This window comes from Rhizobium sp. TBD182 (assembly GCF_001950375.1).
Classification (GTDB): Bacteria; Pseudomonadota; Alphaproteobacteria; order Rhizobiales; family Rhizobiaceae; genus Agrobacterium; species Agrobacterium tumefaciens.
Genome location: NZ_BDLN01000001.1, coordinates 1,103,805 through 1,150,963, shown reverse-complemented (window position 1 = coordinate 1,150,963; position 47,159 = coordinate 1,103,805). Strand labels below are relative to the sequence as shown.

Annotated in this window: 51 protein-coding genes and 1 pseudogene; 21 read left to right on the top strand and 31 right to left on the bottom strand. The window is 59.9% G+C overall.

The window, feature by feature from the left end; translation table 11 throughout:
- The 4 genes from T18_RS05850 to T18_RS05835 form a co-directional block, all read left to right on the top strand.
- A partial coding sequence (locus tag T18_RS05850) for a F0F1 ATP synthase subunit A (RefSeq protein ID WP_323455199.1) occupies positions 1-572 on the top strand: 572 nt, incomplete at its 5' end.
- A 73-nt stretch (positions 573-645) separates the two neighbouring features.
- Positions 646-873, top strand: coding sequence for a F0F1 ATP synthase subunit C (locus tag T18_RS05845; protein ID WP_003494147.1), 228 nt, complete (start codon positions 646-648; stop codon positions 871-873).
- A gap of 81 nt (positions 874-954) precedes the next feature.
- A complete protein-coding gene (locus tag T18_RS05840; RefSeq protein WP_003511698.1) occupies positions 955-1,596 on the top strand; it encodes a F0F1 ATP synthase subunit B in 642 nt (213 codons plus the stop codon).
- 1 nt (position 1,597) lies between these two features.
- Positions 1,598-2,083, top strand: a complete 486-nt coding sequence (locus tag T18_RS05835; protein ID WP_003511699.1) for a F0F1 ATP synthase subunit B — start codon at positions 1,598-1,600, stop codon at positions 2,081-2,083.
- Positions 2,084-2,301: 218 nt separating this feature from the next.
- On the opposite strand, the gene T18_RS05830 is transcribed toward T18_RS05835, so the two are convergent.
- The 3 genes from T18_RS05830 to T18_RS05820 form a co-directional block, all read right to left on the bottom strand.
- Positions 2,302-2,991, bottom strand: coding sequence for a hypothetical protein (locus T18_RS05830; RefSeq protein ID WP_003511701.1), 690 nt, complete (start codon positions 2,989-2,991; stop codon positions 2,302-2,304).
- 137 nt (positions 2,992-3,128) lie between these two features.
- Positions 3,129-3,782, bottom strand: a complete 654-nt coding sequence (locus T18_RS05825; RefSeq protein WP_019564214.1) for a ribonuclease HII — start codon at positions 3,780-3,782, stop codon at positions 3,129-3,131.
- Between the two features lie 337 nt (positions 3,783-4,119).
- Positions 4,120-5,277, bottom strand: a complete 1,158-nt coding sequence (locus T18_RS05820) for a PA0069 family radical SAM protein (RefSeq protein WP_003511704.1) — start codon at positions 5,275-5,277, stop codon at positions 4,120-4,122.
- Positions 5,278-5,566: 289 nt separating this feature from the next.
- Between T18_RS05820 and T18_RS05815 the strand changes: the two genes are divergently transcribed.
- Entirely contained in the window at positions 5,567-6,085 is a 519-nt protein-coding gene (locus tag T18_RS05815; protein WP_003511706.1) for a hypothetical protein, read from the top strand.
- Between the two features lie 27 nt (positions 6,086-6,112).
- Here the strand turns inward: T18_RS05815 and T18_RS05810 are convergent, their stop codons facing one another.
- The 3 genes from T18_RS05810 to T18_RS05800 all read right to left on the bottom strand — a co-directional run bounded on the left by T18_RS05810 (position 6,113) and on the right by T18_RS05800 (position 9,245).
- Positions 6,113-7,546, bottom strand: a complete 1,434-nt coding sequence (locus T18_RS05810) for an FAD-binding oxidoreductase (RefSeq protein ID WP_038490021.1) — start codon at positions 7,544-7,546, stop codon at positions 6,113-6,115.
- A 48-nt stretch (positions 7,547-7,594) separates the two neighbouring features.
- On the bottom strand, positions 7,595-8,572 hold the full coding sequence (locus T18_RS05805) for an L-threonylcarbamoyladenylate synthase (RefSeq protein ID WP_038490023.1): 978 nt from the start codon (positions 8,570-8,572) through the stop codon (positions 7,595-7,597).
- Positions 8,573-8,636: 64 nt separating this feature from the next.
- Positions 8,637-9,245: a DUF6656 family protein gene (locus T18_RS05800; RefSeq protein WP_013635584.1), complete on the bottom strand. Its 609-nt coding sequence runs from the start codon at positions 9,243-9,245 to the stop codon at positions 8,637-8,639.
- Between the two features lie 332 nt (positions 9,246-9,577).
- Between T18_RS05800 and T18_RS05795 the strand changes: the two genes are divergently transcribed.
- From T18_RS05795 to T18_RS05780, 4 genes are all read left to right on the top strand, one after another.
- A complete protein-coding gene (locus T18_RS05795) occupies positions 9,578-10,822 on the top strand; it encodes an aromatic ring-hydroxylating oxygenase subunit alpha (RefSeq protein WP_013635586.1) in 1,245 nt (414 codons plus the stop codon).
- A 7-nt stretch (positions 10,823-10,829) separates the two neighbouring features.
- On the top strand, positions 10,830-11,912 hold the full coding sequence (locus tag T18_RS05790) for a hybrid-cluster NAD(P)-dependent oxidoreductase (protein WP_038490026.1): 1,083 nt from the start codon (positions 10,830-10,832) through the stop codon (positions 11,910-11,912).
- A gap of 181 nt (positions 11,913-12,093) precedes the next feature.
- On the top strand, positions 12,094-12,558 hold the full coding sequence (locus T18_RS05785) for a BA14K family protein (RefSeq protein WP_003511718.1): 465 nt from the start codon (positions 12,094-12,096) through the stop codon (positions 12,556-12,558).
- A 224-nt stretch (positions 12,559-12,782) separates the two neighbouring features.
- Entirely contained in the window at positions 12,783-13,307 is a 525-nt protein-coding gene (locus T18_RS05780; RefSeq protein ID WP_038490030.1) for a BA14K family protein, read from the top strand.
- 103 nt (positions 13,308-13,410) lie between these two features.
- Here the strand turns inward: T18_RS05780 and T18_RS05775 are convergent, their stop codons facing one another.
- Positions 13,411-14,406 (bottom strand): transporter, encoded by a 996-nt coding sequence (locus T18_RS05775; protein WP_038490033.1) that lies wholly within the window; start codon positions 14,404-14,406, stop codon positions 13,411-13,413.
- Between the two features lie 223 nt (positions 14,407-14,629).
- On the opposite strand from T18_RS05775, the gene T18_RS05770 reads away from it, so the two are divergent.
- The 3 genes from T18_RS05770 (at position 14,630) to T18_RS05760 (ending at position 17,588) form a co-directional block, all read left to right on the top strand.
- Positions 14,630-16,414, top strand: coding sequence for an acyl-CoA dehydrogenase (locus tag T18_RS05770; protein WP_038490036.1), 1,785 nt, complete (start codon positions 14,630-14,632; stop codon positions 16,412-16,414).
- A gap of 10 nt (positions 16,415-16,424) precedes the next feature.
- Complete coding sequence (locus T18_RS05765; protein WP_038490041.1) at positions 16,425-17,183, top strand: crotonase/enoyl-CoA hydratase family protein; 759 nt, start codon at positions 16,425-16,427, stop codon at positions 17,181-17,183.
- A gap of 90 nt (positions 17,184-17,273) precedes the next feature.
- Positions 17,274-17,588 (top strand): hypothetical protein, encoded by a 315-nt coding sequence (locus T18_RS05760; protein WP_038490044.1) that lies wholly within the window; start codon positions 17,274-17,276, stop codon positions 17,586-17,588.
- Here the strand turns inward: T18_RS05760 and T18_RS05755 are convergent, their stop codons facing one another.
- Positions 17,589-18,839 carry a class I SAM-dependent RNA methyltransferase gene (locus tag T18_RS05755; RefSeq protein WP_038490047.1) on the bottom strand — a complete coding sequence of 417 codons (1,251 nt, stop codon included), beginning with the start codon at positions 18,837-18,839 and terminating at the stop codon, positions 17,589-17,591.
- Entirely contained in the window at positions 18,836-19,588 is a 753-nt protein-coding gene (locus T18_RS05750; RefSeq protein WP_038490049.1) for a TlyA family RNA methyltransferase, read from the bottom strand. The genes T18_RS05755 and T18_RS05750 overlap by 4 nt, the downstream gene beginning before the upstream one ends.
- A gap of 277 nt (positions 19,589-19,865) precedes the next feature.
- Here T18_RS05750 and T18_RS05745 point away from each other — a divergent pair, with 277 nt between their 5' ends.
- Together T18_RS05745 and T18_RS05740 are read left to right on the top strand one after the other, a co-directional pair.
- A complete protein-coding gene (locus tag T18_RS05745) occupies positions 19,866-21,887 on the top strand; it encodes a methyl-accepting chemotaxis protein (RefSeq protein WP_038490052.1) in 2,022 nt (673 codons plus the stop codon).
- Positions 21,888-22,013: 126 nt separating this feature from the next.
- Positions 22,014-22,397, top strand: coding sequence for an ACT domain-containing protein (locus T18_RS05740; RefSeq protein ID WP_013635593.1), 384 nt, complete (start codon positions 22,014-22,016; stop codon positions 22,395-22,397).
- 54 nt (positions 22,398-22,451) lie between these two features.
- Here T18_RS05740 and T18_RS05735 read toward each other — a convergent pair whose 3' ends face one another.
- Positions 22,452-22,760 (bottom strand): putative quinol monooxygenase, encoded by a 309-nt coding sequence (locus tag T18_RS05735; protein WP_038490054.1) that lies wholly within the window; start codon positions 22,758-22,760, stop codon positions 22,452-22,454.
- 6 nt (positions 22,761-22,766) lie between these two features.
- Positions 22,767-23,561 carry a helix-turn-helix domain-containing protein gene (locus T18_RS05730; protein ID WP_003511741.1) on the bottom strand — a complete coding sequence of 265 codons (795 nt, stop codon included), beginning with the start codon at positions 23,559-23,561 and terminating at the stop codon, positions 22,767-22,769.
- A gap of 107 nt (positions 23,562-23,668) precedes the next feature.
- Here T18_RS05730 and T18_RS05725 point away from each other — a divergent pair, with 107 nt between their 5' ends.
- Positions 23,669-24,031 carry a nuclear transport factor 2 family protein gene (locus T18_RS05725; protein WP_019564201.1) on the top strand — a complete coding sequence of 121 codons (363 nt, stop codon included), beginning with the start codon at positions 23,669-23,671 and terminating at the stop codon, positions 24,029-24,031.
- A 41-nt stretch (positions 24,032-24,072) separates the two neighbouring features.
- Here T18_RS05725 and dxs read toward each other — a convergent pair whose 3' ends face one another.
- From dxs to T18_RS05690, 7 genes are all read right to left on the bottom strand, one after another.
- On the bottom strand, positions 24,073-25,992 hold the full coding sequence (dxs, locus tag T18_RS05720) for a 1-deoxy-D-xylulose-5-phosphate synthase (protein WP_003511745.1): 1,920 nt from the start codon (positions 25,990-25,992) through the stop codon (positions 24,073-24,075).
- Between the two features lie 98 nt (positions 25,993-26,090).
- Entirely contained in the window at positions 26,091-27,014 is a 924-nt protein-coding gene (locus tag T18_RS05715; RefSeq protein ID WP_038490059.1) for a pirin family protein, read from the bottom strand.
- A gap of 102 nt (positions 27,015-27,116) precedes the next feature.
- Positions 27,117-27,371: an exodeoxyribonuclease VII small subunit gene (locus T18_RS05710; RefSeq protein WP_003503059.1), complete on the bottom strand. Its 255-nt coding sequence runs from the start codon at positions 27,369-27,371 to the stop codon at positions 27,117-27,119.
- Between the two features lie 2 nt (positions 27,372-27,373).
- Positions 27,374-28,309 carry a histone deacetylase family protein gene (locus tag T18_RS05705; RefSeq protein ID WP_038490063.1) on the bottom strand — a complete coding sequence of 312 codons (936 nt, stop codon included), beginning with the start codon at positions 28,307-28,309 and terminating at the stop codon, positions 27,374-27,376.
- 26 nt (positions 28,310-28,335) lie between these two features.
- Positions 28,336-28,899: a biotin transporter BioY gene (locus tag T18_RS05700; protein ID WP_019564197.1), complete on the bottom strand. Its 564-nt coding sequence runs from the start codon at positions 28,897-28,899 to the stop codon at positions 28,336-28,338.
- A 31-nt stretch (positions 28,900-28,930) separates the two neighbouring features.
- Positions 28,931-29,536 (bottom strand): energy-coupling factor transporter transmembrane component T family protein, encoded by a 606-nt coding sequence (locus tag T18_RS05695; protein ID WP_038490066.1) that lies wholly within the window; start codon positions 29,534-29,536, stop codon positions 28,931-28,933.
- Positions 29,533-30,213 (bottom strand): energy-coupling factor ABC transporter ATP-binding protein, encoded by a 681-nt coding sequence (locus T18_RS05690; protein ID WP_013635602.1) that lies wholly within the window; start codon positions 30,211-30,213, stop codon positions 29,533-29,535. The genes T18_RS05695 and T18_RS05690 overlap by 4 nt, the downstream gene beginning before the upstream one ends.
- Positions 30,214-30,328: 115 nt before the next feature.
- On the opposite strand from T18_RS05690, the gene T18_RS05685 reads away from it, so the two are divergent.
- Positions 30,329-31,522, top strand: coding sequence for a winged helix-turn-helix domain-containing protein (locus T18_RS05685; protein WP_038490068.1), 1,194 nt, complete (start codon positions 30,329-30,331; stop codon positions 31,520-31,522).
- A gap of 168 nt (positions 31,523-31,690) precedes the next feature.
- Here the strand turns inward: T18_RS05685 and ribB are convergent, their stop codons facing one another.
- The 3 genes from ribB to T18_RS27125 all read right to left on the bottom strand — a co-directional run bounded on the left by ribB (position 31,691) and on the right by T18_RS27125 (position 34,271).
- Positions 31,691-32,791 carry a 3,4-dihydroxy-2-butanone-4-phosphate synthase gene (ribB, locus tag T18_RS05680; protein ID WP_038490071.1) on the bottom strand — a complete coding sequence of 367 codons (1,101 nt, stop codon included), beginning with the start codon at positions 32,789-32,791 and terminating at the stop codon, positions 31,691-31,693.
- A gap of 12 nt (positions 32,792-32,803) precedes the next feature.
- A complete protein-coding gene (gene aroC / locus T18_RS05675) occupies positions 32,804-33,901 on the bottom strand; it encodes a chorismate synthase (protein WP_003511758.1) in 1,098 nt (365 codons plus the stop codon).
- A 103-nt stretch (positions 33,902-34,004) separates the two neighbouring features.
- Positions 34,005-34,271: a hypothetical protein gene (locus tag T18_RS27125; protein ID WP_210187537.1), complete on the bottom strand. Its 267-nt coding sequence runs from the start codon at positions 34,269-34,271 to the stop codon at positions 34,005-34,007.
- A gap of 83 nt (positions 34,272-34,354) precedes the next feature.
- Here T18_RS27125 and T18_RS05670 point away from each other — a divergent pair, with 83 nt between their 5' ends.
- Entirely contained in the window at positions 34,355-34,615 is a 261-nt protein-coding gene (locus T18_RS05670) for a DUF1344 domain-containing protein (RefSeq protein WP_003511760.1), read from the top strand.
- Between the two features lie 199 nt (positions 34,616-34,814).
- On the opposite strand, the gene T18_RS05665 is transcribed toward T18_RS05670, so the two are convergent.
- From T18_RS05665 to T18_RS05650, 4 genes are all read right to left on the bottom strand, one after another.
- The gene (locus T18_RS05665) at positions 34,815-35,408 is read right to left on the bottom strand and encodes a histidine phosphatase family protein (protein ID WP_003511761.1); all 594 of its coding nucleotides are present in this window, start codon (positions 35,406-35,408) and stop codon (positions 34,815-34,817) included.
- Positions 35,409-35,439: 31 nt separating this feature from the next.
- A complete protein-coding gene (gene fabI, locus T18_RS05660; RefSeq protein WP_003511762.1) occupies positions 35,440-36,258 on the bottom strand; it encodes an enoyl-ACP reductase FabI in 819 nt (272 codons plus the stop codon).
- Between the two features lie 131 nt (positions 36,259-36,389).
- Positions 36,390-37,499, bottom strand: a complete 1,110-nt coding sequence (locus tag T18_RS05655; RefSeq protein ID WP_038490075.1) for a DnaJ C-terminal domain-containing protein — start codon at positions 37,497-37,499, stop codon at positions 36,390-36,392.
- 212 nt (positions 37,500-37,711) lie between these two features.
- Entirely contained in the window at positions 37,712-38,161 is a 450-nt protein-coding gene (locus T18_RS05650) for an RT0821/Lpp0805 family surface protein (RefSeq protein ID WP_051489680.1), read from the bottom strand.
- A gap of 56 nt (positions 38,162-38,217) precedes the next feature.
- Between T18_RS05650 and pdxH the strand changes: the two genes are divergently transcribed.
- Complete coding sequence (pdxH, locus tag T18_RS05645) at positions 38,218-38,838, top strand: pyridoxamine 5'-phosphate oxidase (RefSeq protein ID WP_003511768.1); 621 nt, start codon at positions 38,218-38,220, stop codon at positions 38,836-38,838.
- Positions 38,839-38,869: 31 nt separating this feature from the next.
- On the opposite strand, the gene T18_RS05640 is transcribed toward pdxH, so the two are convergent.
- Positions 38,870-39,649: a sulfite exporter TauE/SafE family protein gene (locus tag T18_RS05640; protein ID WP_038490077.1), complete on the bottom strand. Its 780-nt coding sequence runs from the start codon at positions 39,647-39,649 to the stop codon at positions 38,870-38,872.
- A 150-nt stretch (positions 39,650-39,799) separates the two neighbouring features.
- On the opposite strand from T18_RS05640, the gene T18_RS05635 reads away from it, so the two are divergent.
- A complete protein-coding gene (locus T18_RS05635) occupies positions 39,800-40,105 on the top strand; it encodes a MazG nucleotide pyrophosphohydrolase domain-containing protein (protein ID WP_038490081.1) in 306 nt (101 codons plus the stop codon).
- 267 nt (positions 40,106-40,372) lie between these two features.
- Here T18_RS05635 and T18_RS05630 read toward each other — a convergent pair whose 3' ends face one another.
- The 5 genes from T18_RS05630 to T18_RS05610 form a co-directional block, all read right to left on the bottom strand.
- Positions 40,373-41,047: an HAD family hydrolase gene (locus T18_RS05630; RefSeq protein ID WP_003511772.1), complete on the bottom strand. Its 675-nt coding sequence runs from the start codon at positions 41,045-41,047 to the stop codon at positions 40,373-40,375.
- Positions 41,048-41,053: 6 nt separating this feature from the next.
- Positions 41,054-41,491: a bleomycin resistance protein gene (locus T18_RS05625; protein WP_019564190.1), complete on the bottom strand. Its 438-nt coding sequence runs from the start codon at positions 41,489-41,491 to the stop codon at positions 41,054-41,056.
- Positions 41,492-41,766: 275 nt separating this feature from the next.
- A complete protein-coding gene (tldD, locus tag T18_RS05620) occupies positions 41,767-43,182 on the bottom strand; it encodes a metalloprotease TldD (RefSeq protein WP_003511774.1) in 1,416 nt (471 codons plus the stop codon).
- 79 nt (positions 43,183-43,261) lie between these two features.
- Positions 43,262-43,570 carry a hypothetical protein gene (locus T18_RS05615; RefSeq protein ID WP_038490085.1) on the bottom strand — a complete coding sequence of 103 codons (309 nt, stop codon included), beginning with the start codon at positions 43,568-43,570 and terminating at the stop codon, positions 43,262-43,264.
- Positions 43,571-43,639: 69 nt separating this feature from the next.
- Positions 43,640-44,164: an invasion associated locus B family protein gene (locus tag T18_RS05610; protein WP_003511775.1), complete on the bottom strand. Its 525-nt coding sequence runs from the start codon at positions 44,162-44,164 to the stop codon at positions 43,640-43,642.
- Between the two features lie 441 nt (positions 44,165-44,605).
- Between T18_RS05610 and coxB the strand changes: the two genes are divergently transcribed.
- Positions 44,606-45,469 (top strand): cytochrome c oxidase subunit II, encoded by an 864-nt coding sequence (coxB, locus tag T18_RS05605; RefSeq protein ID WP_019564187.1) that lies wholly within the window; start codon positions 44,606-44,608, stop codon positions 45,467-45,469.
- Between the two features lie 17 nt (positions 45,470-45,486).
- Positions 45,487-47,159, top strand: a pseudogene (ctaD, locus tag T18_RS05600) (cytochrome c oxidase subunit I); the annotation flags it as partial.

Below are 47,159 nucleotides of genomic sequence, written 5' to 3'. Positions count from 1 at the left end.
CCGTTGCTGAAATGTCCTATGAATTCATCGCCTCCATGCTGCGCGAAGGCGCCGGCAAAAAGGGCATGGTGTTCTTCCCATTCGTATTCTCGCTGTTCATGTTCGTGCTGACTGCGAACCTTCTCGGCATGTTCCCGTATTTCTTCACGGTCACCAGCCAGATCATCGTCACCTTCGCGCTTGCCTGCCTCGTCATCGGCACGGTCGTCGTTTACGGTTTCTACAAGCACGGTCTGCATTTCTTCGGCATCTTCGCACCTTCTGGCGTGCCGAAGGCGCTTTTGCCGCTTGTCGCGTCAATTGAAATGATTTCGTTCCTGTCGCGCCCGATCAGCCTTTCCGTTCGTCTCTTCGCGAACATGCTGGCTGGCCACATCACGCTCAAGGTTTTCGCAGGCTTCGTCGCCTCCATGGGTGCGCTCGGCGCGCTCGGTATCGGCGGTGCAGTCCTGCCTCTCATCATGACGGTCGCAATGACCGCTCTCGAATTTCTCGTTGCCTTCCTGCAGGCTTATGTGTTCGCGGTACTGACTTGCATGTACCTGAACGACGCCGTGCATGGTGGTCACTGAGAAGTAAAGTCGCTGGCCCCGGCAACGGGCGCCAAAAGATAGCCGCAACAACCAATATCTCAAGGAGTCTCACATGGAAGCGGAAGCAGCAAAGTACATCGGCGCAGGTCTCGCATGCCTCGGCATGGCTGGTACGTCCCTCGCACTCGGCCGTATCTTCGGTGATTACCTCTCCGGCGCACTGCGCAACCCCTCTGCTGCCGACAGCCAGTTCGGCCGTCTGGTATTCGGCTTCGCCGTTACGGAAGCTCTGGGCATCTTCTCGCTGCTCGTAGCTCTCCTTCTCCTGTTCGCTGTCTAATAACGGCATCAGGTCTGGATCACGGCTCGCGCAAATTGCGTGCCGTGATCCTTCGCATTTGCAGTCCCCCTGGAGGTGAGCATGTTCGTGACCGAGGCTTATGCCCAGTCAGCACCGACCGTAGGTGAAACGCATACGGAAACTCCGGCTGTCGGCCAGCCGCAACCGGAAGCCACGCACACGGAAACCGGTGTAGCGCACGGCGCCGAACACGGTGCTTCCGGCGTTTTCCCGCCGTTCGACCAGTCTACTTATGCATCGCAGGTCCTGTGGCTGGCGATCACGTTCGGCCTTTTCTACCTGCTCATGCAGAAGGTCATCGTTCCTCGCGTCGGCGGCATTCTTGAAAACCGTCATGGGCGCATTGCACAGGATCTCGATGAAGCGGCACGGCTGAAAAGCGAAGCCGACGCAGCCGTCGAAACCTATGAAAAAGAACTCGCGGCAGCCCGCGCCAAGGCAAGCTCGATAGGCTCCGCGGCACGTGACGCCGCCAAGGCGAAAGCCGATGCCGACCGCGTCGCTATCGAAGCCGGACTTGCCGAGAAGCTTGCCGCCGCCGAAAAGCGCATTGCGGGTATCAGGGATCAGGCATTCGCGGATGTCGGCGCCATTGCCGAGGAAACTGCGACCGCAATCGTCGACCAGCTGGTTGGCGCCAAGGTCAAGGATGCCGACGTCAAGGCCGCCATTGCAGCCGCTTCGACTGTGAAGGGAGCCTGATATGGCGTTTGATGCATCATTTTTCGCTCTTGTCGGTCTTGTCCTTTTCTTCGTCCTGATCGCCTATCTCAAGGTTCCGGGCATGCTCTCCAAGTCTCTGGACGAGCGCGCACAGAACATTCAGGACGAACTGGCCGAAGCCAAGCGTCTGCGCGAAGAGGCACAGCACCTGCTGGCCGAATATCAGCGCAAGCGCAAGGAAGCCGAAGCTGAAGCAGCTGGCATCGTTGCCGCTGCCGAACGCGAAGCGGCCGCCCTGACCGCCGAAGCCAAGCAAAAGACGGAAGAATTCGTCGTCCGCCGTACGGCCCTGTCGGAACAGAAGATCAAGCAGGCCGAAGAAGACGCCATCGGCGCCGTTCGTGCCGCCGCCGTGGACATCGCCATTGCAGCTTCCGAGAAGCTCATTGCCGAAAAGACCACCGCTGCCGCAAAGGCCAAACTTTTCGCCAACACCATTGGCGAAGTGAAGTCGAAGCTGAACTAAGTTCATCTCGGACTATTCAAAACCCCTCCGGCACCCGCCGCGAGGGGTTTTTTGTTTTATGCCTCAGCCGGGGGCTGTGTTGGCAGGCTCGTGGGTGCACGCTGTGGTGCCTGCTTGCAGCGTGTCTATCGATGTCTGTCGACCTTTGGAGAAAAAGCATCGGCTTTGAGGACTGGATGCTGGCCGGCAATTCACGGCGGCCAATTTGTCGAGGCTTGTTAAGTGATCGCGGGATAGATTGTCTTGGCCTCGAGCGCTATCAGCACCGCCAGTACAAAAGCTGCCGCGGTGGCAACCAGAAATGCGCCACTGAAAGCCAGGCCTGCTTTCGCGATGCCCAAGCCGAGATCCTGCATCAGCCATCGTATCTGTGCCTGCGCATACCAGATCGTGGCGAGCGCGATAATGGCGAGCCCGAACGTAAGGCCATGTTCCAGAGGCATGGATGCAAAATCGAAGCCCAGGACCAGGACAAATGTAAACGGCGCAGCCACGTAACATTGGCTGAAGAACGGCGGACGCAGGGAGTTTCGGGTGATCCTCACCCGTTTCCACCGCAGAAGCGTGACGGCCATACACAGCGGATAAATCCCGAATATAACGCCACGCGCTATGAGCAGGTTCGAACCCGAACCAAGCTCCCGGGCGGCCAATGTGGGATCGTAAATGGTCGGAAGGGAGGCGGAGAGCCCCTGCGAAAATAGCAGAGTGATCAGGAGGAAGAGGGGTGGACTCAGTGTGTCGTCATACTGGTCCTCGAGCCGATCCGCGAGTTCGCTATCGGCGTAGCGCATCATGCTGAGCGGTGCGACGACCGATCGCCACATTGTCAGCGGATAGAAGAGGAGCCATGAAACCAGCTCGTAGAGAAGTTCTTCGAGCGACTTCAACAGTTTCATGAAATCCAAATCTCTTCTCCCAAAGCCCGTCAAGTCCACGCATTGAGATAGAATTCTACCAGTGGAGACGGAGATCGTCACCTCATGGCAGGGCGCTGAAATCCCGGGCGAGACCGCATTCTCCGCTTCAGGATCGTGGTTTTCGATCAGTCCTGCTTCAGCGGCCTGAAACTCATCCGGTGCAGCGGGCAGGGCCCATGGCTTTCTATGGCGCGCAGGTGGGCTGGTGTGCCGTAGCCGGCATGGCCTTCGAAACCATAGGAGCTGTGCACTACACCGGCCCGTTCCATCATCCGGTCACGGGTCACCTTGGCGATGATCGAAGCGGCGGCGATTGAGAGGGAGCGGGAATCGCCCTTGATGACGGCCTTTGACTCGCAGGTGATGCCCGGCGGCTTGTCGCGGCCATCTGCCAGCACGAGGGCCGGGGAGATCTCGAGGCCGAGTACGGCGCGACGCATCGCGTCGAGGCTGGCGCGCAGGATATTCATGGTGTCGATAAGGCCTGGGCCAGAGGAGGCGACGGAAACGATCGATGTTTCCATGATTTGCAGAAACAGGCTTTCCCGTTTCAGCTTGGTCAGTTTCTTGGAATCGTCAAGACCACCAGGAATGTTGTCGGGATCGAGAATGACAGCTGCCGCAACCACTGGTCCCGCGAGAGGCCCCCGGCCTGCCTCATCCGTGCCGGCCACGGGCCAAAGCCCCTTCTTCCTCGCTTCAAGTTCGAAGGAGAAATCGGGGCCCGTATCGGCGAGATCAAAGAGGGCAGGAGAATCGGGTGTGGTGCGGCGTTTCATGCGGCAGAAACTTGCACACACACCCGATCTCCTGCAAGCCCCCGGAAGCGGGCGATGACGGGCGCGGCCAGCCGGGTCAAGGGGCGTGGCCAACCGTGCCCCTTAGGTCGTCATGACCTTTGATCCTCCAACGGGGCGGCGGAGGAAAAACGATCGCACGCGAGGCGGCGGGTTCCGGGGGTGATGTCCGACGGGCCAGGGAAAACCCGCCGGGCATTTCGTCAAGAGCATGGCTCCTTCAACAGGAAAGGGCCACCACTCCTTATGTGTCTGCACCGCTGGGTATCGTTGCGCGCATCGTAATGCGCCTTCGATCGGCCAAGCGGGCCTCATATTTTCAAAGCAGCGACAATTGCACGCCGGCACCTCCCGGCGGCACGAAGATGTCGTCGCGCAGGTGAATGCCACGGCGGATGAGGCCAAGCCGTTTCGTCGCCATTTCGAAACGCCTGCCGATCTGCCATGCATAGGGACCAGCACCCTTCATGCGTTTTCCGAATTCCGCATCGTAATCCTTGCCGTCGCGCATGGAGCGCACCAGCGACATGACATGCCGGTAGCGGTCCGGATAGTTGCGCAGCAGCCAGTCGCGGAAGAGGGGGCTGACCTCCAGCGGCAGGCGCAGCAGCACATAGGAGGCCTCCGTTGCGCCAGCGGCCTTGCCGGCTTCGAGAATGCGTTCGATCTCATGATCGTTGAGTGCGGGAATGACAGGTGCCATCATCACCGCCACGGGAATGCCGGCATCCGTCAGCGCCTTGACCGCTTCCAGCCGCTTTTCGGGCGTGGCGGCGCGCGGTTCCATGCTGCGTGCCAGCTTGCGGTCCAGCGTCGTCACGGAAATACCAACCTTGACGAGACCTTTCTTGGCCATGGGCGCCAGAATATCGATATCCCGCTTGATCAGGGCCGATTTGGTGACGATGGCGACGGGATGGTCGGCCTTTGCCAGCACTTCCAGTATCTGCCGCATGATGCGCCATTCGCGCTCGATCGGCTGATAGGGGTCGGTATTGGTGCCGATGGCAATGACGCGAGGCTTGTAGCCGGGCTTCGCCAGCTCCCTTTCGAGCAGCTTTGCCGCATCCGGCTTGGCGAAAAGCTTCGCCTCGAAATCCAGCCCCGCAGAAAGCCCCATATAGCTGTGCGTCGGACGGGCGAAACAGTAGATGCAGCCATGTTCGCAGCCGCGATAGGGATTGATGGAACGGTCGAAAGGGATGTCAGGCGATTCGTTGCGGCTGATGATGCTGCGCGGCTTTTCCACCTGCACTTCGGTGCGGAACTCCGGCAGCTCCTCGAGGGTCTGCCAGCCATCGTCGAAAACCTCCCGCTGCAGGGCCTCGAAGCGCCCGCCCGGGTTAAGTCCGGCACCACGCCCGCGACGACGGTCGATCTCGATGCGCAGGCCCGACGCATCGGCCAACGCATTGGCAATGTCAGGCGTATGGCTCGGCTGGAAAGCAGCCTGCCCCGAAAGCGTATGGTCTCTCATCTGGATGCTCCCAGGGTGCCGCACGCCTCTCAAGGCAAGCCAACGCCCTTAAACCGTTTCCACTCGAACCGGCGTTTCATTGCCTCTTCGAATGATTAAATTCCTACCGCAGAAACGAGAACATTACAAGAACAAAAAATGCAAAATCGATAGCTGGCAGACCCGCGGCCGGGGTCTTGTTTGTATCAATCCCACCTGAAGGTGGGTTAGAGTTAAGCCTGAACGGTCGCGGATTTTCTGACATCCAGCGCAGTGGCAATTTATTGTGCGATGCGTTAGAGCTATGCATATGTTGACAGTCATAATGGAATGCCGGGATCAGGAACCGGAACTGGCGCATACGCTGTCTGCGCTTGTAACCGGGGCCGTGGAAGGGCTGGTAAGCGACGTTGTGATCCTCGATCACGGTTCGCGCGATGGATCGTCGCGCGTCGCCGATGCCGCTGGCTGCCGTTTTTATGCGCAGTGGGATATTGAGGATGTCATGCGCTCGGCGCGCGGGCATTGGATCCTGCTGGTCGAACCGGGTGCGCGTCCGCAGAGCGGCTGGATCGAAGAGATTCTCGAATATGTGGCTGTCTGTGCCGAGCCCGCGCGTTTCTCGCCGTCCCGGTATCACAAGCGGCCCTTTTTCAGCCGGATAGTGCGCCGCCGTCCTCCCTTGGAATGCGGCTACCTGATGCCGAAGAAACATGCGGTGGCGATCGCAAAATCCGGCATGGGCCTGACACAGCTCGTGCACGCGCAAAAGCCGCGCCGCCTGAATGCGGAACTGGTTCCCGCCTGGACGGCGAGAACTTCCAACTAACATGCAACGATGATGAAGCTGCTGTCCCTAGCGGGCGGTGATCACCTTGCCGGGGTTCATAATGCCGGCGGGGTCAAAGGCGTGTTTGATGCGTCGCATCAGGTCCATTTCAATGCCAGGCCTGATCGTGGCCAGCTCGTCGCGCTTCAACTGGCCGATGCCATGTTCTGCCGAAATTGAGCCGCCGAGCGACAGTACGATGCCGTGCACGATCTCGTTCATATCCCGCCAGCGACCGATGAATTCAGCTTTGTCCGCACCAACCGGCTGGGAAATATTGTAGTGGATGTTGCCATCGCCCAGATGGCCGAAGGCGCAGACGCGGGCGCCGGGAATGGCGGCAAGAACGGCCTTTTCCGCCGTTGCCATGAATTCCGGTATCTTCGACACCGGAACGGAAACGTCGTGTTTGATAGAGCCGCCTTCAGGCTTTTGCGCATCCGACATGCTTTCGCGCATATGCCAGAGCGCCTGACGCTGCGCTTCCGATGAAGCGATCACCGCATCCTCGACCAGCCCAGCGGAAAAACCGCGCTCCAACAGCGATTGCATCATTGTTTCAGCCGTCTCAGCCGATGCGGAGGTGGAGATATCGATGAGCGCGTACCAGTCATGCGGCGTTTGTAGCGGATCGCGCACGCCGGGAATATGTTTGGCGGTGAATTCCACGCCGATGCGCGGCATCAGCTCGAAACCGGTCAGCGCTGTGCCGCAGAGGTTCGAGGCCATTTCGAACAGCTTCAACGCGTCCTCAGTGGATCGAAGACCGGCAAAACCCACCTGATGGCCGAGCGGCACGGGGAAAAGCTTCAGCACCGCACCGGTGATAACGCCGAGCGTGCCTTCCGAACCGATGAAGAGATCGCGCAGATCGTAACCCGTATTGTCCTTTTTCAGCCGGCGAAGCCCGTCCCAGATTTCACCTGTCGGCAGCACCACTTCAAGCCCCAGGCAAAGCTGGCGCATATTGCCATAAGCGAGAACTGCCGTGCCGCCGGCATTGGTGGCCAGATTACCGCCGATGCGGCACGAGCCCTGCGAGCCGAGCGACAGCGGGAACATCCGCTCCACGGTCGATGCGGCCTTGTGAATGTCGTCGAGAATGCAGCCGGCATCCGCAACGATGGTGTTGGCGACCGGATCGATGTCGCGGATACGGTTCATGCGCTCGAGCGAGAGGATGATGTCGGTTCCGTCAGCACGCGGCGTCTGGCCACCCACAAGGCCGGTATTGCCGGTCTGCGGCACGATGGGCGTGCCGCTTTCGCTGGCGAGCTTCAGGATGGCTGCAACCTCCTCGACAGTGCCGGGCTTGAGCAGCAGCGGTGACGCACCATGGTAAAGCCCGCGATTTTCCACAAGACGCGGCGCCATTTCCACAGCGTCGCGCACCGCGTTTTTTTCGCCGACAATGGCAGTGAAGCGGTCGAGGATGTCGGAGGAGGGGGCTGCGATTGTCATTGGCGTCTCGCTGTCATTTGAAACGGTGGGCGAAATGGTGAAATACCGTCAGCCTCGCGGCGCGGCAGCGCGGGAAAGGCGGTCATTGATCGCCTCTCCAAGACCGTGGGCGGGAATGGTTGTGACCGCGATTGTCGCGGCACCGCTCGCATCGGCTGCTTTGAGATAATCGAACAGATTGGCGGCCGCCTCGGCAAGGTCGCCGGAAGGGCTGAGGTCGAGAACGGTACGGGCCGTCTCTTGTCCCTCAACCGCGATGCCGCCGAACTGGATCAGTGCCTCGTCGGAAGAAACGGATGTCGCGTCGAGGCGAACAGCTGCACCGGGCGCATAATGCGAGGCCAGCATTCCGGGTGCCTCGATGGCGGCTGATGCCTTTTCCGGCCGTTCGAGCTGGGTGCCGGTGATGCGCTCGATCTCCTCGGTGACGATGCCGCCGGGACGAAGCAGCCGCACCCGCCCGTCGTCTTCCACTTTGACGATGGTGGATTCGACACCGACGGAGGCAGCACCGCCATCAAGAATGAGGTTGATCCTGTTACCGAGATCGGCCTCGACATGGGCCGCACTGGTGGGGCTGATCTTGCCGGAACTATTTGCGCTGGGCGCAGCAAGAGGTTTGTCGAACCGGCGGATCAGATCACCGGCGAAACCCTGCGGAACGCGAATGCCGACGGTATCGAGCCCGGCCGTTGCGAGTGAGTGAATGCCGCTTGCCGGTTTCAGCGGCAGAACCAGCGTCAACGGGCCCGGCCAGAAGGTTTCTGCGAGGCGTCGCGACACGGGATCGAAAACCGCATAACGTTCGGCCATGGCGATATCGGCCATATGGCAGATCAGCGGATTAAACTGCGGCCTGCCTTTCGTTTCGTAAATGCGGGCAATGGCCGCCGGATCGGTTGCGTCCGCAGCAAGGCCGTAGACGGTTTCCGTGGGCAGGGCGATTGGCTGGCCGCGGGAAAGCTCCTCGACGGCCGCCTGCAAGGCGGTTTCCCGCTCGTTTTCGATATCGATATGACGCGCCATGATGCTGCCTTTCAGGGCGTCAATAGCGTATTTCAGGGCCTTATGGAAAGCGCTATCGTGGCTTTTATATTGCCTTGATGATCTTGCGCATCTCGTCCGAGCGGGCGCCGAGCATAAGCACGTTTTTGAGCGCTACGCGCGGGTCGTGGGTCTGGAACAGCAGGCCGCCGCGATGGAAGGAGGTATCGATGGCGACGTTCTTGTTTGGAAGCGCGTTGATGGCGACTGCGAAATACATCCGCGAATAGCGCGCATCGATGTTTTCGAAGAAGTTCTCGGCCCCGCTCAACTCGGCGAAGAAATTCGCGAAATAGAATGACCAGAGCACATGGCGCTCTGCGTCGAAACTGGTTTTCGCTGCCGTGACATGGCAATAGCCGAGATGCGGCCGCTCATCCAGCAGATGGTGGAAAACCATCTTGGGAAAACGGATGGACTGGTGAAAGCCATTGAGACGGCTATGGGTGGCATCGGCAGCAGCCTCGAGCTTGCGTCCGGTCATCGCCGCCACTTCTTCATGGCTGTAATAGACGCGTTCCCTCGGCAGCCAGCGTTCTTCGTAGCGGCTGATGCGCCCGGTTCGCAGGAAATCCGAATGCGCGGTCTTTGAACGTATCGGCGTGACCGAATGTTTGCCGGCATCGAAATAACGTATGCGTGTCGCCTTCTCCACCCGGAACGCCCTCGTTGTTGTCGATCAGGCAATATAGTTTAGGGCATGTTAAAACTCCGTTGCGCCACACCCCCCGTTTTTTAACGGGTAGAGAGGGAGCTGCGCGACATCATGCGTCATATTGCGACGTTGTTTCCGACGGGGAATAGCTGCCGGATTTCGCAGCGGAATGGCGTGCAAAGGCCATTGGCGCATGTCGCAATTTGTCGCCAATGCGGAAGCCGATGTCGCTGTCTGCGCTACCGCAAATGAACGCTGATGTTTAGATGGGATCACACTTCCGCAGTCCGATAAATGGTGTGGGGCAGGGCGGTTTGATCGAGGATTTGGCCATGGAATTGCGTGATACCGTACTGCGTCAGCTGAAGAACCGCCGCGAAGGCTTCAGCCTGGAACAGTCTTTCTACACGGACCCGGATTATTTCAATCTGGACATGGAAACCATCTGGTACCGCGACTGGCTGTTTGTCGGCCATGATTGCGAAGTGCCGAAGGCCGGTAACTACATCACCGTTCAGGTCGGCGCCTATTCCGTCGTCATCATTCGCGGTCGCGATGGACAGATTCGCGCCCTCCATAATTCCTGTCGCCATCGCGGTTCCCGCGTCTGCTCTTCACATAAGGGCCAGTCCGCACGCCTCGTCTGTCCCTATCACCAGTGGACCTACGATCTGGACGGCAAGCTGCTGTTTGCCCGCCATATGGGCGATGATTTCGACAAGGCTGAATTCGGCCTGAAGCCGGTCCACTGCGAAACCGTTGCCGGTTACGTCTTCATCTGCCTGGCAGACCAGCCCGCCGATTTCGCGCCGATGCGCGCCGAGGTCGAAAGCTACATGGCGCCGCATCGCATCTGGGAAGCCAAGGTCGCGCATGAAAGCACGATCATCGAAAAGGGTAACTGGAAGCTCGTCTGGGAAAACAACCGCGAGTGCTACCATTGCGCCGCCAACCATCCGGAACTCTGCCGCACCTATCCTGAAAACCCGAGCGTTACGGGTACGGACGGTGGTGCAAGCGATCCCGAGATCGGTGGCCACTGGGCACGCTGCGAGGCTGCCGGCCTGCCGAGCCGCTTCAAGATCGATCCGAAAGGCCAGTTCCGTGTTGCCCGCATGCCGCTGATCGGCGAGGCGGAAAGCTACACCATGTCGGGAAAACGCGCCGTGCGCCGGCCGCTTTCCGATGATGTCAGCATCAGCCATATCGGCGCGCTGCTTCTGTTCCATTATCCGACGACCTGGAACCACTTCCTCGGCGACCATACCATTTCCTTCCGCGTGCTGCCGCTCAACGCCAATGAGACCATGGTCACTACCAAATGGCTGGTGCACAAGGATGCGGTTGAAGGCGTGGATTACGATCTCGAGGATCTCACGCACGTCTGGAACGAAACCAACGATCAGGACCGCCGCATCGTCGAGGAAAACGCCTTCGGCATCCGTTCGCCCGCTTACCAGCCCGGCCCCTATTCCATGGAAGACGAGGGCGGCGTGATGCAGTTCGTCAACTGGTATGCCGATTTCATGGTTGACCGGCTGTCGGGCGACAAGGCCCGCCTTTCGGCAGTAGCGTAACGCGAAGATGAATATGGCTGTGACCTACAAGCACATAGACGAGATGAAGCCGTGGAGCGACAAGCTCCACCTGCTGGAATGCATTTCGGTGACGCCCGAGACGCCTGACGTGATGACATTCCTGTTCCGGTCGGAGGATCAGAACTGGTTCCGTTACCTGCCGGGCCAGTTCGTGACACTGGAGTTGCCGGTAGGCAAGGAGCCGCTCTACCGCACCTACACATTGTCCTCCAGCCCGTCGCGGCCCTATGCGCTGTCGGTCACGGTCAAGGCGCAGGCCACCAGCATCGGCACGCGCTGGATGTTCGACAATCTGAAGCCCGGCATGAAAATCCGGGCACTCGGCCCGCTCGGCGATTTCTCTTATGTCCGGCATCCCGGCGACAAATACCTGTTCATCTCGGCCGGCTCCGGCGTGACGCCGATGATGTCGATGGTGCGCGACATGAGCGACCGCGCGCCGCAGAGTGACATCGCCTTCATCAATTGCTCGCGCTCGCCATCCGATATCGTGTTTCGTCACGAGCTGGAATATCTTGCCCGCTTCATGCCGAAACTGTCGCTCGGTTTCATCGTGGAAAATTGCGGCCGCACTGATCTTTGGTCCGGCTTGAAGGGCATGGTCGACAAGGCCAAGATTGCGCTTCTGTCGCCTGATTTCATGGATCGCACGGTGTTCTGTTGTGGACCGGAGCCTTTCATGGCCGCCATCCGCTCCATGCTGGATGCTTCCGGCTTCGACATGAGCCGTTACCACCAGGAAAGCTTTTCGCCAGCCGCCCCGGTTGCTGTGGGCGAGAGTATTCACACCGTGGCGGATGGCGAAGCACTCTCGATGGTGGGGTTTACGCTTTCCGGCAAGGAAGTTCCGTGCCAGCCCGGCCAGACCGTTTTGATGACGGCGCGCGCCGCCGGTGTGCGCATCGGTGCCGCCTGCGAATCGGGGATTTGCGGCACCTGCCGGGTGCTGAAGCTCTCCGGCGAGGTGGAGATGAACCACAATGGCGGCATTCTCGATGACGAAGTCGATGAAGGCTATATTCTCGCCTGCTGCTCGCGGCCGTTGACCGACGTGAAGGTGGAAGCCTGAGCGCACGAAATCCTGCGTCTTATGCGGGAATCTATTTTTGAACCGGAACCAAAGGTCTTAATACTCGTTTGCACGTCATCGAATTCTTTTCGGGTGTTTCAATGGGGCTGCCCCTACCTCCGACAAGACCGAGTAGTTAGAAAGCGCGGTTCAACGCGCCACAGCAAACGGAGGAAAGATCATGATGAATTTCCGCACGACGAGCGTCGCTACGGCGGTTGTCCTGTTCCTGACAAGCTTCACGCCGTCGCAGGCGTTTCAGGCGCCTGTTCCGATGGCAAAGCCGGCAATCTCAACCGAGAATGTAGTGCCGGTGCAGTACCGTGAATGGGACCGCCGAGGTGACCGTAGATACGGCGACCGCATGTATCGTCCGCGCCCGTCGCGGGACGGATATTATAACGGCCATCGCGGCTATCGCGACCGCCGTCCGGGTTACCGCTATCACAACGGAATGTGGTTCCCGCTGGCGGCCTTCGCCACTGGCGCAATCATTGGCGGCGCCATGGCGCAGCCGAGACCGGCCTATGGCGGCAGCCATGTGGCCTGGTGCCAGAACCGTTGGCGCTCTTACCGCGCCTACGATAACAGCTACCAGCCGAACAGCGGTCCGCGTCGTGTATGCGTATCTCCATACAGCCGTTAAGCACGCCTTTCGAAAGCCCGGATCTGATCCGGGCTTTTGCTTTCGGGTGCCGAGTTTCGGTAACCGAAGCGTGACAACGCCGTTAATGCTGGGTTCAGGCGAAAGCGCCTAGCCTGCAACCTGTGATGTTCCAGCCAGCACCGACAAACTGGCTGGATAAAAAGAAAAAGGTGTTATTATTCACGTGCAACGGCCTGTCGACCGTCGTGAATGGAGGAAGTCAGATGAGAAGCTATGTGAAGAATATCCTGGCTGTCGGTCTTTCTGCAATCGTGGTTGCAGGAGCGATTGTTCCCGCTGAGGCAATGCCATTGCTGATGGCGCCGAAGAGTGTCGAGACCCTGGGTAACGATGGCGGCAAGAATGTCGTCAATGTGCAATACTGGCGCGATCGTGACAATCGTGGCGGCTGGGGCGGCGAACGCCGCGGCTGGTACGGCGGCCATCGCGGTTATCGCGACTACCGCCCGGGTTATCGTCACCACGACGGTTACTGGTTCCCGCTCGCAGCCTTTGCGACGGGCGCGATCATCGGCGGCGCACTGTCGCAGCCGCGCGAAGTCTACCGTCCGGTTCCGGAATATCGCCCGCGTCCGGTCTACCGCGAATATCGTCCGGTCCGTCGTGCCGGCATGAGCCAGGCGCATGTGAACTGGTGCTATGGCCGGTATCGGTCCTACGATGCCTATAGCAACACGTTCCAGCCCTACAATGGCCCACGCCAGCCCTGCTATTCGCCTTACAGCTGATAGCACTACTCCGTCACTCCGGCCTTCATCCGGCAAGACGGAGTAGCGATTGACCAGCCTGATAGTTATTACGAGCCGCCCGGATACGGGCGGCTTTTTGTTTTCACAGAATGCGCGCCCGCTTCAGCACGAACCAGGCAAGCATAACCGAAATCACGATGAAGATGCTGGCCGCCATCGTGCCGCCTGTGCCGACCGTAAATGGCAACTCATCCGTGTTCATGCCGAAGAAGCCGGTGACCAGCGATGGCGGCAGCAGGAATGCCGTCATCAGCGACAGGATATAAAGATGCCGGTTGGTTTCGGACGAGAGCTTGGAATCGATTTCCTCGTGCAGCAGCCTTGCGCGTTCCTGAAGGGCGTAGACATCGTGATCGACGGCCTCGAGGCGGCCCATCAGCCGCGAGGCGACATCCTCGAAACCGTCAGGCATCTCGTCCTCATCGGCGGCAGACGCCCGCCGCATTAGGGTGAGCACCGTGCGCAGATGCCGATGGAGGCGAACGACCGTGCGCCTGAGCGGCGCAAGCCGCCGCCGCTCGTCGCGGTTTTCGCTGTCATAGACCAGGTCCTCGATGGCATTCAGCTCTTCGGTCGTTTCCATCACAAGGCTGATCAGCGAACGCTGGAATTCCGCGACGAGGCCTTCGAAGACATGGGCCGGCGTGAGGTAGCGGTTGGAATTCTTGTCGACTGCCGCTTTCAGCCGGTCCACTGAGCGCAACGGTTGCAGCCGGGTGGTGATGATAAAACGGTCGCTGACCGAGAAATGCAGCCAACCGAAATCACGCGTTTCCTGATCGAACTCGCGCTGGAAATCGACCAGCGTCCCATAAAGTGACTTTTCATCCACCGTAATGGACGGATGGGTTTCATGGGTGGTGAGGCTTGCCAGCGCTGCCGGATCGAGCCCATCGATCGTTTCGAGAAAGCCCGCCACCCGCTGATCCGCGAGATTGAGGTGCAGCCAGAAGAAGCCCTCGCATTGCGCCATCTCGCCAAAGCCCGCATCGGGCGCAAGCCGCCGGCATGGCGCCGTTCCGGGGTGGAATTGATAGGCCCAGACAAGGCCGGGGATAGCGGGCGTTATGAGATCCATCGTGGCAGTCCTGACCGGCGGAATGGGAGGGGAGGCGTCCGTCGCCCCAAAACGGAAACGGCAGCGGTGGCACGGCACCTGTCAGCGCATGCTGAGCAAATTCATATGACAGTTTTATAACAATCCCGCTGAAAAGGCGGGAATTTTCAAATTGACGTTTACGTAAAAATCATTTAGCCCGAAAGCAACAGCACGATAGGCAAGAGCTTCGGGAGGAGGCAGCATGTATACCGCGCCGGTGGATGATATCGCCTTTACACTCAAACATGTGGCGGGTCTGCAAGACGCGTTGTCCAGGGGTGCTCTGGGAGACCTCGGTGAAGATGTGGTCGATGCCATATTACAGGAGGCCGGTCGTTTCGCCACCGAGCAGGTCGCGCCGCTTGCCGATATAGGCGACCGACAGGGCGCGCGGCTGAGCGACGGCAAGGTCTCAACGCCGGACGGCTGGGCCGATCTTTATCGGCGCTGGGCTGAGGCCGGCTGGAACAGCCTCACCGCACCGGAAGAATTCGGCGGCCAGAACCTGCCGCATATGCTGAATGTCGCCGCACTCGAAATGTGGAATTCCGGTTCCATGGCTTTCGCGCTTGCGCCGACGCTCACCATGGGCGCGGTGGAAGCTCTCGTTGCCCACGGGAGCAACGACCTGAAGCGCATCTATCTTCCCAAACTCGTCTCCGGTGAATGGACCGGCACGATGAACCTCACCGAACCGCATGCGGGATCGGACCTTGGCGTGCTGAAAACCCGTGCCGAGCGTAATGGTGACGGCACCTACCGCATTTTCGGGCAGAAGATTTTCATCACCTGGGGCGAACATGACGCCGCGGACAATATCATCCACCTCGTTCTTGCCCGCCTGCCGGATGCGCCGGCCGGCACGCGCGGAATTTCGCTGTTCCTCGTGCCGAAATTCCTGCCCGAAGACGACGGCACGCCGGGCAGTCGCAACGACGTCTTCTGCCATTCGCTGGAGCACAAGCTCGGCATTCACGGCTCGCCCACCTGCACGATGATCTTCGGGGACGGAAAGTTTGGCGAAGAGAAGGGTGCCTTGGGCTGGCTGATCGGCGAGGAGAACAAGGGTCTCGCCTGCATGTTCACCATGATGAACAACGCCCGCCTTGCCGTTGGCATGCAGGGCGTGGCGATCTGCGAGGCGGCGACACAGAAGGCAATCGAATACGCCAGGGAACGCACGCAGGGCAAGGCGCCCGGCTGGCAGGGTTCGGGCATGAGCCCGATCATCGAGCATCCCGATATCGCCCGTACGCTGTTGACGATGAAAGCGCTGACGCAAGGCGCGCGCGCCATCTCCTTCAACTGCGCCCACGCCATCGATATGGCGCATGCCGCCGAGGACGTGGCTGAACGCGCCCACTGGCAGGAGCGCGCAGCTCTTTTAACACCAATCGCCAAGTCCTTCTCCACCGATGCCGGTGTCGATGTCGCTTCCATGGGCATTCAGGTGCATGGCGGCATGGGCTTCATCGAGGAAACCGGTGCGGCGCGTTACCTGCGCGATGCCCGCATCGCGCCGATCTACGAAGGCACCAACGGCATTCAGGCGATCGACCTAGTGGTGCGCAAGCTGCCGCTTTCCAATGGCGCACAGGTGCGCGGTTTCATCGCAGAATTGCGTGAAATCGTCGCCCGAACTGCTGCCTCGAACCGCACCGATCTCGGCGAGACTGCCCGTTATCTCGAAACGAGTCTCACCGATCTCGAAACGGCGACCGACTGGTTGCTGGAACGCCTGAAAGCGGGGGAAACCGAAACCGCGCTCGCCGGTGCCACGCCCTATCAGCGCCTTTTCGGGCTGGCGCTCACCGGAGCCTATCTTGCCAAGGGCGCCCTGGCCCAGGTGGATGACGGCAGGGGAGCGCATCGCGCATCGCTCTGCCGGTTTGCGGCGGAAAACCTGCTGGCGGAAACGGCAGCGCTGAGGGATCGCGTCATTGCCGGTGCAGCAAGCCTTGCCGCCGCCCGCGCCGTGCTGGGTTAAGGAGAAAACCATGTCGGACGACCATATTCTCGTCGAGCGGGTCAGTCATGCGCCTGACGTTCTGACCATCCGCTTCAACCGGCCGGAAAAGAAAAATGCCATCACCGATGCAATGTATCTGCGCATGGCAGAGGCTCTGAAGGCCGCTAGTGCAGACCCGGATATCCGTGTCGTCGCGTTTCTGGGTACGGAAGGTTGCTTTTCCGCCGGCAATGACATGGCCGATTTTCTTGCCTTCGCCATGTCTGGCGCAAAGGGCAAGCTCGCGGTGCTCGATCTTCTGAAGGCGCTGGCAACCTTCGAAAAGCCGCTGGTTTCGGGCGTCGATGGGTTGGCCATCGGCATCGGCACGACGCTGAACCTGCATTGCGATCTGACCGTTGCCTCCAACCGCAGCCTGTTCAAGACGCCGTTTGTGGATCTGGCGCTGGTGCCGGAAGCTGCGTCCAGCCTGCTTGCGCCAAAGCTTATCGGCCATCAGCGCGCCTTTGCCCTGCTGGCCATGGGCGAAGGTTTTACCGCCGAACAGGCCTTGCAGGCCGGAATGATCTGGAAAGTCGTGGCGCCGGAACATGTCGAAAGCGAAACGCTGGCGCTTGCCACGCGGCTTGCCGCCAAGCCGCAGCAGGCGCTGAAGATTGCCCGCGATCTCGTGCGCGGCAATCCGGCGGATGTGCTGGCCCGCATCGATGAGGAAGCCCGCCATTTCACCGCGCAATTGCAGAGTGCCGAGGCGCGGGCCGCTTTCGAGGCATTCATGCGGCGTTAAGCGTTCCGGCAGGAATTCCTTGCGGTTAACGAACCGGGTAATATGGCTTGGGTTAGATAACGCAACGTCATCCTTCGAAGGCCACCCGCCATGCGTCACTTTGTTTTCGCCCTGACCGTCCTCCTCTCCGCTGCGACTGTCGCAGAGGCGGCGGCGACCGTGCCTTTGCCGGGTTCGAGCAATAACGTCATTTTGGCGCAGTCCACGCAAGACGACAGCCCGAATTATTACTCCGGCAATTCCCGCGATCGCCAGCGCCGCGCGCGTTTCGTTTGCGTCATCACTCCACCGGACAGCGCCAATCGGCGCCGGCCCTATATCTGCCCCATCGAACAGGGCCGCGTTGGCGGCGCCTGCCGTTGCTCGGGCGTGGTCGGCAACGGCACTGTTGACACCGCCTGGTGATTATTTCTCCAGCGTCGCCACCGCTTCCACATGCGGCGACCACAAGAACTGGTCGACCGGCGTGACGCGCGTGACGCGATAGCCGCCCTCCACCAGAATGGCGAGGTCGCGCGCAAGCGTCAGCGGATTGCAGCTGACGGCGACGATTTTCTTCACCGCGCTGCGCGCAAGTTCCTTGCACTGAACTTCCGCACCGGCGCGCGGCGGATCGAACACCACGGCATCGTAATTCTTCATTTCGCTCGTCATCAACGGCCGCCGGAAAAGATCACGCTTTTCGATGCTGACGGGTTTCAGGCCCTGCGTGTTGCGCGCGGCGAAATCGAGCGCTTTCAGCGGCTTGTCCTCTGCCTCAACCGCATGCACGCGGCCGACGCGCGCAAGCCACAGCGCAAACGTGCCGGAACCGCAGAAGAGATCGGCGATGCGTTTGGATTTGCCAACATGGGCAAGCACCAGTTCCGCCATGGCGTCTTCGGCCTGTTTGGTTGCCTGCGTGAAACCGCCGGCCGGTGGGGAAACCGGAATGCCGCCGAATTCGATGATCGGCTTTTGCGGTTCGATCAGGATTTCGCCTGATAGCGCGACACGGGCGATGCCACGCATGGCCAGCACCGTTTCCGTCAATGTGCGCCGCTGTTTGTCGCCGACGGATTTGATGCCGTCGACGGAAATGTCGAGGCCCGAAAGCGTTTCAAGAACGGTCATGCGGAACGGTTCGGCATTCGACGCAAGGGAAAGGCCGATTGCGCGCACGGCGTCCAGCCGCGCGACGATACCAGGCGAGGTGACGGGACATTCCTCGATGGCGACGATGTGATGGCTGTTTGCCTGGTTGAAGCCGAGCAGCAGGCCCTTTTCCGTCTTGCGGGCGGCAAACACCGCGCGGCGGCGCTCGCCGGGGCGACAGATGACGAGATCGTCTACTGGCGGCGTCAGGCCTTTCGATCTCAGCGCCGAGACCACCAGCTCCCGCTTGAAGGCGTGGTAGGGCTGGTCGGCAAAATGCTGCAGCGAACAGCCGCCGCAGGTGCCGTTAACGCCGTCGGGGCCGAAGTGGCGGCACACGGGTTCGCGGCGATCCGCGGAGGCTTCCGCAATCGAGATGATGGTGCCGGTATCCTTGACCTTGGCGATCGCCACCGTTTCGCCGGGCAGGGCGAAGGGCACATAGACCGGGCCGTCGGGACAGTGCGCAATGCCGTCGCCCTGGGCGCCAAGGCTCTTGATACTGACGGTCTGCGTGCTCATGGCTTTTCGCCTCCGAGAAGAAATTCGATATTGCCATCGCCGCCGGAAATCGGCGAGGGGATGAGACCGAGGCTCTTCCAGCCCATGTCTTCAACGAGCCAGCGTTCCAGTTCGGCAGCAACGGCAGGCGCCGTTTCCGGCTCTTTCAACAGCCCGGCCTTGCTGATGGCATCACGGCCTGCCTCGAATTGCGGCTTGACCAGCAGAACCGCGTGCGCGCCGGAGGCGGCAAGTGCGAGTGCCGGGGCAAGGGCGAGCTTTATGGAGATGAAGGACACGTCGGAGACGATGAAGTCCACGGACCGGTCATCAATGTCGTCGGTTGTCAGGAAGCGCGCATTCAGCCCTTCCAGATTGGTCACGCGCGGATCGTTCTCGATCCGTGGATGCATCTGCCCGTGGCCGACATCGATGGAGGTGACGTGTTTTGCGCCGCGATGAAGCAATACCTCGGTGAAGCCGCCGGTGGAGGCGCCGACGTCGAGGCATTCATGGCCCTTCGGATCGAGCCCGAAGTGATCGAGCGCGGCGGTGAGCTTGAGGGCGGCGCGGGAAACATAGGCCTGCGCCGGATCGGTAATGGCGATCTTGACGTTTCCGGCAACGGTTTGGCTGGGCTTTGTGGCCGTTTTCCCGTTGACGCTCACGGTGCCGCGCGCAATCGCATCGCGCGCACGCGAGCGGCTGGCAAAGTGGCCGAGCGAAACAAGAAGCTGGTCAAGCCGTTCATTTTCAGGTGTTTTGGACATGGTCCCGTGTCAATGACCGCCAAACCCCGCAGATGCAAGCGATTTATCGCGCGCAAGGCTTCGCAACGGCACCATTTGCCGCAGCGCAGGGTCGTTTCGTGGTCGTTAAACAGCATATGCGATTAATCCAATATAAAGGCTTGTATTGCACTTTGTCTGCAAGGCCCGTGCGGCCAGTCGGAACCTGCCATGACGGCATCTCCTCCCATTCCCAAAATTGCGACCGTTGCAGCGCAGACGCTTGCTCCGTGGCATCAGGTCGCCGAGAGAGTTTGCGATGTCGCTAAAAAATTTCCCCATCAACATTAAGCTCATTGTCACCTTCTGCGTCTTGATGGGCGTTTGCCTGCTCGCCTCGGCGGTGGTCTTCTGGCAGACGCTGGGGAGCGAGCACGTCACGGTCCAGAACAACAAGGCCAACAAAATCCTGCATGCGGTTGACGGTGCGACGGCCGCCATGCTGGAACAGGCCGTCAACCAGCGCGGCTTTCTGCTGTTTCGCAGCGACAGCACCTACAACGATGTTTTCGCCCAGCGCGATCTAATGCTCAAGAAGCTTGGTGAAGCCCGTGCGCTTGCCGCCGGCCAGCCGGACATTCTGAAATCCATCGATGACATGCAGGCATCCGCCACCGTGTTCTTCAAGGAACTGGCGGAACCGCAGCTTGCCGCCCGCAAGACGACCGAAGCACCGATTTCCGAAATCATCGAGATCGGTCGCAATCAGGCCAAGGGTCAGCTCGACGGTTTCCGCGCCTCCGCCGCCAAGATCAAGGACCAGCTGAACGGCTTGTCGGCAAGCTACGCCGCACAGCAGGATGCTGCCGCACTCAACCTCAAGCTCGCACTTCTGGGTGGCGGCGCGGTTGCCGGTCTTCTGGCCGTGGCCCTCATCTGGGCCCTGTCGCGCTCCATCGTCACGCCGATCGTCGGTATGACGGCGGCTATGAGCAGGCTTGCCGACGGCGATATGACCACGGAAGTTCCGGCTCTCGACCGCAAGGATGAAGTCGGCAAAATGGCGAAAGCCGTTCTCGTCTTCAAGGAAGCCGGGCTGGAAAAATCCCGCCTTGCCGGCGAAACCGAGCGCATGCGCTCCGCAACCGAGACCGAGCGCCGCCGCAACGAGGAAGAGAAGGCCCAGGACGAAGCCGCCAACGCCCTTGCGCGTGACGAGCTTGGCAAGGGTCTTGCGGCTCTGGCGGAAGGCGATCTCGCCTACCGTATCGAAACGCCGTTCGCCTCCTACATCGACCCCATCCGTATCGACTTCAACAGCGCTGTCGAAAAGCTGCAGCAGGCCATGCGCGCAGTTGGCGAGAATGCCGCTGCAATCAATGCCGGGGCTTCGGAAATGCTCTCTGCTGCCGACGACCTGTCGCGCCGCACCGAACAGCAGGCCGCTTCCATCGAGGAAACCGCCGCAGCACTGGAAGAAGTCACCACCACGGTGCGTGACAGCGCAAGGGGTGCTGAGGACGCCGGCAATCTGGTTCAGCGTGCCCGCAGCGGAGCGGAAAAATCCGGCATCGTGGTTCGCAAGGCGGTTGCCGCCATGCGCGAGATCGAAAAATCGTCAGGCGAAATCGGCAATATCATCGGCGTCATCGACGATATCGCTTTCCAGACCAACCTGCTTGCGCTGAACGCAGGCGTCGAAGCCGCCCGTGCGGGTGATGCGGGCAAGGGCTTTGCCGTCGTCGCGCAGGAAGTGCGTGAACTCGCCCAGCGTTCCGCCAATGCCGCAAAGGAAATCAAGACGCTGATCGGCGCTTCCAGCCAACAGGTGGAAAACGGCGTCAACCTCGTCGACGAGACCGGCAAGGCGCTCGAACTCATTGTGGCGGAAGTCGAGGAGATCAACGCCCATGTCAGCGCCATCGTCGTCGCTGCCCGCGAACAGGCGACTGGTCTGCAGGAAATCAACACGGCCGTGAACACCATGGATCAGGGCACGCAGCAGAATGCTGCAATGGTTGAGCAGCAGACCGCTGCCAGCCACTCGCTCGCCCGTGAAGCGGAAGCGCTCAATAGCCTGCTCGGCCAGTTCAAGGTGGGCGGCGTTCGCGGTGCCGTTGCCGGCGCCGGCGGATATTCTGCTCCTCGCCAGTCCTCGGTGAAGCCTGTCTACCAGTCCGCACCCGCCGCACCAGTCAGAAAAGCCGCAGTGAAGCCTGCCTCCACAACCGCAAGGCCGGTCGCTTCACCCGCCCGCGCCCTTGGCCAAAGCCTCGCCCGCGCCTTTGGCGGCAAAGCGGAAGCGCCGGCTGCCAAGGATCAGGACTGGACGGAGTTCTGATCCTGACGGTCACGATCATCAAGCGTGAATCAGGGGGCTGTGAAGCCCCCTTTTTGTTGCTAGATTTACGGCGCGAGCACTCAACCACGCGTTCTGTCGCAGTTTCCCAACAAAGGTGATTTCGAGATGGCACCTAGCATCAAGTTGAAAGTTCTGGATGGTGCATATGGGGTGGCCCGACTTGAGGCATCTGAAGCCATTCCGGCCTGGGCCGATGGCGGTGGCTTCGTCAGTATCACCCGGACCGATGATGAGCTTTCCATCGTCTGCCGGGAAGATCGTATACCTGGGCATGTCAGATCTGATACGGGTTGGTCCTGTCTAAAGCTACAGGGGCCATTTGCCTTCGATGAAACGGGCATCGTCTTGTCCGTTATCGAGCCGCTCTCGACCAATGAGATCGGTATATTCGTGGTTTCGACTTTCGATGGCGACCACCTGCTTGTGAAATCGAACGATCTGGAAAAAGCTTTCGTTCTGCTGAAAAATGCAGGGCATTCGCTCATCTAATATCCATTTCGCAGCGACACTGATGCACTATGCGTTGGTGGGACGATGATAGTCTCACGCGGCATGATCAGCCCGCATGGGGTGCCATACGGAGATATCGCGCGGGGCATCTAGAAGCTCGGGCAAGGCATCGTGCCAAGCCTGCCGATAGGGACGATGAACCTGAACGTCTAGGACATCCTGATGGTCGCTCCAGGTTTCATGCAGCAGGAAGTGGTTTTCGTTTTCGCCGTCCCGATGCAGGGTTGCATTCACAAAGGTGTTCTCTTGTCGCATGGCGTCGAGCAGATCATTCAGCAATCCTAGAAAACGTTCGCGCTGATCGGCACGGACCTTGAAGCCGATGAGATAGGTGGTGTGCATGGATAGTTACTCCTTTGTACCGTTCATCAGGGCGGCGCGGGTCTCGGCGTCGGCCGGGTAGAAACATTCCAGCACCAGCTCGGACAACGTCACATCAGTGGCGGTTCCGAAAACCGTGGTGGTCGAAATGAAGCGCAGCACGCCCCCGGACAACGGATCGCGTAGTTCGAGCGGTATCGCCAGCGGATCGGCCCCGGCGGAATGCCGTGGAGCTGCGGGCGCGGGATAGGCGGAAAGTTCCGCATGCAGCCGGGAAAGCGTCTCGTCTCCGGTCTCTTCGACTTGGCGGCGTAGGCGATCCAGCAGGTGATGCCGCCATTCGGCAAGATTGACGATGCGTGAACTCAAGCCATCAGGATGCAGGCTCAGCCGCAATACATTGAGGGGCGGGTGAAGCAGGTCTTCGGATATGCCGGCGAGAAGCGATTTGATCGCATCATTGGCAAGAACCAGATTCCAGTGGCGGTCGACGGCAAGTGCCGGGAAGGGCATGTGGCCCTGCACCACGGTTTCGACGGCCTTACGAACGGCCGTCATATCAGGCGCATCCAGTGATCGTTCGGAATGGATCGGCGCATAGCCTGCCGCCAGCATCAGCCGGTTGGCGGCGCGGGCTGGCATGGAAAGCTGCTCTGCCAGCCTCGCCAGCATTTCACGGCTGGGCGAAGATCGCCCGCTTTCCACAAAACTCAGATGGCGCGCCGATATCTCGGCATCGGACGCCAGATCGAGCTGGCTCAATCTGCGGCGCGCCCGCCATTCCTTAAGCACCTGGCCGACATGTTCTTGATGATGTGTCATGCCCCGTAGCCTAGCAGAAGATATCGGCAATGCGATTACCTCGCAGGTAATTGTTCTGCGTCACAGCCCCCGGCATGCTCAGGCCGTCAACCAAAAGGAGCGCAATCATGACGCAACATCTCAAAATCGCCGAAACCTACCTCGCTGTCTGGAACGAGGAGAACGATGAACGCCGCCAGCGCCTCGTCAGCCAAGGCTGGACTGAAATGGCGTGCTATACAGATCCTTTGATGCAGGGTGAGGGGCAGCAGGGGATTGCCGCGATGATCGAGGCGGCGCGGCAGAAATTTCCGGGATATCGCTTTGTGCTCACAGGCACCCCGGATGGCCACGGCAACTTCACCCGTTTTTCATGGCGTCTCATTTCGCCTGACGGAGAAGATGTTGCCGGCGGAACCGATGTCGTCAGCCTAAATGCCGAGGGGCAGATTGAAAATGTCGTCGGTTTTCTCGATGGCGCCGCATCCTGAGGCAGAGGCGGGTCGTCCCGCCTTCTGTCCCGGTAATGCTGTCAGCCGGCGAAACCGACGCCGGCCTGACGCTGGCCGAGCGCATTGAACACGGTGGAAACGATGCCGGCGCGGTCGAGGCCGGCATTGGCATACATGGTCTCGGGCTTGGCCTGCTCCACCCAATGGTCAGGCAGGGTCAGGGTCCGAACCTTCGGGCCATGGTCGAGCAAGCCTGCGCTTGCCATGAAATGCAGCACATGTGCACCGAAACCGCCGACAGAGCCTTCCTCGATTGTCACCAGAACCTCATGATGAGCGGCAAGCTGGCGGATGAGGTCGAGGTCGAGCGGCTTGGCGAAGCGCGCATCGGCAACCGTGGTGGAAAGTCCGGCGGCATCGAGGTCCTCGGCCGCCGCCAGGCACTCCGCAAGGCGCGTACCGAAGGAAAGAAGTGCAACTTTCGTGCCTTCCTTGATGATGCGGCCCTTGCCGATCTGCAAAATCTCACCGCGCGCGGGCATCTCGACGCCCACGCCTTCGCCGCGCGGATAACGGAAGGAAATCGGGCCTTCATCATAGGCTGCGGCTGTGCGAACCATATGTTTCAACTCGGCCTCGTCGGACGCCGCCATAACCACCATGCCGGGCAGGGTGGCAAGGAATGTGGTGTCGAAAGAGCCGGCATGGGTCGGTCCGTCTGCGCCGACGAAACCGGCGCGGTCGATGGGGAAGCGCACGGGCAAGCTCTGGATCGCCACATCATGCACCAGCTGGTCGTAACCGCGTTGCAGGAAGGTGGAATAAAGCGCGCAGAACGGCTTGTAGCCATCCGCCGCAAGCCCCGCCGCGAAGGTGACGGCGTGCTGCTCGGCAATGCCGACATCGAAGGTGCGGGCCGGGAAAAGCTCGGCCATCTTGTCCAGCCCGGTACCATTAGGCATGGCGGCGGTGACGCCGATGATCTTGTCGTCGAGGGTCGCTTCCTGGATAAGCGCTTCGGCAAACACGCTGGTATAGCTCGGCGCATTCGGCTTGGCTTTCGCCTGTGCGCCGGTAATGACATCGAACTTGTTGACGCCGTGATACTTGTCCGCTGCCGCTTCTGCCGGCGCATAACCCTTGCCCTTCTGCGTCACCACATGGATGAGAACAGGGCCTTTCTGGTTGTCGCGCACATTGCGCAGTACAGGCAGCAGGTGATCGAAGGAATGACCGTCGATCGGGCCGATGTGATAGAAGCCAAGCTCCTCGAACAGCGTGCCGCCGGTTACGTAACCGCGCGCATGGGTCACGGCGCGGGTAATGGCGCGGTCGATGGTCTTGCCGAGATAGGCGGTGAGTTTCTTGCCGAAATCGCGAAAGCCCATATAGGTGCGGCCGGAGGCAAGCCGCGCGAGATAAGCGCTCATCGCGCCCGTCGGCGGCGCAATCGACATGTCGTTGTCGTTGAGGATGACGATCAGCCGCGCGTCGAGCGCACCGGCATTGTTGAGCGCCTCAAACGCCATTCCCGCAGACATGGAGCCATCACCGATAACGGCGATAACCTTGCGGTCGCTCTGATCCAGCCCAGCGGCCACCGCCATGCCGAGACCGGCGGAAATGGAGGTGGAGGAATGGCCGGCGCCGAAATCGTCATATTCGCTCTCGGCCCGACGCGTGAAACCGGAAAGCCCGCCTTCCTGGCGCAGCGTGCGGATGCGCTCGCGACGGCCGGTCAGGATCTTGTGCGGATAACATTGGTGGCCAACATCGAAGATCAACCGGTCTTCCGGCGTGTTGAACACCTTATGGATGGCAATCGTCAGCTCCACCACGCCCAGACCGGCACCCAGATGCCCGCCGGTGCTCGACACCGCGTCGATCATCTCGTCGCGCAACTCCCTTGCCAGTTCCGGCAGGTCGCGATCGTCGATCTCCTTGAGATCGGATGGAAAATTCACCCGGTCAAGCAATGGGGTCTGTGGCATTCCGGTCAATCGTTCGGCCTTTTCTCGTGTCAGCGGCGGGCACCAGTGCGTCTTTCATATAGAAAGCCAGCAGTTGAGCCCTGCATGTCGTTCACTTCTATAGAATTTCAACCCTCCGGCAAAGGGACAAACTCTTCTTCGTTGCCGGGAACGATATCGAAGCGTCCGGTTCTCCACTCCTGTTTGGCCTGCTCTATGCGTTCTTTTGATGACGAAACGAAGTTCCACCAGATGTAACGGCGCTGGTTGAGTGCCGCACCGCCGAAGATCATGATGTGACAGCCGCCACTGCCGCTCTGCAATGTGATGTCGTCGCCGGGCCGGAAGACGAGCAACTGGTCGGCGGCAAAAACGTCACCCGCGACATCCAGAGAGCCGGAAAGAATGTAGATCGCCCGTTCCTCATGGTCGGCGGAGAACGGGAATTTCACACCCGGTTCCAGCGTCAGGTCAACGTAAAGCGTGTCAGTAAAAGCCGAAACGGGGGAAGTGAGGCCTTCGAAATCACCGATAACGACCCGGCCGGATGCGCCCTTGATATCGATCAGAGGCATGTCTTCCCGGGCGGTATGGGAAAAAGCCGGAGCGATTTCCTCCATATGATCGGGGAGGGCAAGCCAGGTCTGCAGGCCGGACATGGAAAGCGGATGGCCGCGCAGGTTTTCCGGCGTGCGCTCCGAATGCACGATTCCGCGCCCCGCCGTCATCAGGTTGATGTCGCCGGGCCGGATGACCAGTTCGGTGCCGAGACTGTCGCGATGCTTGATTTCGCCGTCAAACAGATAGGTAACGGTGGAAAGCCCGATATGCGGATGCGGCTTGACATCCAGCGCCTCGCCCGCTTTCAGGATGGCCGGACCCATGCGGTCGAAAAAGATGAACGGGCCGACCAGCCGCCGCTGCCGCGTCGGCAGCGCACGCCGCACGGCGAAGCCGCCAATATCGCTGGTGCGCGGAATGATGAGGTTTTCGATGGCGTCGCAGGCGAAAGCATCGCCCGCGACAGGATCGTTGCCGGGAAAGAAGGACATCCGAAGCTCCTCGTATCGTTACACGCAAGCTTACCACGAACGATACGACGTGGGAGCGCCGTAATGTTGAACGCTGTGTCGCCCCCGTTCAACAGGACGTGTTTATTCGCCGTCCAGCGGCTCCACGCCCTGTGGTTTTCCGGCGCGGTCGAGACGGATTTTCTCGATACGCTTTTCGGCGGCGTTCAACAGCGTCTCGCAATGTTTTTTCAGGGCTTCGCCGCGCTCGTAGATGGCGATCGACTCGTCCAGCGCCACGTCTCCGCGCTCCAGGCGTGCAACAATGCTTTCCAGCTCGGCGACGGCCTTTTCGAAGGAATAACCGCTGACATCGGCTGTGTTGGCATTTTCCGTCATTTTCAACCCTTCATCATTCTCAAAATATGCATGGCCGCCGATTCCGCCAGCCCTTCCAGATCATAACCGCCTTCAAGCAGGCTGACGACCCGGTTCGAGGCGTATTTGTCCGCCATTTCCAGCAACCGCCCTGTCGCCCAGTCGAAATCCTCGCCCACCAGATTGATCTGCGCCAGCGGATCGCGGTGATGCGCGTCGAAACCGGCGGAGATGATGATGAGATCGGGCGAAAAATCGGCAATCGCCGGCAGGACTCGGGATTTGAACGCCTCGCGAAAATACTCGCTGCCAGTATTGGGGGAAAGTGGCGCGTTGACGACATTGTTCTTCACGCCGGTTTCGTTTTTATCGCCGCTCCACGGGTAAAGCGGCATCTGGTGGGTGGAACAGAACAGCACTGACGTGTCGTTCCAGAAGATATCCTGCGTACCGTTGCCGTGATGCACGTCCCAGTCGATGATGGCGACGCGCTCTGCGCCGTGCACCTTCTGGGCGTGACGGGCGGCGATTGCCGCATTGTTGAAGAGACAGAACCCCATGGCCTTTGCGGTTTCCGCATGGTGGCCGGGCGGGCGGGACGCAACGAAGACGTTGTCGGCGGCACCCGTAAACACGTCATCTACCGCCACCATCGCAGCGCCTATACCGGTCAGCGCCGACTGCAGGCTTTTCGGCGAGACATAGGTGTCGGCCTCGACGCGGTTGATCTCGCCATCTTCCTCGGGAATCTGGCGCATGACAGACAGCAGATGCTCCTCCGGATGCGCCAGAAGCACGGCATCCTCGTTGGCCTGCGGTGCTTGCTTGCGGACCAGTCGCTCGAAATTCGGATGTTCGAGCGCAATGTTCAGAGATCGCAGCCGATCCGGCCGCTCGGGATGGCCTTCCGGCGTGATGTGTTCAAGGAAGATCGGATGTTCGTAAAGACGGGTCGCCATTCTCTAATCCTCCCGAAATAAGCTGATCAAGCGCGCTGCGGCAAAAGCGGATAACCGACCATCACAGCGCGGCCGGCAAGTGCGGCAAGCACGGCCTTCAACGCATCGCCGGGAATGAAGGCGAGCGAACCCATGAACGCCTTTTCAAACCCGAGCCCGACCACCAGCGCCAGATAGGAGATGCCGAAGGCATAAAGCACGACCACGCCGCCGACGAGGCTGGCGATGAAGAAACCGATACCCTGCGTCAGAGCCGACTGGCCGCGATTGACGAGTTTTTCCGAGAGCGTGCCGGTAACGAAAGCGGCAGCAATCCAGCCGATCAGGAAGCCCGTGGTCGGCGTGGTGAAGATGGAAAGGCCGCCGCGTCCGCCTGAGAGGACTGGCAGGCCGATGGCGGCGATGAGGATGGTCAGAAGAACCGCGAGCGTGCCGCGTTTCGCCCCCAGCACGACACCGGCCAGCATGACGCCAAGTGACTGCGCGGTGATGGGCACCGGAATGAAACCAAGCGTGATCGGCGGCAAAAGTCCGAGTGCGATGATGATGGCGGAAAACAGCGAGATCAGCACAAGGTCGCGGGTCGTCATGGCTCGGGAACTCCGGATGGTTGTTTTGCCGTCAGCTTTGGCCTCTGAAACCGCGCGCGTCAATGGCGTCGGCAATGGCATCCGCATCCTTCAACGTCATAATCACGAGCGGCACGATGATCGTGGCCAGCCGAACGGGGAGGCCGCGCGCCCGGTGCGCATCGCGCACGGCATGGTAACGATTGACGATCTCAGGCACGAACCGCACGACGAGCCCGACCGCGAGCCCGATATCGGCCGCCTTGACCAGCCCCAGCCTTTCCAGCGGGGCGGCGGCAAGCGAGATTTCGTCCATGAATTGCGAAATGCTGACGGTGATGGTGACGGCGGTGGCGAGAAGCGCCAGTGCAGTCAGCCGCAGAAGATTAACACTCGCATCGTGTACCGGAAGCAGCAGATAGCTGAAGGCGGCAACGAGGAGAATGGTCAGCATCACCGGGCGTAGCCGCAGGCCGATCTCGCGGAATTGCAGCCGCGTCTCGCGCAGAATGGCGGCGGCCACAACGACGGCGCATCCCAGCAAAAGCAGATCGCGGGTGAGAAACAGCGCAATGCTGAAAACCATCAGCGTCACGAGCTTGAGGCGCGGAGAGACGCGGTAGAGCCAGCCCGTGCCTTCGACATGAAGGGACTTCATCGCGACGCAACCTCCAGATAACGTGCCACCGCCTCTTCGGGGTTGGCGTCTGCAACAAGCTCGCCTTCGTGAAAAACCAGTACGCGATCGAAGCCGGAAAGCAGCGGCAGATCGTGGGTGATGACGACAAGCGCCTGCGAAAGCGCAGCCATTGTCTTCTCAACGATCGCGCGGTTTTTGAGGTCGAGCTGATTGGTCGGTTCATCGAGAATGAGGATTTGCGGTTCAGTGACCAGCAGGGCGGCCAGCGCCGCCAGCTGCAATTCGCCGCCGGAAAGCTCGTGCGCGCGCCGTTCTTCCAGATGAGCGATACCGAGCCGGGCAAGCACGGCCTTGACCCGCGTTTCTGTCTCCGTCTTGCCGATACCGAGTCGCTTGAGGCCAAAGGCGACATCGTCGCGTATGATCGGCAGGATGATCTGGTTCTGCGGATTCTGAAAGATGAAACCGACTGCCTGCAATACCGCTCTCGCATCTTTGACGGTGTCGAGACCGTTCACCGACACCTTGCCGCGCGTCGGCTTTGTCAGACCATTGATCAGCCGCGCAAAGGTGGTCTTGCCCGAGCCGTTGAGGCCGATCACGCCGATACGCCGTTCAGTCAATGTCAGGGACACGGGCTGTAAAGCCTGCCTGCCCTCGAAGGCGACGCCTGCGGTGTCGAAACGGATTTCCAAGATTGATGCATCCCTCTATCGCTTTCCGGTTCTATATCGTGTCATCAACAGAAGTGAAACAAAGAACAAAAAAAGAACATTGCAATCCTGAAAAAGCCGTCATACCTTCTGCTTTATGACGATCAAGGTTTCAAACGAAGCGGCAAAGCGGATTTTTCTGGCGCGGCAGGGGCTTTGCTCTCCGCCCGGAAAGGCGCTTTCCAAGGATGGCCTGCTGCAGCTCATTACCGATATCGGTTTCGTGCAGGTGGACAGTATCGGCACGGTGGAGCGCGCCCATCACCAGATAATATTCTCCCGAAACCAGACCTACAGGCGCGAACATCTGACAGCACTGCTGGAAAAGGACCGCGCGCTGTTCGAGCACTGGACGCATGATGCCTCCATCGTGCCGACCGAATTTTACCCCTATTGGAAGCACCGCTTCCGCCGCCGCGAGCCGATCATTCAGGAGCGCTGGCGCAAATGGCATGGTGAGGGGTTCGATGCGGCTTTCGCCGAGACGCTGGAGCGCATCGCCGCCACGGGTCCGGTTCTGGCGCGTGAGTTGAAGGAGGAGGGGCATCAGTCCGGCGGCTGGTGGAACTGGCATCCTTCCAAGACCGCACTCGAATATCTGTGGCACACCGGTAAGCTTGCCATATCCGGCCGCGTGAATTTTCAGAAGGTCTATGATCTGGCGGAGCGGGTCATTCCCGGCGAGCACCACGAAAGCGAAGTGGAGCATACGCAATTTGTCGACTGGGCCTGCCGGCAGGCGCTCACCCGGCTGGGTTTTGCCACCCATGGCGAAATCGCCGCCTTTTTTGATCTCGTTACCCCGCAGGAGGCGAGGGACTGGGTCAAGAGCCACCGTGACGAACTGTGTGAGGTCTCGCTTCTCGCAAGCGATGGCGGTGCTGCCCGTCCGTCCTATGCCTTTGCGGATTTCAGCGCCGATGTCGCCAACCTGCCGGAACCGTCGTCCCGCGTCCGTGTGCTGAGCCCCTTCGATCCGCTGTTGCGCGACCGCAACCGCACGGAGCGGCTGTTTGGCTTCTATTACCGTATCGAGGTCTTCGTACCCGAGCCGAAACGGCAATATGGCTATTACGTCTTCCCGCTTCTGGAAGGCGACAGGCTGATCGGCCGTATCGACATGAAGGCAGACCGCAAGCGCAGCACGCTGGATGTGCGCCGCCTGTGGCTGGAACCGGGCGTGCGCGCCTCAGCAGGAAGGCTCGAGAAACTAGACGCGGAATTGTCGCGGCTTGCGAAGTTTACGGGGGTGGAGAGTGTGAATTATCTGGAGGGGTGGCGGGATGTGTAGTTGCGCCTTGAGCCGGCGACTGCCTCTTCCGTCATGCTCGGGCCTGTCCCGAGCATCTGCAACGGAAAATGTATAGGATGCGTCTGCAGATCCTCGGCACAAGACCGAGGATGACGCCGGACGGGCGGAGAGGACGCCAAATCGAAGCGCCCTCGCGACGTCCCTAAATCACCCGATATCCGTTGCCGAAATCTTGATCCCGAAGCCTTCCAGCCCGACATAGTGGCGCTCGCGGGTCGTCATCAGCTTGATCGAGCTGATGCCGAGGTCTTTGAGAATCTGCGCGCCGAGGCCGATTTCCAGCCACTCATTTTCGCGGGAGCGGGCCTGTGCGTGCGCTTCGTCGGGATCACGCGCCTTGCGCCGTCCGTCCACCTGGCCGACGCCGACAGAACCTTCGCGCAGATAGACGATGACGCCGCGGCCTTCTTCGGCGATCTTCTGCATATAGTGCTGCACCGGCTGGCGGTCGCCGAACACGTCGTCAGCAACGTTTTCAGGGTGCAGGCGGACGGGAATATCGACGCCATCGCGGATATCGCCGAAAATCACCGCCATATGCTGCATCCGGTCCCATGGCAGGGAATAGGTATGCGCCTTGGCCGGTCCGAACGGGGTTTGGATGGTGAAGGAGGATTCCATCTCCACCAGCGTTTCCTTGCGCTGGCGATAGGCGATCAGATCGGCGACCGAAACATGCTTCATGCCGTGTTTTTCGGCGAAATCCAGAACCTGCGGACCGCGCATCACGGTGCCATCGTCATTGACCAGCTCGCTGATGACGCCGATGGGCGGCAGGCCGGCGAGCCGGCAGAGATCGACGGCCGCTTCGGTATGGCCGGAACGCATCAGCACGCCGCCTTCGCGGGAAATCAGCGGGAAAATGTGGCCTGGCCGGGTGAAATCCGACGCGCCGACATTCGGGTTGGCGAGGTTGCGCACTGTCAAGGTCCGGTCATCCGCGGAAATACCGGTCGTCGTGCCATGCTTGAAATCGACGCTGACGGTGAAGGCGGTCGTGTGGGCGCTGTCGTTTTCCGCCACCATGGCGTTGAGGTTCAGCCTCTTTGCCTCCTCACGCGGCATGGGCGCGCAAACGATGCCGGATGTGTGGCGCACAATCAGCGCCATTTTTTCCGGCGTGCAATGAACCGCCGAAATAATCAGATCGCCTTCGTTTTCACGGTCGTCGTCGTCGGTCACGACAACGATCTCGCCAGCTTCGAAAGCGCGGATAGCGTCGACGACACGTTTCTGATCATAGGCCATTTCGGATTTACCTCACTTCAACCGGCCGGTCTGGCCACGATCTCTCAAATAATGGTCGGCAACGGTGCAGGCCACCATCGCCTCGCCGATCGGCACGGCTCGGATGCCGACGCAGGGGTCGTGGCGGCCCTTGGTGCGCACATCCACATTGCGACCGTCGGTGTCGATGGACTGGCGCTCCGTCAGAATGGAGGAGGTGGGCTTGATGGCGAAGCGGGCGATGACGGGCTCGCCAGTCGCGATGCCCCCCAGAATGCCGCCGGCATGGTTCGACAGGAAAATCGGTTTGCCGTCATTGCCCATGCGCATCTCGTCGGCATTCTCCTCGCCGGAAAGCTCAGCCGAGGCAAATCCCTCGCCAATCTCCACGCCCTTGACGGCGTTGATCGACATCAGGCTGGAGGCAATATCCTGATCGAGCTTGGCGTAGATCGGCGCGCCGATGCCGGCCGGAACACCTTCCGCCACGACTTCGACGACCGCGCCGATCGACGATCCCGCCTTGCGGATGCCGTCAAGATATTCTTCCCACACCGGCACCATCGCCGGATCGGGGCAGAAGAATGGGTTCTGATCGACCTGGTCCCAATCCCAATTGTCACGGTTGATCTTGTGTTTGCCGATCTGCACCAGCGCGCCGCGCACGTTGAGGCTCGGTACCACCTTGCGGGCGATTGCGCCTGCGGCAACACGCGCCGCCGTCTCGCGGGCGGAAGAGCGTCCGCCGCCGCGATAATCGCGAATGCCGTATTTCAGATCATAGGTGAAGTCGGCATGGCCGGGGCGGAAGCTGCGGGCAATCTCGCCGTAATCCTTGGAACGCTGGTCGGTATTTTCGATCAGCATGGAGATCGGCGTGCCGGTGGTTATCATCGTCTCGCCGTCCTCATCCAGCATCACGCCGGACAGGACTTTGACGATGTCATCTTCACGGCGCTGGGTAACGAAGCGGCTTTGGCCGGGCTTGCGCTTGTCCATCCAGTGCTGCACTTCGGCAAGCGTGAAGCGGATACCGGGCGGGCAGCCGTCCACCACACAGCCCAAAGCGGGCCCATGGCTTTCGCCCCAGGTGGTAACGCGAAAAAGATGACCGAAGCTGTTATGCGACATATTTCTCTAGACCGGAAAACGAGGGCGCGCCTGCGGACAGGGGCCGTTTAAAACAAGCGGATTTGTCATAGTAGAAAATCGGACCAAGGCAAAAGCCTTTCTTTCATCGCAAGTCCGATAAGACGGTGACGCAGCGTTCACGACGCCGAGCAGCCCGGAAAACGACAGGCGTGACGATGGCTGACGACTGGCCGGATGAATGATTCGGCGGAAACGGCGCAGGGTTTTCCAGATGACAAAAGTGTAAAGGTGCTGGTGTTTTCCACGCTGTTTCGCGGTTTTCCAATATTGCCGGGAAATGCGGTGTAAAAATCACTAACGACTTGAACGTGATCCAAAATCCGTTCATCAATTGGGCCGAAAATGTCATGGTTGCGGGCAATTTCCGCCACATTCGAAAGGCAATTCTTCATGCATGTAAGGTTTTCACGCAAATTCACGAAAGCTAGATCGATGCGTATGATGATTGCCGCCCTTCTGGCCACCGCCAACTTGCTTATGCCTATCAACAGCTACGCCCAGAGCGTCGATGTCGAGGGAACGATCAGCAAGATCGACGTGAATGCGCTGACCATTACCTTGAACGACGGCAAGAATTACCGTGTGCCGGAAGAGTTCAATTTTGAAGGCCTGAAGGCAGGTGTGAAGGTCGTTGTTTTCTACACGGAAGTGGACGGAAAACGCGTGGTCGATGATCTCGAGGTCGTGCAGTAAACTGCGGTTTCGGCTCTCCTGTTGTCGAGGCGGACCTCTCTAATCCCGGTCGGGAAGCTCCAGAATTTCCATTATGCCGGACGTGATCCGACATCCAGCCGACGAGCGTCTGCGTGGCGGGATTGGTTTTTTCAGCCTAAAGATTTGGGTTGGCCGGGTTCCGGCTCGAGGCCGGAATGACGGAGGAGGATCGATACCCTCACGAAATCCACTCAGCACTGTTCCTGTCGATCTCGACCTTCAAAATCCGGTCCTGCGGGATCTGCGTCGTAGAGGCTTCATCCTTGTCCATGCCGGAAACCAGGCGGAAGATCGAGCGGATCACGCCGCCGTGGCAGACACATACCGTCGGCACCTCGACTGAGGAAAGCCATGCGCCAATACGCCAGGACAGGATTTCATAGCTTTCGGCATGCTGACCGGGGGGGATGAAGTCCCACTTGTTGGCCTTGCGCGCTTTCACCCGGTCGGGAAATTCTTTTTTCAGTTCCGGCAGGGTCTGGCCTTCCCAGTCGCCGAAGGAAACTTCGACGAGGCGGTCATCGGTACGGTATGCGTGGGGATCGAGCCCCATCGCTCCGCGCATCAGCTCCATGGTCTCGCGCGTGCGCCCGAGCGGGCTTGCCACGTAATCGAAATCACGCGCGGAGTCGCCGAGAATTTGCGCCAGAACCTTGCCGTTGCCGACCGCTTGCGCGCGGCCGAAATCATTGAGCGGAATGTCTTTCTGGCCCTGAAGCCGGCGTATCGCATTCCAGTCCGTTTGTCCGTGCCGGATCACATAGACGAGCAAGGCGATACCCCTGTTTCAAAGTTCGGTCGGCTCAGTCTTTGACCACCGAGATATCCGGCGCGTCAACGGCCTTCATGCCGATGGTGTGATAACCGGAATCCACGTGGTGGATTTCGCCGGTGACAGCCGTCGAAAGGTCGGACAGCAGGTAAAGCGCCGACTTGCCGACTTCTTCGATGGAAACGGTGCGCTTCAGCGGCGCGTTGTATTCGTTCCATTTCAGAATATAACGGAAATCGCCGATACCGGAAGCCGCAAGCGTCTTGATCGGGCCAGCGGAAACCGCGTTGACGCGGATGCCGCGACTGCCGAGGTCTACCGCGAGATAACGCACGCTGGCCTCGAGTGCAGCCTTGGCCACGCCCATGACGTTGTAGTTCGGCATGACCTTCTCGGCACCGTAATAGGTGAGCGTGATGATCGAACCACCATCATTCATGATCGGCTCTGCCCGCTTGGCAACGGCGGCCAGCGAGAAGACGGAAATGTCCATGGTGCGGTTGAAGTTGTCGCGGCTGGTGTCGAGATAACGGCCGGTCAGCTCGTCCTTGTCGGAAAAGGCGATGGCGTGCACGACGAAATCGATCTTGCCCCAATGCTTTTCCAGCCCGGCAAAAACCGCATCGATCGTCTCGAGGTCGGTCACGTCACAGTGGCCGGCCATGAAGGCGCCCAGTTCCTGCGCCAGCGGTTCAACACGCTTCTTCAGCGCGTCGCCCTGCCAGGTGAGCGCGATTTCCGCGCCCGCGTCCGCGCAAGCCTTGGCAATGCCCCAAGCGATTGAACGATTATTGGCGACACCCAAGATGATGCCGCGTTTGCCAGCCATAAGGCCGGATGCCTGAGCCATTGTATGCTCCCTGATACTTTCGATTGATCCTGCCTATGGCATAGGCTGCAATCCTGTTCAAGATTGCCGAGGATCATCTACTGTTAGGGAACGTAACAAAGGGTGCGTTGTCCCGCCTATTCGCAAAACTTTTACAAATAAAGGCCTTCGCGCATGTGGCGCATGAGGTCAGTCACCTTCTCGTCCGGCTTTTCGAGCAGGATGATGCGCAATTCGATGACAAGATCGCCATATCCACCCTTGCCGTCCGCAAGCCCCTTTTCGTCAAGCCGCAGCTCGCGATCGGAGCCGGACCAGGCAGGAATGGTGACGGTTTCCTCGCCAAGCGGCGTCCGGATACTCGTCTCGCAACCCAGAACCGCGTCACTGAGAGAGATTGGCAGCGTCGTATGAATATCGAAGCCGCGAAGGGAAAAGGTGTCGTCGCGTGCCGCCAGCAACGTGACGGCCAGATCGCCGCGCGCAATGTTCGGCAACTTCAGCCCCTGGCCCTTTAGTCGCACCACATGGCCGTCCGTCATGCCGGGTTCAAGCTGGAAGCGTACCTCGCGTTCGTCGGCAAGGGATACGGTGATCCATTTGCGCTCCAGAAGTTCGGTGACCGTAACGGTGGCTTCCGCCGTGATGTCAGGTGCCTTTTCCGGCGGCGTCTGCGGGGGGCGGAAGCGGCGCACGAGAGCGCTGAAGAGATTGGCGGCGAGCGAAGCGGCTGCGGTTTCGCTTGCAGACGTCTGCGTGGTCTCGCCAGCACCGGGCGCGTCGCCCTTAACGCCCGTGGCTGCGGCTTTCGCCGCTTCGGCTGCCTGCTGCACCTTGGGGTCGTTCTGCGCGTCGGCGCCGAAAATCCGCTCGACGATATCTTCGGCCGTTTCGGGTTTTGCATCGGCTTTCTGGCCGGTTTGCGCCCTGTTGCGGGCATCCGCACGGGCCAGTTCCTCCATCAGCTTCTCAGCGGCCCTGGCGCGCTCGGCGGCCTCGCGCGCCGCCTCCCGCTGCTGCATGATTGTTTCGCCGCGCTGCTTCTTCTCGGCCGCCTTGCGGGCTTGGTCGTAAAGATCGCGCTTTTTGGGGTCTTTCAGAAGATCGTAGGCCTGCCCGACCTCGGCGAATCGCGCCGACGCGTCAGGGTCATCGCGATTGGCGTCCGGATGGACGGTTTTTGCCTTCGTGCGCCAGGCAGCCTTGATGTCTTCGTGACGGGCGTCACGTTTTAAGCCGAGGATAGAATACGGATCGCGCATGCGAAACACCAGTTACGTTGGCTCAGGCACGTGCAGCCGCTCATGGCGCAATCCTGAAACAAACCCCTCCGAAAAGGGATGCCTGCGATCATTCGCATGCATGCCCTCGGTTCAAACAACGTCGACTGTGGCAATAAGTTGCTAAGCAGTTGTTTACGGGGAATGCGCGCTGCCATGCGGCCGGATTAATTCCGCGCGCCAGGGTAAACAGTTTATTTCTGTTCGAAGCGGGTGAGTAACCATTCGCCGGTTTCCGACAGGCAGGCCTGTCCGGCATAACTCGCCACACCTTCGAAAGAGTGGCGCGTCGTCTTGAAATCGCGGCAGACGAAACCGCTGGACTTGTCTTCGTGAATGGTGGTGACGACACCGGCGCTGCCGGTTGCGGCATTGGCCCAGGGCAGGGGCTGTTCCGCGAGTTTGGTGAGATCCGCCGATGTGACCGCATTGCGGATGGTCGCGTCGTCGGTCTGCGGGTTATTATTGGGCTGGTTGGGAACAGAGGCGGTGGAAAGCGAGCGATCGACCTTGTCGCCGCCGAACAGGTCAAGGCTGACGCATCCGCTCAGCACCACAAGCATTGACACGATGGCGGAAACTTCCGCTACCGATGAAAGGAGGCCCTTTGTTCGACTGTTCGACTTTGCTATGACGGTCACCATCTTTCGCCAGAGATCATCTCTGGGGTCCAAATCAGCTCGGGAGCATTTTAGTCAATATGTCGGAAACGGGGTTAACATCCAGTGACTTCACTGAAGAAAATGAACCGTTCACGCTTTTTGCCGAATGGCTGAAGGACGCGACGGCCTCCGAAATCAACGATCCGAACGCGGTAGCACTCGCAACCGTCGATGAAAACGGCCTGCCGAATGTGCGCATGGTGCTGCTGAAGGACGTCGACGATCGTGGCTTCGTTTTCTATACGAATTTCGAAAGCCAGAAGGGGCGCGAGATCCTGGGCCAGAAAAAAGCGGCCATGTGTTTCCACTGGAAAAGCCTGCGCCGGCAGGTGCGTCTGCGCGGCGAGGTGGAGATCGTTACCGACGCGGAAGCGGATAGCTATTACGCCTCGCGTCCGCGCGGAAGCCGCATCGGCGCCTGGGCGTCGAAGCAGTCGCGGCCGCTGGAAGGCCGGTTTGCGCTGGAAAAGGCGGTTGCCGAATACACCGCGAAATATGCGATCGGCGATATTCCGCGCCCCTCCTACTGGTCCGGTTTCCGCATTCGCCCGGTCAGCATCGAGTTCTGGCACGACCGCAAGTTCCGCCTGCACGACCGTGTCGAATTCCGCCGCGAGACGCCGGATGAACCGTGGTCCAAGGTCCGCATGTATCCTTGAAAGCTGCAGGGGGCAGGCCGTCCTTGCCTGCCTATTTCAGCAGCGACTCAAATAGCGGCAGGCCGATGACGGCGGAAATGGCGATCAGGCCGTAGCAGATGCGCCTGAACGCCGCCTCGTCGGCAAGCCCGTGCAGCCGTGCACCGGCATAAAGACCCGCCCCGTAAAACGGCAGGGCCAGCAGGAAAAAAACAAAGACGTCGGCAGTGAACAGGCCACCAAAAAAATAGCTGGTGGCGGAGATCACGGTCGAAATCGCGAAATAGAGAATGACATTCGCGCGCACGAAAGCGCCCTTGAGGGCCCCGCCAAGCCAATAGGCGACGATGGGTGGACCGCCCAGTTGCGCCGCACCCGAAAACAGCCCGGCAACAAGCCCGGTGAACAGGGTGAGCGGCGTTTTCGGCCGGCCGCTGTAACGCCAGCCGGAAACGAGAAATAACAGCAGCACGACAACCACGATGGAAATGATCCAGCGCAGGGTGAGCGGATCCCCGCCGGAAAGCAGCAGCGTTCCAAGCGGGACACCGACAAGCGCACCGGCTGCCATGGTGAAGACTTCACGCCGGTCGGCCATGCGCCAGGCCGGCGGTATCATGCCGAGCGTCAAAACGCCGTCCACCACAAGAAGAACCACCGAGGCGATGCGCGGGCCGACAATGGCGCTTGCCAGCGGAATGAAGATGAGGGCCGCACCAAAGCCGGAAAAGCCGCGGGCAAGTCCGGCGAGAAAGGCGGCGCCCGCAAACATGGCGAGCAGCGTCGGACTATGCGCGGTGATGAGAGCCGAAAAAAAATCGAGGAGAGGCATGGGTGACTGCATGGGTTTCGAATACCTCTTTATCCCGCATGCAGGCACCTGTCGCGGAAATTTCAGCTGATTATCGCACGATACGCTTTCGAATCGACGCCGCCGGAGAATCGTGATCAGAGTTGTATCTCACGAACAAAGGATGAACAAATGCTTGCTGTCTTGATGCGCCAGTTTAAAGCTGCCTCACAGAAATACGCCGAGGAAAATGGGATCGTCCGCGATCCCGACTGGTATATGCTGAAGCTTCAGGAGGAGGTTGGTGAGGTCACGCAGGCCTGGAACCGGCTGACGGGGCGTGGGCGCTGCAAGGGCAGAAGCGAAGAGGAGATGAAACTCGGTCTTGCCGACGAAACCGCCGATCTCTTGGGTCACGTGTTGCTGCTCGCCCATTATAACGGTCTCGACATCGAAGCATCGATAGAGCGCAAGTGGCGTTTTACACCATCTGTATGACAGTTTGCGGGGAGGGACGCGACCCTAGCGCTGCGGCTCTGTCGCTGCCGCGATTATGAGAGCGAAACGATAGAGAGCAGAGCTGCGAGAATGGCGGCCACCGGTGTCATGACCTGCCGCAGGGTAATCAGAAATGCGGAAAGAGCGAGCGATATCATCGCCGCTCCGTCTATGCATGTGCCGACAATTGAATTCGAGCAGGATCGGCCTGCCAGCCTATATGTGAGGCACCATAAAGACCAATGGCTAAAGGCATGTGACGCGCCTTCATGCCTCTGATAACGGCGCCTGTTGCAGGAGACCGGCAACCGCATGAAGGTCGGTTGAAACGGCAATGCATTTTTCCCGCATTTCCTCGGTCGGCGGCGCGACATCCGGCACCATGATCGTCATCATGCCCGCCGATGAGGCGGAGCGCACGCCGTGCCAGGAATCCTCCAGCGCCAGGCAACGGCCCGGATCGATGCCGAGACGTTTTGCGGCAGTAAGATATGGCATGGGCGACGGCTTCGGCTCCGAATAGTCGCCGCGGGCGACGATGGTATCGAAACGTTTGAGCAGGTCATAGGGGCCGAGATGACGCGTGACGGAATCGTGCCGCGAGGAAGTGGCGATGGCGCGGCGTATATCAAGCCTGTCGAGAAGATCGAGGATTTCGACGACGCCGGGTTTCAGCGCCACGCCTTCCGCCATCATCACGGCAAGATGCCGGAGCCAGGCGTCACGGAAGCTGTCGATCGGAAAATCCGCGCCATAATCGGCGAAAATGGTGCCGGTAATGACATCCCACGGGCTGCCGCAGACCTTCTGATAGGTCTCTACCCGCATTCCGTGGCCGCCCTCATCTGACGCGGCCAGAAAGGAATCGCGATAAAGCGTCTCGCTTTCGATCAGCAATCCGTCCATGTCGAAAACGACAGCATGCGGGAGAAAAGGCAGCATGGCGGCTCAACCGAACCGGAAGGGGCGTTCGCCGAGGCTTTCGAACGGGCGGAGCAGGTAACCGTCCGGATCGGCGACGATGAATTGCCGGTTGCCCACCTCGACTGTGCCGCGCCTGTACCATTTTTCCTCTGACGGCAGGACAAGATCGATTGCGGCCCGCTCAAGTCGCGCGAGGATTGGCAGCAGGGAAGGAACGGCAAGTTGCAGATTCATGCCGCGGCCCAGCGGAAATTCAAGCGCTGCATTTTCCGCCACGAAGGTCCGGGTCGCACCGATCTGGTCGATCATCAGCTGCGCATCACCCAGCGCCAGATAGGCAAAGCCCTCTTCGGCGCGCTCATAAACCACATGAAAACCGATCAGGTCGCAATAAAAAGCGCGGCTTTTCTGCCAGTCGCTGACGGCTAGTTCCGGGACGAGGGCATTTCGTATGATGGTCATGGTCTCCTTTGCCGCGCAGGCCCGGCTATGGGAGGCGTGGCCTGCGGTAATGGGGCGATATTATCGTCTTCCGGGTGACTTGCCAGAGGAATCCTCATCATGGCAGCCATGTGCGGAGTTGTGGGCTGAAGCAGGTTCAACTTTTCGGCCTGCCACAGCTTTTCTCACCTCGTGCCGGACATGATCCGGCACACAGCCCGCCCAAGTCCTTGGGCTGAAACGGCTCATCTCGCCAAGCGGACGCGGGTAGGCCGGATTCCGGCTCGAGGCCGGGACTACGCCTTCGTGCCGCCGACGGTGATCTGGTCCATGCGCAGATGCGGCTGGCCGACGCCAACCGGCACCCACTGCCCAGCCTTGCCGCAATTGCCGATGCCGGTGTCCAGTTTCGAATCGTTGCCGATCATCGAGACGCGTTTCATTGCGTCCGGCCCGTTGCCGATCAGCATTGCACCCTTCACCGGCGCGCCGATCTTGCCGTTCTCGATGAGATAAGCCTCGGTGCAGCCGAACACGAACTTGCCTGATGTGATATCCACCTGACCGCCACCGAAGGAAACGGCATAGATGCCCTTCTTGACGGAGGAGATGATCTCCTCGGGCGTCTTGTCGCCTGACAGCATGTAGGTGTTGGTCATGCGCGGCATCGGCACATAGGCATAACCCTGACGGCGGCCATTGCCTGTCGCCTTTGCACCCATCAGCCGGGCGTTCTGGCGGTCCTGCATGTATCCCACCAGCCTGCCGTTCTCGATCAGCACATTATAGGCCGACGGTGTTCCCTCGTCGTCGACGGTGAGCGAACCACGGCGGCTGTCGATGGTGCCGTCATCCACCACAGTCACACCCGGGGCTGCCACCATCTCGCCCATCAGGCCGGCAAAGGCCGAGGTTTTCTTGCGGTTGAAATCGCCTTCGAGGCCATGGCCCACAGCCTCATGCAGCATGACGCCGGGCCAGCCGGAGCCGAGAACCACATCCATGGTGCCGGCCGGCGCATCGACGGCGGTCAGGTTGACGAGCGCCTGGCGCAGCGCCTCGTCCGCACCGCGCTGCCAGTTCTCCGTGGTGATGAAATCGCCAAAGCCGACGCGGCCGCCAATGCCGTAGGAGCCGCTTTCCTGCCGGTCGCCTTCACCTGCGACCACGGAAATATTGATACGGGTCATGGGCCTGACATCGCTGACGCGATGGCCATCGGCGCGCAGAATATCCACTACCTGCCAGCTTGCGGAAATCGTCGCCGTCACCTGTCGGACATTCGCGTCTTTGTCGCGCAAATAGGCATCGATATCGGTGAGAAGTTTCACCTTCTCCTCGAAGCTCGGGCTGCCGATCGGGTTTTCGTCGCCATAGAGCTTTTTGTTAGTGCGTTGTGGGGCTGCGGCATAGGAACCGGAATAACCTCTGGTCACGGCGCCGACAGCATCCGACGCCCGCTTCAGCGCAGCCTGCGACAGCTCGCCCGCATGGGCGTATCCAACGGTCTCGCCGGCAACGGCGCGCAGGCCAAAACCCTGGTCGGTATTGAAGGAGCCGCCCTTCAGGCGGCCGTTATCGAAGGTCAGCGATTCGGCCTGCGCATGTTCGATGAACAACTCGCCATCGTCTGCGCCGGTGAGCGCTTCCGCGACCAGCTTGCGCAACTGCGTCTCGTCGCAATCGAAGAGATTTACAAGGTCGTTGGTCATGGGAGGCTCCAAACTGAATAGTGTCTGGCAAGCATGTAGGATTGTGGGGCGTCGGTGGCAAGCCAAAGCGTGATTTGGCTCAAGTCAGCTTGAATATGAGGTGCACGAAAAAAGCCATGGCCACATAGACAGGGACGCTATGGAGAAGAACCAGCAACGTCAGACGTCCCCAGTGCTCAGGCGGATTCGGCACGACGCGTTCCCAGTGGAACTGCGACAGAATATTCCCAGTGACAATCATAATCAGCATTTGCGGCTGCGCGTTTCCTACCATGAAATCGGGCAAGAGGCCACTTTCATGAGCAAAGCTCACCGCAAAAGCAAATAGTAGAAGTACCAGAAAAACGCCGCAAAACTGACGGAGGGTTACCGGTTTTCTATATTTCATGATATCCGAAAATAGTTAAAACAATACTTTCATGGTAGAGTTTTAGTCTCTCGGATTCAACCTTATTGTTTAAGGAAGCGCGTCGTAGCCTTCGGCAAAGCCGGTGAGCTCGATCGGAATACCGACACGATCCTGATCGACGGATTCACGCAGCGCGAAAACCGCGTTCTTGCCGGCGCGCAGAACCTTCAGCAGTTCGTCGTCAATATCGACCTCTACATAGCAGCCTTCGGAGAAGCAGCGGGTGAAATAGGCGCGGCCAATATTGTTGTTGTCGATATAAAGCTCCATGCCGTCCTTCAGAAGCACGCCAAGCGGTGCGAGGATACGCAGGATGCGCGACTTGCGGTCCGCGGTTTTCAGGACCACCACCGAAAGCCCCACTTCCGGGCGGTCGTCGGCAATCACGTTCTGCATCAGGGCGCATTGATCTTCGGATGCGCCTGCCGGCTTGTCGCAGATCACCGACCATGCTCCATGCGTCGACTTCGGCGTTCCGGGCGGCTGCTGTTGCGCCAGCGCCGCTGCGGCGGGAGCGATGATGGCAAGACCGGCGGCGGCAAGAAAAGTGCGCGCGAGCGGGGAAAGACGCATGGATACCTCTGGGATTCGAATCAGTGCGGCTATTTTGACGCCATAATCCGGAAAAAAAAGCCTTGGTACCTCAATTCCAGCCGAGTTGGGCGGAAATAGGACCTGTTGCCAGGTGCAGGCGCCTGATTTGACCGTGCGGCAGCCGGTGCCTGTTGGCTGAAGCCTGCTGCAAAAGCGCTGCCAGCAGGGGCTGCGCCGGATTTTGACCATTGCCAAGCGCACCTGAAATATCTTGCGGGATACGGGACATGGGAAACTCGGCTGCGACGAACAATGGTGAAATTGGCTGACATCCGTGTCCTTACGCATATTGCGGCAGAGGACAAACTGTGGTTTGAAGTTAGTACCATAAGCATGGATTCTGCGTCTGTAATTGATCAAGATCAGACGCGTGAGGGAGAGGGTACCGTGACGAATAGGATTTACGCAGCATTGGCGGGGATGACCTGTCTGCTCACGGCTGTCGGCGCCCACGCCGATCAGCCGGTGCATTGGCAAATGGGCATGCAGGAGGCCGCCACGCCGATCATGCACGAAATACGCTGGTTTGAACAATATACGCTCTGGTTCATTGTTCCGGTTACGCTTTTCGTTCTTGCGCTGCTCATTATCGTCGCCTTGAAATTCCGTGCAGCGAAGAATCCGGTGCCGTCCAAGACCAGCCACAACACCGCGATCGAAGTGGTGTGGACGCTTGCGCCGGTTCTCATTCTCCTGTTCCTCGCTTTCCCGTCGTTCAATCTTCTGAACGCGCAGCTGACGCAGCCGGAAAACCCTGATCTGACGCTGAAGGCGACTGCGACGCAATGGCTCTGGAACTACGAATACAAGGCTGCCGAGGGCGCCGAGCCGCTCGCCTTCGACAGCTATCTGCTGAAAGAGCAGGATCGTGCAGCTGCAGGCAAGGAGGACAAGGCCCGCTACCCGCGTCTTCTCGCGGTAGACAATGAAATGGTCGTTCCGGTCGGCAAGACCGTTCGCCTTCTGGTGACGGCGGCGCCTACGGATGTCATCCACGCCTTCGCCATGCCCGCTTTCGGTGTTAAGATCGACGCCGTTCCGGGCCGCCTCAACGAAACTTGGTTCAAGCCGGAGAAGGAAGGCCTTTATTACGGCCAGTGTTCCGAGCTTTGTGGCAAGGACCACGCCTTCATGCCGATCGCCATTCGGGTGGTTTCCGAACAGCAGTACAATGCCTGGCACGCCGCCGCCGCTTCAGATCTGAACGGCGCGAACCGGGCACTGATGGCCTCCGTCGATGGCGCTCCGCGCACGGTCGACGTTGCCGCCAACGAAACCAACTGAGACCTGGAGTGACGACAATGGCTGGACCTTCCGCACACGACGATCATCACTCGCATGGTCAATCCGCTCATGATGGGCACGCGCATGATGATCATTCGCATGATCATTCCCACAAGCCGGGCTTTTTCGCCCGCTGGTTCCTGTCGACCAACCATAAGGACATCGGCACGCTCTACCTGATCTTCGCCATCATGGCGGGTATCATCGGTGGCGGGCTTTCGGTTGTCATGCGTATGGAGCTGCAGGAGCCGGGCATCCAGATCTTCCACGGTCTGGCCTCCATGGTTTACGGCTTCGAGGGTGACGCTGCCATCGACGGCGGCAAGCACATGTTCAACGTGTTCACGACAGCGCACGCGCTCATCATGATCTTCTTCATGGTCATGCCGGCGATGATCGGTGGCTTTGCCAACTGGATGATCCCGATCATGATCGGCGCTCCTGACATGGCTTTCCCGCGCCTCAACAATATTTCCTTCTGGCTGATCGTTCCGGCGTTCATCCTGCTGCTCCTGTCGCTTTTCGTCGAAGGTCCGGCGGGCGGTTACGGCGTGGGTGGCGGCTGGACCATGTATCCGCCGCTTTCGACCAACGGCATGCCGGGACCGGCAGTGGATCTTGCGATCTTCTCGCTGCACGTTGCCGGCGCGTCGTCGATCCTTGGCGCCATCAACTTCATCACCACCATCCTCAACATGCGCGCTCCGGGCATGACGCTGCACAAGATGCCGCTTTTTGCCTGGTCGGTTCTGGTCACCGCATTCCTGCTGCTGCTTTCCCTGCCGGTTCTGGCTGGTGGCATCACCATGCTTCTGACCGACCGTAACTTCGGCACGGCATTCTTCTCGCCGGAAGGCGGCGGTGATCCGATCCTCTACCAGCACCTGTTCTGGTTCTTCGGCCACCCGGAAGTGTACATCCTGATCCTGCCCGGCTTCGGCATCATCAGCCACATCGTGTCCACCTTCTCCAAGAAGCCGGTCTTCGGCTATCTCGGCATGGCATACGCCATGGTCGCCATCGGCGCTGTCGGCTTCATCGTGTGGGCGCACCACATGTACACGGTCGGCCTTTCGCTGGAAGCGCAGCGTTATTTCGTCTTCGCAACCATGGTCATCGCGGTGCCGACGGGTATCAAGATCTTCTCGTGGATCGCGACGATGTGGGGTGGTTCGCTGACCTTCTCGACCCCGATGGTCTGGGCAATCGGCTTCATCTTCCTGTTCACGGTTGGCGGTGTTACCGGCGTCCAGCTCGCCAATGCCGGTCTCGACCGTTCGCTGCACGACACCTACTACGTCGTGGCGCACTTCCATTACGTTCTGTCGCTCGGCGCGGTCTTCGCGATCTTCGCCGGCTGGTATTACTGGTTCCCGAAGATCACCGGCTACATGTACAACGAGTTCATCGGCAAGCTGCACTTCTGGGTGATGTTCGTTGGCGTGAACCTGATCTTCTTCCCGCAGCACTTCCTCGGCCTTGCCGGCATGCCGCGTCGTTACATCGATTATCCCGATGCCTATGCCGGCTGGAACCTGGTGTCTTCCTATGGTTCCTATATCTCGGCCGTTGCCGTGTTGATCTTCCTCTTCGGTGTTTGGGAAGCCTTCGCCAAGAAGCGGATCGCTGGCAACAATCCCTGGGGTGAAGGTGCGACGACGCTCGAATGGCAGCTGTCCTCTCCGCCGCC

Coding starts and splice junctions, on each gene's coding strand:
- T18_RS05785 (WP_003511718.1), top strand. CDS start 12,094: ATGATGAATTTCCGCACGACGAGCGTCGCTACGGCGGTTGTCCTGTTC.
- T18_RS05740 (WP_013635593.1), top strand. CDS start 22,014: ATGGCACCTAGCATCAAGTTGAAAGTTCTGGATGGTGCATATGGGGTG.
- T18_RS05610 (WP_003511775.1), bottom strand. CDS start 44,164: ATGCGTCTTTCCCCGCTCGCGCGCACTTTTCTTGCCGCCGCCGGTCTT.
- tldD (WP_003511774.1), bottom strand. CDS start 43,182: ATGACCAACGACCTTGTAAATCTCTTCGATTGCGACGAGACGCAGTTG.
- T18_RS05715 (WP_038490059.1), bottom strand. CDS start 27,014: ATGTCCTTCTTTCCCGGCAACGATCCTGTCGCGGGCGATGCTTTCGCC.
- T18_RS05615 (WP_038490085.1), bottom strand. CDS start 43,570: ATGAAATATAGAAAACCGGTAACCCTCCGTCAGTTTTGCGGCGTTTTT.
- T18_RS05780 (WP_038490030.1), top strand. CDS start 12,783: ATGAGAAGCTATGTGAAGAATATCCTGGCTGTCGGTCTTTCTGCAATC.
- T18_RS05845 (WP_003494147.1), top strand. CDS start 646: ATGGAAGCGGAAGCAGCAAAGTACATCGGCGCAGGTCTCGCATGCCTC.
- T18_RS05635 (WP_038490081.1), top strand. CDS start 39,800: ATGCTTGCTGTCTTGATGCGCCAGTTTAAAGCTGCCTCACAGAAATAC.
- T18_RS05750 (WP_038490049.1), bottom strand. CDS start 19,588: ATGTCCAAAACACCTGAAAATGAACGGCTTGACCAGCTTCTTGTTTCG.
- T18_RS05640 (WP_038490077.1), bottom strand. CDS start 39,649: ATGCCTCTCCTCGATTTTTTTTCGGCTCTCATCACCGCGCATAGTCCG.
- T18_RS05710 (WP_003503059.1), bottom strand. CDS start 27,371: ATGACGGAAAATGCCAACACAGCCGATGTCAGCGGTTATTCCTTCGAA.
- T18_RS05655 (WP_038490075.1), bottom strand. CDS start 37,499: ATGCGCGATCCGTATTCTATCCTCGGCTTAAAACGTGACGCCCGTCAC.
- T18_RS05815 (WP_003511706.1), top strand. CDS start 5,567: ATGTTGACAGTCATAATGGAATGCCGGGATCAGGAACCGGAACTGGCG.
- T18_RS05770 (WP_038490036.1), top strand. CDS start 14,630: ATGTATACCGCGCCGGTGGATGATATCGCCTTTACACTCAAACATGTG.
- T18_RS05760 (WP_038490044.1), top strand. CDS start 17,274: ATGCGTCACTTTGTTTTCGCCCTGACCGTCCTCCTCTCCGCTGCGACT.
- T18_RS05825 (WP_019564214.1), bottom strand. CDS start 3,782: ATGAAACGCCGCACCACACCCGATTCTCCTGCCCTCTTTGATCTCGCC.
- T18_RS05685 (WP_038490068.1), top strand. CDS start 30,329: ATGACGATCAAGGTTTCAAACGAAGCGGCAAAGCGGATTTTTCTGGCG.
- T18_RS05810 (WP_038490021.1), bottom strand. CDS start 7,546: ATGACAATCGCAGCCCCCTCCTCCGACATCCTCGACCGCTTCACTGCC.
- T18_RS05735 (WP_038490054.1), bottom strand. CDS start 22,760: ATGCACACCACCTATCTCATCGGCTTCAAGGTCCGTGCCGATCAGCGC.
- T18_RS27125 (WP_210187537.1), bottom strand. CDS start 34,271: ATGACATTTTCGGCCCAATTGATGAACGGATTTTGGATCACGTTCAAG.
- T18_RS05730 (WP_003511741.1), bottom strand. CDS start 23,561: ATGACACATCATCAAGAACATGTCGGCCAGGTGCTTAAGGAATGGCGG.
- pdxH (WP_003511768.1), top strand. CDS start 38,218: ATGTCGGAAACGGGGTTAACATCCAGTGACTTCACTGAAGAAAATGAA.
- T18_RS05805 (WP_038490023.1), bottom strand. CDS start 8,572: ATGGCGCGTCATATCGATATCGAAAACGAGCGGGAAACCGCCTTGCAG.
- T18_RS05775 (WP_038490033.1), bottom strand. CDS start 14,406: ATGGATCTCATAACGCCCGCTATCCCCGGCCTTGTCTGGGCCTATCAA.
- T18_RS05705 (WP_038490063.1), bottom strand. CDS start 28,309: ATGGCGACCCGTCTTTACGAACATCCGATCTTCCTTGAACACATCACG.
- T18_RS05795 (WP_013635586.1), top strand. CDS start 9,578: ATGGAATTGCGTGATACCGTACTGCGTCAGCTGAAGAACCGCCGCGAA.
- T18_RS05650 (WP_051489680.1), bottom strand. CDS start 38,161: ATGGTGACCGTCATAGCAAAGTCGAACAGTCGAACAAAGGGCCTCCTT.
- T18_RS05835 (WP_003511699.1), top strand. CDS start 1,598: ATGGCGTTTGATGCATCATTTTTCGCTCTTGTCGGTCTTGTCCTTTTC.
- ribB (WP_038490071.1), bottom strand. CDS start 32,791: ATGGCCTATGATCAGAAACGTGTCGTCGACGCTATCCGCGCTTTCGAA.
- fabI (WP_003511762.1), bottom strand. CDS start 36,258: ATGGCTCAGGCATCCGGCCTTATGGCTGGCAAACGCGGCATCATCTTG.
- T18_RS05700 (WP_019564197.1), bottom strand. CDS start 28,899: ATGACGACCCGCGACCTTGTGCTGATCTCGCTGTTTTCCGCCATCATC.
- T18_RS05755 (WP_038490047.1), bottom strand. CDS start 18,839: ATGAGCACGCAGACCGTCAGTATCAAGAGCCTTGGCGCCCAGGGCGAC.
- aroC (WP_003511758.1), bottom strand. CDS start 33,901: ATGTCGCATAACAGCTTCGGTCATCTTTTTCGCGTTACCACCTGGGGC.
- coxB (WP_019564187.1), top strand. CDS start 44,606: ATGACCTGTCTGCTCACGGCTGTCGGCGCCCACGCCGATCAGCCGGTG.
- T18_RS05695 (WP_038490066.1), bottom strand. CDS start 29,536: ATGAAGTCCCTTCATGTCGAAGGCACGGGCTGGCTCTACCGCGTCTCT.
- T18_RS05745 (WP_038490052.1), top strand. CDS start 19,866: ATGTCGCTAAAAAATTTCCCCATCAACATTAAGCTCATTGTCACCTTC.
- T18_RS05840 (WP_003511698.1), top strand. CDS start 955: ATGTTCGTGACCGAGGCTTATGCCCAGTCAGCACCGACCGTAGGTGAA.
- T18_RS05820 (WP_003511704.1), bottom strand. CDS start 5,277: ATGAGAGACCATACGCTTTCGGGGCAGGCTGCTTTCCAGCCGAGCCAT.
- T18_RS05630 (WP_003511772.1), bottom strand. CDS start 41,047: ATGCTGCCTTTTCTCCCGCATGCTGTCGTTTTCGACATGGACGGATTG.
- T18_RS05625 (WP_019564190.1), bottom strand. CDS start 41,491: ATGACCATCATACGAAATGCCCTCGTCCCGGAACTAGCCGTCAGCGAC.
- T18_RS05790 (WP_038490026.1), top strand. CDS start 10,830: ATGAATATGGCTGTGACCTACAAGCACATAGACGAGATGAAGCCGTGG.
- T18_RS05670 (WP_003511760.1), top strand. CDS start 34,355: ATGCGTATGATGATTGCCGCCCTTCTGGCCACCGCCAACTTGCTTATG.
- T18_RS05765 (WP_038490041.1), top strand. CDS start 16,425: ATGTCGGACGACCATATTCTCGTCGAGCGGGTCAGTCATGCGCCTGAC.
- T18_RS05725 (WP_019564201.1), top strand. CDS start 23,669: ATGACGCAACATCTCAAAATCGCCGAAACCTACCTCGCTGTCTGGAAC.